This window comes from Arthrobacter sp. H35-D1 (assembly GCF_030063185.1).
Classification (GTDB): domain Bacteria; phylum Actinomycetota; class Actinomycetes; order Actinomycetales; family Micrococcaceae; genus Specibacter.
Genome location: NZ_JASISP010000025.1, coordinates 1 through 57,671, shown reverse-complemented (window position 1 = coordinate 57,671; position 57,671 = coordinate 1). Strand labels below are relative to the sequence as shown.

Annotated in this window: 49 protein-coding genes, 2 tRNA genes and 1 pseudogene (1 of these 52 running past the window's edge); 25 read left to right on the top strand and 27 right to left on the bottom strand. The window is 61.3% G+C overall.

Translation table 11 applies throughout. The features are described from left to right. The 3 genes in view from glgB to QMG25_RS17860 are tightly spaced (at most 2 nt apart) and all read right to left on the bottom strand, a layout consistent with a single transcriptional unit that may run on beyond the window. On the bottom strand, positions 1-1,326 hold the 5' portion of the coding sequence (gene glgB, locus QMG25_RS17870; RefSeq protein ID WP_283462413.1) for a 1,4-alpha-glucan branching protein GlgB. The gene continues 2,349 nt to the left of window position 1, outside the view; the window shows 1,326 of its 3,675 coding nt (coding positions 1-1,326); the start codon lies at positions 1,324-1,326; its stop codon lies beyond the left edge, outside the window. Then, positions 1,326-3,113 (bottom strand): maltose alpha-D-glucosyltransferase, encoded by a 1,788-nt coding sequence (gene treS, locus QMG25_RS17865; RefSeq protein ID WP_283462412.1) that lies wholly within the window; start codon positions 3,111-3,113, stop codon positions 1,326-1,328. The genes glgB and treS overlap by 1 nt, the downstream gene beginning before the upstream one ends. A 2-nt stretch (positions 3,114-3,115) precedes the next feature. Further along, on the bottom strand, positions 3,116-5,116 hold the full coding sequence (locus QMG25_RS17860; protein WP_283462417.1) for an alpha-1,4-glucan--maltose-1-phosphate maltosyltransferase: 2,001 nt from the start codon (positions 5,114-5,116) through the stop codon (positions 3,116-3,118). A gap of 285 nt (positions 5,117-5,401) precedes the next feature. Between QMG25_RS17860 and glgP the strand changes: the two genes are divergently transcribed. Then, positions 5,402-8,026: an alpha-glucan family phosphorylase gene (gene glgP / locus QMG25_RS17855; RefSeq protein ID WP_283462411.1), complete on the top strand. Its 2,625-nt coding sequence runs from the start codon at positions 5,402-5,404 to the stop codon at positions 8,024-8,026. Positions 8,027-8,162: 136 nt separating this feature from the next. Here the strand turns inward: glgP and glgX are convergent, their stop codons facing one another. The 6 genes from glgX to QMG25_RS17825 form a co-directional block, all read right to left on the bottom strand. Continuing rightward, a complete protein-coding gene (gene glgX / locus QMG25_RS17850; RefSeq protein WP_283462410.1) occupies positions 8,163-10,544 on the bottom strand; it encodes a glycogen debranching protein GlgX in 2,382 nt (793 codons plus the stop codon). Between the two features lie 2 nt (positions 10,545-10,546). Continuing rightward, positions 10,547-11,548, bottom strand: a complete 1,002-nt coding sequence (gene rlmB / locus QMG25_RS17845) for a 23S rRNA (guanosine(2251)-2'-O)-methyltransferase RlmB (protein WP_283462409.1) — start codon at positions 11,546-11,548, stop codon at positions 10,547-10,549. Positions 11,549-11,878: 330 nt separating this feature from the next. After that, the gene (gene cysS / locus QMG25_RS17840; RefSeq protein WP_283462408.1) at positions 11,879-13,303 is read right to left on the bottom strand and encodes a cysteine--tRNA ligase; all 1,425 of its coding nucleotides are present in this window, start codon (positions 13,301-13,303) and stop codon (positions 11,879-11,881) included. Beyond that, a complete protein-coding gene (gene ispF / locus QMG25_RS17835) occupies positions 13,300-13,821 on the bottom strand; it encodes a 2-C-methyl-D-erythritol 2,4-cyclodiphosphate synthase (RefSeq protein ID WP_283462407.1) in 522 nt (173 codons plus the stop codon). Before ispF ends, cysS begins: the two co-directional genes overlap by 4 nt. Before the next feature lie 5 nt (positions 13,822-13,826). Next, positions 13,827-14,606 carry a 2-C-methyl-D-erythritol 4-phosphate cytidylyltransferase gene (ispD, locus tag QMG25_RS17830; protein ID WP_283462406.1) on the bottom strand — a complete coding sequence of 260 codons (780 nt, stop codon included), beginning with the start codon at positions 14,604-14,606 and terminating at the stop codon, positions 13,827-13,829. A gap of 95 nt (positions 14,607-14,701) precedes the next feature. Then, positions 14,702-15,184, bottom strand: coding sequence for a CarD family transcriptional regulator (locus QMG25_RS17825; protein ID WP_203312306.1), 483 nt, complete (start codon positions 15,182-15,184; stop codon positions 14,702-14,704). A gap of 274 nt (positions 15,185-15,458) precedes the next feature. Between QMG25_RS17825 and QMG25_RS17820 the strand changes: the two genes are divergently transcribed. Next, on the top strand, positions 15,459-15,974 hold the full coding sequence (locus QMG25_RS17820; protein WP_283462405.1) for a hypothetical protein: 516 nt from the start codon (positions 15,459-15,461) through the stop codon (positions 15,972-15,974). 370 nt (positions 15,975-16,344) lie between these two features. Here QMG25_RS17820 and QMG25_RS17815 read toward each other — a convergent pair whose 3' ends face one another. The 3 genes from QMG25_RS17815 to QMG25_RS17805 form a co-directional block, all read right to left on the bottom strand. Further along, a complete protein-coding gene (locus tag QMG25_RS17815; RefSeq protein WP_283462404.1) occupies positions 16,345-20,922 on the bottom strand; it encodes a beta-galactosidase in 4,578 nt (1,525 codons plus the stop codon). A 160-nt stretch (positions 20,923-21,082) separates the two neighbouring features. After that, positions 21,083-21,763 (bottom strand): response regulator, encoded by a 681-nt coding sequence (locus tag QMG25_RS17810; protein ID WP_283462403.1) that lies wholly within the window; start codon positions 21,761-21,763, stop codon positions 21,083-21,085. Positions 21,764-21,778: 15 nt separating this feature from the next. After that, entirely contained in the window at positions 21,779-23,023 is a 1,245-nt protein-coding gene (locus QMG25_RS17805; RefSeq protein WP_283462416.1) for a sensor histidine kinase, read from the bottom strand. Between the two features lie 170 nt (positions 23,024-23,193). Here QMG25_RS17805 and phoU point away from each other — a divergent pair, with 170 nt between their 5' ends. Then, the gene (phoU, locus tag QMG25_RS17800; RefSeq protein ID WP_283462402.1) at positions 23,194-23,856 is read left to right on the top strand and encodes a phosphate signaling complex protein PhoU; all 663 of its coding nucleotides are present in this window, start codon (positions 23,194-23,196) and stop codon (positions 23,854-23,856) included. A gap of 208 nt (positions 23,857-24,064) precedes the next feature. On the opposite strand, the gene QMG25_RS17795 is transcribed toward phoU, so the two are convergent. Further along, a complete protein-coding gene (locus QMG25_RS17795; protein ID WP_283462401.1) occupies positions 24,065-24,811 on the bottom strand; it encodes a phosphoglyceromutase in 747 nt (248 codons plus the stop codon). 202 nt (positions 24,812-25,013) lie between these two features. Here QMG25_RS17795 and QMG25_RS17790 point away from each other — a divergent pair, with 202 nt between their 5' ends. After that, entirely contained in the window at positions 25,014-25,895 is an 882-nt protein-coding gene (locus QMG25_RS17790) for a class I SAM-dependent methyltransferase (RefSeq protein ID WP_502866439.1), read from the top strand. A gap of 103 nt (positions 25,896-25,998) precedes the next feature. Here the strand turns inward: QMG25_RS17790 and QMG25_RS17785 are convergent, their stop codons facing one another. Both QMG25_RS17785 and QMG25_RS17780 read right to left on the bottom strand, forming a co-directional pair. After that, on the bottom strand, positions 25,999-26,343 hold the full coding sequence (locus QMG25_RS17785) for a DUF2516 family protein (protein ID WP_283462414.1): 345 nt from the start codon (positions 26,341-26,343) through the stop codon (positions 25,999-26,001). A 90-nt stretch (positions 26,344-26,433) separates the two neighbouring features. Beyond that, positions 26,434-27,612, bottom strand: a complete 1,179-nt coding sequence (locus tag QMG25_RS17780; RefSeq protein WP_283462400.1) for a trans-sulfuration enzyme family protein — start codon at positions 27,610-27,612, stop codon at positions 26,434-26,436. A 168-nt stretch (positions 27,613-27,780) separates the two neighbouring features. On the opposite strand from QMG25_RS17780, the gene tmk reads away from it, so the two are divergent. The 4 genes from tmk to QMG25_RS17760 all read left to right on the top strand — a co-directional run bounded on the left by tmk (position 27,781) and on the right by QMG25_RS17760 (position 31,504). After that, positions 27,781-28,587, top strand: coding sequence for a dTMP kinase (gene tmk, locus QMG25_RS17775; RefSeq protein WP_283462399.1), 807 nt, complete (start codon positions 27,781-27,783; stop codon positions 28,585-28,587). Then, positions 28,584-29,753 carry a DNA polymerase III subunit delta' gene (locus QMG25_RS17770; RefSeq protein WP_283462398.1) on the top strand — a complete coding sequence of 390 codons (1,170 nt, stop codon included), beginning with the start codon at positions 28,584-28,586 and terminating at the stop codon, positions 29,751-29,753. The genes tmk and QMG25_RS17770 overlap by 4 nt, the downstream gene beginning before the upstream one ends. Positions 29,754-29,772: 19 nt before the next feature. After that, positions 29,773-31,323 (top strand): alpha/beta hydrolase, encoded by a 1,551-nt coding sequence (locus QMG25_RS17765; protein ID WP_283462397.1) that lies wholly within the window; start codon positions 29,773-29,775, stop codon positions 31,321-31,323. 108 nt (positions 31,324-31,431) lie between these two features. Beyond that, a tRNA-Thr gene (locus QMG25_RS17760) sits at positions 31,432-31,504 on the top strand. 87 nt (positions 31,505-31,591) lie between these two features. Here the strand turns inward: QMG25_RS17760 and QMG25_RS17755 are convergent. Both QMG25_RS17755 and QMG25_RS17750 read right to left on the bottom strand, forming a co-directional pair. After that, entirely contained in the window at positions 31,592-32,683 is a 1,092-nt protein-coding gene (locus QMG25_RS17755) for a site-specific integrase (RefSeq protein ID WP_283462396.1), read from the bottom strand. Positions 32,684-32,857: 174 nt separating this feature from the next. Continuing rightward, positions 32,858-33,352 carry a helix-turn-helix domain-containing protein gene (locus QMG25_RS17750; RefSeq protein ID WP_283462395.1) on the bottom strand — a complete coding sequence of 165 codons (495 nt, stop codon included), beginning with the start codon at positions 33,350-33,352 and terminating at the stop codon, positions 32,858-32,860. 172 nt (positions 33,353-33,524) lie between these two features. On the opposite strand from QMG25_RS17750, the gene QMG25_RS17745 reads away from it, so the two are divergent. From QMG25_RS17745 to QMG25_RS17705, 9 genes are all read left to right on the top strand, one after another. Then, complete coding sequence (locus tag QMG25_RS17745) at positions 33,525-33,746, top strand: helix-turn-helix transcriptional regulator (protein ID WP_283462394.1); 222 nt, start codon at positions 33,525-33,527, stop codon at positions 33,744-33,746. Between the two features lie 147 nt (positions 33,747-33,893). Further along, positions 33,894-34,595, top strand: a complete 702-nt coding sequence (locus tag QMG25_RS17740) for a bifunctional DNA primase/polymerase (protein ID WP_283462393.1) — start codon at positions 33,894-33,896, stop codon at positions 34,593-34,595. 85 nt (positions 34,596-34,680) lie between these two features. Further along, positions 34,681-35,679, top strand: coding sequence for an AAA family ATPase (locus tag QMG25_RS17735; RefSeq protein ID WP_283462392.1), 999 nt, complete (start codon positions 34,681-34,683; stop codon positions 35,677-35,679). Positions 35,680-35,722: 43 nt separating this feature from the next. Beyond that, on the top strand, positions 35,723-36,043 hold the full coding sequence (locus QMG25_RS17730) for a hypothetical protein (protein WP_283462391.1): 321 nt from the start codon (positions 35,723-35,725) through the stop codon (positions 36,041-36,043). Next, the gene (locus tag QMG25_RS17725) at positions 36,040-36,483 is read left to right on the top strand and encodes a hypothetical protein (RefSeq protein ID WP_283462390.1); all 444 of its coding nucleotides are present in this window, start codon (positions 36,040-36,042) and stop codon (positions 36,481-36,483) included. The genes QMG25_RS17730 and QMG25_RS17725 overlap by 4 nt, the downstream gene beginning before the upstream one ends. Then, positions 36,480-36,656, top strand: coding sequence for a hypothetical protein (locus QMG25_RS17720; RefSeq protein WP_283462389.1), 177 nt, complete (start codon positions 36,480-36,482; stop codon positions 36,654-36,656). Before QMG25_RS17725 ends, QMG25_RS17720 begins: the two co-directional genes overlap by 4 nt. A 1-nt stretch (position 36,657) precedes the next feature. After that, the gene (locus QMG25_RS17715) at positions 36,658-37,656 is read left to right on the top strand and encodes a hypothetical protein (protein WP_283462388.1); all 999 of its coding nucleotides are present in this window, start codon (positions 36,658-36,660) and stop codon (positions 37,654-37,656) included. 1,135 nt (positions 37,657-38,791) lie between these two features. Beyond that, positions 38,792-39,307 carry a DUF4352 domain-containing protein gene (locus QMG25_RS17710; protein WP_283462387.1) on the top strand — a complete coding sequence of 172 codons (516 nt, stop codon included), beginning with the start codon at positions 38,792-38,794 and terminating at the stop codon, positions 39,305-39,307. Between the two features lie 523 nt (positions 39,308-39,830). Then, complete coding sequence (locus QMG25_RS17705) at positions 39,831-41,099, top strand: DUF6575 domain-containing protein (protein ID WP_283462386.1); 1,269 nt, start codon at positions 39,831-39,833, stop codon at positions 41,097-41,099. Between the two features lie 201 nt (positions 41,100-41,300). Here the strand turns inward: QMG25_RS17705 and QMG25_RS17700 are convergent, their stop codons facing one another. Beyond that, positions 41,301-42,113, bottom strand: a complete 813-nt coding sequence (locus tag QMG25_RS17700) for a hypothetical protein (protein ID WP_283462385.1) — start codon at positions 42,111-42,113, stop codon at positions 41,301-41,303. 171 nt (positions 42,114-42,284) lie between these two features. Between QMG25_RS17700 and QMG25_RS17695 the strand changes: the two genes are divergently transcribed. The 7 genes from QMG25_RS17695 to QMG25_RS17665 all read left to right on the top strand — a co-directional run bounded on the left by QMG25_RS17695 (position 42,285) and on the right by QMG25_RS17665 (position 47,854). Continuing rightward, on the top strand, positions 42,285-42,572 hold the full coding sequence (locus QMG25_RS17695) for a hypothetical protein (RefSeq protein WP_283462384.1): 288 nt from the start codon (positions 42,285-42,287) through the stop codon (positions 42,570-42,572). After that, complete coding sequence (locus tag QMG25_RS17690; RefSeq protein WP_283462383.1) at positions 42,569-42,727, top strand: hypothetical protein; 159 nt, start codon at positions 42,569-42,571, stop codon at positions 42,725-42,727. The genes QMG25_RS17695 and QMG25_RS17690 overlap by 4 nt, the downstream gene beginning before the upstream one ends. Continuing rightward, a complete protein-coding gene (locus tag QMG25_RS17685; RefSeq protein ID WP_283462382.1) occupies positions 42,727-42,903 on the top strand; it encodes a hypothetical protein in 177 nt (58 codons plus the stop codon). Before QMG25_RS17690 ends, QMG25_RS17685 begins: the two co-directional genes overlap by 1 nt. Before the next feature lie 2,497 nt (positions 42,904-45,400). After that, a tRNA-OTHER gene (locus QMG25_RS17680) sits at positions 45,401-45,468 on the top strand. 239 nt (positions 45,469-45,707) lie between these two features. Beyond that, on the top strand, positions 45,708-46,268 hold the full coding sequence (locus QMG25_RS17675; RefSeq protein ID WP_283462381.1) for a dihydrofolate reductase family protein: 561 nt from the start codon (positions 45,708-45,710) through the stop codon (positions 46,266-46,268). A 76-nt stretch (positions 46,269-46,344) separates the two neighbouring features. After that, positions 46,345-46,911, top strand: a complete 567-nt coding sequence (locus QMG25_RS17670; protein WP_283462380.1) for a hypothetical protein — start codon at positions 46,345-46,347, stop codon at positions 46,909-46,911. Positions 46,912-46,933: 22 nt separating this feature from the next. Next, a complete protein-coding gene (locus QMG25_RS17665) occupies positions 46,934-47,854 on the top strand; it encodes an NADP-dependent oxidoreductase (RefSeq protein ID WP_283462379.1) in 921 nt (306 codons plus the stop codon). Between the two features lie 67 nt (positions 47,855-47,921). Here the strand turns inward: QMG25_RS17665 and QMG25_RS17660 are convergent, their stop codons facing one another. From QMG25_RS17660 to QMG25_RS17650, 3 genes are all read right to left on the bottom strand, one after another. Then, positions 47,922-48,608, bottom strand: a complete 687-nt coding sequence (locus tag QMG25_RS17660) for a hypothetical protein (protein ID WP_283462378.1) — start codon at positions 48,606-48,608, stop codon at positions 47,922-47,924. 332 nt (positions 48,609-48,940) lie between these two features. Continuing rightward, a complete protein-coding gene (locus QMG25_RS17655; protein WP_283462377.1) occupies positions 48,941-49,072 on the bottom strand; it encodes a hypothetical protein in 132 nt (43 codons plus the stop codon). A gap of 613 nt (positions 49,073-49,685) precedes the next feature. After that, positions 49,686-50,828 (bottom strand): ISAs1 family transposase, encoded by a 1,143-nt coding sequence (locus tag QMG25_RS17650; RefSeq protein WP_283462376.1) that lies wholly within the window; start codon positions 50,826-50,828, stop codon positions 49,686-49,688. Positions 50,829-51,030: 202 nt separating this feature from the next. On the opposite strand from QMG25_RS17650, the gene QMG25_RS17645 reads away from it, so the two are divergent. Then, a complete protein-coding gene (locus tag QMG25_RS17645) occupies positions 51,031-52,194 on the top strand; it encodes a low temperature requirement protein A (protein ID WP_283462375.1) in 1,164 nt (387 codons plus the stop codon). Here QMG25_RS17645 and QMG25_RS20635 read toward each other — a convergent pair. The 6 genes and pseudogenes from QMG25_RS20635 to QMG25_RS17620 form a co-directional block, all read right to left on the bottom strand. Beyond that, positions 52,191-52,457, bottom strand: a complete 267-nt coding sequence (locus tag QMG25_RS20635) for a TOBE domain-containing protein (protein WP_502866440.1) — start codon at positions 52,455-52,457, stop codon at positions 52,191-52,193. The genes QMG25_RS17645 and QMG25_RS20635 overlap by 4 nt on opposite strands. Positions 52,458-52,793: 336 nt before the next feature. Beyond that, positions 52,794-53,228, bottom strand: a pseudogene (locus tag QMG25_RS20630) (ABC transporter ATP-binding protein); the annotation flags it as partial. A 218-nt stretch (positions 53,229-53,446) separates the two neighbouring features. Beyond that, positions 53,447-55,045, bottom strand: coding sequence for an ABC transporter permease (locus QMG25_RS17635; RefSeq protein WP_283462372.1), 1,599 nt, complete (start codon positions 55,043-55,045; stop codon positions 53,447-53,449). A gap of 5 nt (positions 55,046-55,050) precedes the next feature. Next, positions 55,051-56,112 carry an iron ABC transporter substrate-binding protein gene (locus QMG25_RS17630; protein ID WP_283462371.1) on the bottom strand — a complete coding sequence of 354 codons (1,062 nt, stop codon included), beginning with the start codon at positions 56,110-56,112 and terminating at the stop codon, positions 55,051-55,053. A gap of 127 nt (positions 56,113-56,239) precedes the next feature. Then, the gene (locus QMG25_RS17625; protein WP_283462370.1) at positions 56,240-56,758 is read right to left on the bottom strand and encodes a hypothetical protein; all 519 of its coding nucleotides are present in this window, start codon (positions 56,756-56,758) and stop codon (positions 56,240-56,242) included. Between the two features lie 5 nt (positions 56,759-56,763). After that, a complete protein-coding gene (locus QMG25_RS17620) occupies positions 56,764-57,426 on the bottom strand; it encodes a bacterial proteasome activator family protein (RefSeq protein WP_283462369.1) in 663 nt (220 codons plus the stop codon). Between the last annotated feature and the right edge of the window lie 245 nt (positions 57,427-57,671).

The window sequence follows — 57,671 nt, the reverse complement described above, 5'->3', positions numbered from 1 at the left end:
GCTCTCCCCTGACACGCTTTCATAGCCGTTCATGAAGGCATCTGCGCTGGTTCGGGCCCACGCGGCGCCGTGGATGGAGGGCGAAGAAGTGTTGGCCGCAGCTTGGGCGCCGGCATAGTCAAACGAGCGCAGCATCCCGGCAATGTCGCGCAGGGCCACATCCGCCCTCCCACGCTCAGCCAACGGACGCAAGGGTTCACCTTCGAAGTCGAGGATGTACCACTGCTCGGTCCCCTGTCCGCTGCGCAGCAACTGGCCCAAGTGCAGATCCCCGTGGATGCGCTGGGTCGGCGGGAGGAAATCTATTTGGTGCAGTTGCACCATAAAAGACTTCAGCTGCTCATCGTACGGCCCCACGGCCGGGCCCGCCAGCCTCCATGCCCACTCCAGCCGGGCAGCAATCGCGTCAACGAAGACGGCCGTCTCTGCTTCCGTGCTTTCGTGCGTGCCCAGACTGCTGCGCAGGCTGGCGTGAACGTGCCCCAGTGCCACTCCCATGGCATGGGAACTGGAGGCGAAATCGGCTTGGGCGCTGGCCGCAGCGAGGGCCACCACCCATCCTTCGCGCGCATCCGCAATGAAGTCATGAATCACAAAAAGGGTTGTATTTCCTTCACCGAAGCCCACCGCGGCCTGCAGCGCCGGGACGTGCGGTTCACCGGCACCACCGTCCAAACCGGCCAAGGCACTTCCAATTTCCACCTCCGGATGGGCCCCGGCCTGGAGCACCCTGAAGAATTTGGCAATGAGGTGCCTGTCGCCAAGATCAAAAATGACGGAACTGTTGGACTGCTCGGCACCGACCAGCCGAACGCCCGACGCCGGCACACCGCCCAACGGGCCCAAGCCGGAATTCCGCCACACCCACAAGTGCCCGACCGCACCGGATGCCCGGTCGACTTCAACTTCTTGCTTGGCGAGCTCCAACAACCAAGCCTGCATGAACGCCGGATCACCCAAACCGTCGTACACGCGTCCGCTTGGCCAGGCGCCACCGCCGGCAAGTGTCCCGCCGGCAAGTTCGCCAACAAGCGAACCGTCCGGCGGGGTGTCGCCACCGGCATCATTTTTTGATACAGCTGTGTCATCCTGGTGAAAGCTCAACGGGACTTGCAGCGTGAGCCGGGTCCCGGCGTCGTGCTTGCCTGCACGGGGGGACTCCACACTCACCAGGAGCACCAACAGTGTGCGTGAGGGGTCCGGGGACGGGAGCTCAAAACTCGCATCAATGCCGAACTGCGCGCCAACGCCGGCTTCGCCCTTGCGCGGATACCAGCGCTGCTGCGGGAGCCAATCGGCCAGCAGGTCAAGGAGTGTCCCGGCCATCAGTATCCGTGCTCCGTTCCAGCAATGATGGGAATCGCCGTGGTGTGGGTGGAGAGCACGTTGGATTCCTGCGAGCGGACCCGCAGCCAGTAGAAGTCGTAGGACCCCAGGGTCAGGGTCACCTGTCCGTCGTCGTCAATGCCGGGAAAGATGCCCCTGCCGAAAACGTCCCGCAGGCCGCGGCCGGCCAGGGTGGGCACGTCCAGGAGCACGGAAGCGGGGTGTTGGGAGAGGTTGTAGATGCACAGGATGGTTTCCGGCCACTCCCCCGCCGCATTTTCCGCCGGCAGGACGCGAAGAAACGCCAGCACGGCCTCGTTGCTGCTGGTCACGGGCTCATAGTGGCCCAGACCAAAAGCCGGGTGCGCCTTGCGCACCTGCAAGATTTGTTTGGTCCAGTGGAGCAGCGAACTGGTGTGGGCCGACTGCGCCTCAACGTTGACGTGGCTGTAGTTGTAGACCAGCGACTGCACGACGGGCAGAAAGAGTTTGCCCGGATCGGCGTTGGAAAACCCGGCGTTGCGGTCGGGGTTCCATTGCATGGGGGTGCGCGAGGCGTCCCTGTCATTGAGCCAAATGTTGTCTCCCATGCCGATCTCATCGCCGTAGTACAGGAAAGGACTGCCGGGCAGGCCCAGCAGGAGGGCGTTGATGAGCTCGATTTCCGACCGTGAGTTGTCCAGCAAGGGTGCCAGCCGGCGTCGAATTCCGATGTTGGCCCGCATGCGCGAGTCCGGGGCGTACCAGCCCATCATGGCCTCGCGCTCACTGGGCGTGACCATTTCCAGCGTGAGCTCGTCGTGGTTGCGCAGGAACGTACCCCACTGGGACCCGCGGGGAATTTCGGGAGTGTTGGCCATGGTCTCGACGATCGGCGCCGCTTTTTGATCACGCAGCGCGTAGTAGAGCCGGGGCATGATGGGGAAATGGAAGGCCATATGGCATTCGGGTTTTTCCGCTGTGCCAAAGTAGTCCACCACTTCGTGCGGCATCTGGTTGGCTTCGGCGATGATGATCCGGCCAGGGAATTCCTCGTCGACCATGGCACGCAGTTCCTGCAGGAACTCGTGCGTGGCCGGCAGATTCTCGCAGTTGGTGCCGTCCTCCGCATAGAGGTAGGGAATGGCGTCGGCGCGAAACCCGTCGATGCCCTGCTGGAGCCAGAAACGCACGATGTCAAAGATGGCTTCGCGCACCAGCGGATTCTTGAAGTTCAAATCCGGTTGGTGGCTGAAGAACCTGTGCCAAAAGAACTGCCGGCGAACCGGGTCGAAGGTCCAGTTGGATTCCTCGGTGTCCACAAAGATGACCCGGGCGTCCTCGTACAGTTCGGTGGTGTCGCTCCACATGTAGAAGTCGCCCATGGGCCCTTCCGGGTCCTCCCTGGACGCCTTAAACCACGCATGCTGGTCCGAAGTGTGGTTCAACGGCAAGTCAATGATGATCCGCATGCCGCGCTCGTGAGCCTGCGCGACCAGGGACTTGAAATCGGAAATGGTGCCGTAGGCGTCGATGACCGTCTTGAAATCACGGACATCGTAGCCGCCGTCGCGCAAGGGCGAATCAAGGAACGGCGGCAGCCAGAGGCAATCAACGCCCAACCATTGCAGGTAGTCAAGACGGGAAATGAGCCCGGAAAAGTCCCCGGCCCCGTCGCCGTTGGCATCGGCAAAACTCTGCACCAGGACTTCATAGAAGACAGCCTTGCGGTACCAGTGCGGATCGTGGGCCAGCCCCGGGGCGTTGAGGTTGAAATTGGGTGCGCTGTTGCTGTGCGGGAAGGCCATCGTTATCTCCTGACGTGCAGAATGTGGGCCGGTTCCATGTGGGCATCCAGCCTGAAGTAGTTCCGTTTGCTCCAATTCCAGCTGGCCCCGGTGATGAGTTCGTCCACGATGAACGTCCCGTCCGGGGAGAGCCCGTCAAGGTCAAGCGCGTCAAGGTCAAGGGTCACTTCGCCTTCGCGCATGCTGTGCGGGTCAACGTTGATGACAACGATGATGGTGTCCTTGCGGGCCGGTTCGCTGCCGGTGGCCGCAATGTGTTTGTGCTTGCTGAAGACCAGCGTCGCCTCGTCGGAGCTTTCATGCAGGCTCAGGTTTTGCAGGTCAAGCAGCGACGGGTGGGCACGGCGAATCTTGTTCAGCAGCGTGACGAACGGCGCCAGCGACTTGCCTTGGGCAACGGCACCGGCAAAGTCCCGGTTCTTGAATTCGTATTTTTCATTGTCAATGTTCTCTTCGGAGCCGGGCCGTGCCACGTGTTCGTAGAGTTCATAGCCGGCATACATGCCCCAGAGCGGGCTGCCCATGGCGGCCAGGATGGCGCGAATCTTGAATGCCGCCGGTCCGCCATATTGCAGGTACTCGGTGAGAATGTCAGGGGTGTTGACGAAGAAGTTGGGCCGGAAATAGCCCGCTGATTCGGCGCTGACGTGCACAAGGTACTCTTCGAGTTCTTCCTTGGTGTTGCGCCAGGTGAAGTAGCTGTACGACTGCTGGAACCCGGCCCGGCCCAACGCCGCCATCATGGCCGGGCGGGTAAACGCCTCGGCGAGGAAGACAATGTCGGGGCGTTCGGCGTTGATGGTGCCAATGAGCCATTCCCAGAACCAGACGGGCTTGGTGTGCGGGTTGTCCACCCGAAAAATCCGCACCCCGTGATCGATCCACAGCCTCACAATGCGCAGGATTTCCGCCGACAACCCGGCAGGGTCGTTGTCAAAGTTCAGCGGGTAGATGTCCTGGTACTTTTTCGGCGGGTTCTCCGCATAGGCGATGGTGCCGTCAACCCGGGTGGTGAACCACTCCGGATTCGTCGTGGCCCAAGGGTGGTCCGGGGCGCACTGCAGCGCCAGATCCAGCGCAACTTCCAACTGCATCTCGTTGGCTGCGGCGACGAAGGCGTCAAAGTCGGCGAAATTGCCCAGTTCCGGGTGGATGGCGTCGTGTCCGCCGTCGGCCGATCCGATGGCCCAGGGGGAACCGGGGTCGGCCGGCCCCGCCGTCAGGGAATTGTTGGGGCCCTTGCGGTTGACGGTGCCGATGGGGTGGATCGGCGGCAGGTACACCACGTCGAAACCCATGGCGGCGACGGCCGGCAGCCTGTCGACGGCGGTGCGAAAGTTTCCGCTGCTCCACTGCCTCGTCTGCGCATCGTGGCGTGCACCTTCCGAGCGCGGGAAAAATTCGTACCAGGCGCCGCGTCCTGCGGCGTCGCGCTCCACGTTCAGCGGGAACGATTCGCTGCGGGTCACAAGATCCCGCAACGGATAACGCACGACGGCGGCACGCACCTCCGCGCTGGTCCCTGCGGCCAGGCGGTCGTTGACGTTGAGCGAGGCGTTGGCCAGGGTTTTTGCGGCGTGCTTGAAGACCTTGGCGGCCACGTCGTCGGAAGTGTCCTTGGCGGCGCCGTGCAACAGCTCGGCCCCCTCGGCCAACATGACCTCGACGTCCACCTCGGCGTTGATCTTCACCTGGGCATTGTGCGCCCAGGTGGCGTAGCGGTCGCTCCAGCCCTCAATGGCAAAACTCCACGCGCCCTCATAGGCCGGGGTGAGCGCCCCCTCCCACGAGTCGCTGCCCTTGGGTCCGGCAGCCAGCCGGGTGCGCTGGGTTTCGCTTCCGTCGGGAGCAAACAAAACCGCCGTGACTCCCAGGACGTCGTGGCCTTCACGAAAGACCACGGCGCTGACACGCACATCGGCGCCGCGAACGCCCTTGGCCGGGAACTTTCCGCCTTCCAGCACCGGCTGGACGTTCGTGATGGGAATCCGGCCAAAACGCAGCCCATCCTGCGGGTCCGCCGGTACGGCGCGATGGTGCTGTGAAGCACCGTTTTCTGCGGCTGGCGTGGCGCTGACGGCTGGTACTTGGCGCGAAGGCTGGGAAGTAGTCACAAACACGACGTTAGTCACTCCACGCGCATAATGCTAAGGTCCGGCGCCAAATGGCGGGATTGGGACGTCACGTGCAGGACACATAAGCGGTGGTTCCGGCCAAGTTACGTCGTCACGGGCCAAAAAGACACATGTTCCCAGTGTTTTCAAGCTTGATGAACTATGGTTTCCGGCATGAAGGCAACTCGCAGATTTACCGTTCGCTCCCTGATCCCCGCCCAGATCTCCGCGCTGACGCAACTGGCCACCAACCTCCGCTGGTCTTGGCACCTGCCCACTCGCGCCTTGTTTGAATCGCTCAACCCGGACCTGTGGGAAGAGTCCCGCCACGACCCCCTGGCCATGCTCTCGGCCCTGTCCCGTGCACAATTGCAGGACTTGGCCCAGGACCACGACGTTGTGGACGGTGTGGAAAAAGCCGCGCAAAGCCTTGAACGCTACCTCAGCAAACCGCGCTGGTACCAGGGGCTCGGAGAGGGCGCCCCGGAGTGCATTGCCTACTTCTCCCCTGAATTTGGCATCACCGAAGTCCTTCCGCAGTACTCGGGCGGGCTCGGTATTTTGGCCGGCGACCACCTCAAGTCCGCCTCCGACCTCGGGGTGCCGCTGATCGGCGTCGGACTTTTGTACCAGGCCGGCTACTTCAAGCAGTCACTGTCCAGGGACGCCTGGCAGCAGGAAACCTACCCTCTGCTTGACCCGGACGCCCTCCCCCTGACGCTGCTGCGCGAAGACGACGGCACCCCCATCCAGATTCAGCTCCCGCTGCCGGAGAACCGCGTGCTGCGCGCAAATATTTGGCGTGCCGACGTGGGGCGTGTTCCGCTGCTGCTGCTCGATTCCAACGTTGCCGAAAACGACGACGCCGCCCGCGGTGTGACGGACAGGCTCTACGGCGGCGGCGGCGACCACCGGCTAACGCAGGAGCTGCTGCTGGGTATGGGCGGGGTCAAGGCGCTGCGGGTGCATGCCCGCCTCACCGGCACGCCGGCCCCGGAAGTGTTCCACACCAATGAAGGCCACGCCGGCTTCCTGGGCATTGAACGCATCCGCGAGCTCATGGACCCGGCCGTGACCGAGGCGCCGCTGACGTGGAACGAGGCGCTGGCGGCCGGCCGCGCCTCCACCGTTTTTACCACCCACACGCCCGTCCCTGCCGGGATCGACCGCTTCCCGCGCGGCATGATCGAGCACTTCTTCGCCGGAGAGCTGGCACCGGGGGTCCCAGTGGAGCAGATTCTTGCCCTGGGCGCGGAGACGTACGACGACGGCGACCCCGACGTCTTCAACATGGCCGTCATGGGCCTGCGCCTGGCCCAGCGCGCCAACGGTGTGGCCAAGCTGCACGGCGTGGTCTCCCGCGGCATGTTCTCCGGTTTGTGGCCGGGCTTTGACGTGCAGGATGTGCCGATCACCTCGGTCACCAACGGCGTGCATGTGCCCACCTGGGTGGACCCTGCATGGGTGGCCTTGGTCCGGGAACGCTTCAACACCGATGTCCTTGACGCCAGCGACTGGTCCAAGGTGTGGGAAATCAGCGACGAGGACATCTGGGCCCTGCGCCGGAGCGTTCGTGCCGCGCTGGTCAAGGATGCCCGGCGTCGGCTGCGCTCCTCGTGGCGGAAGCGCGGGGCCGCCGACGCGCAACTGGCGTGGACCGATTCGGCCCTTGACCCCGATGTGCTCACGATTGGTTTTGCCCGACGCGTACCCACCTACAAGCGCCTGACCCTGATGCTCCGCGACCCTGCCCGGCTGAAGGCGCTGTTGCTGCACCCCACGCACCCCATCCAGATCATCATCGCGGGCAAGTCCCACCCGGCCGACGACTCCGGCAAGAAAATGATCCAGGACCTGGTGCAGTTCACCGACGACCCCGAAGTGCGCCACCGGATCGTCTTCCTGCCCAACTACGACATCGCCATGGCGCGCACGCTCTTCCCCGGCTGCGACGTGTGGTTGAACAACCCGCTGCGGCCGCTGGAAGCATGCGGCACCTCCGGAATGAAGGCGGCCATCAACGGCTCGTTGAACCTCTCCGTCATGGACGGCTGGTGGGATGAAATGTACGACGGCGAGAACGGCTGGGCGATCCCCACGGCAAATACCGGCACCAGTGAGGAGGAGCGCGACGACATTGAATCCGCCGCCCTGTACGAGCTGTTGGAAACGCAGGTGGCGCCGAGGTTCTATGGGGAAACAGTAGATGCTGCCGCCGGTGCCGCCGGAGCAGCCGGTCCGTCGAAGCCGCAAGAGGGAGATCTGCCCGCCCACTGGATTTCCATGATCAAGCACACCGTGGCGCACTTGGGCCCGCAAGTCTCAGCCAACCGCATGGTCGCCGAGTACGTGCAGCGCCTGTACCAGCCGGCGGCAGAAGCCGGGCGCCTGGCACGGGCGGACGGGTATGCGGCCACGAAGGAGTTTGCAGGCTGGGTTGAGCGTGTTCGCAGTGCTTGGCCCGGGGTGGGCATTGAGCATGTGGAATCCCACGGCCTCGCCGACGAGCCCCAAATTGGTGAGACATTGCAGGTGCGGGCCCGCGTGAATTTGGGCCGGCTGCGTCCGGAGGATGTCAGCATCACAGTGGTGTATGGAACGGTGGGGGAATCCGACGAACTCTCCGACACGGCCACCCTGCCGTTGGACACTGTGGTGGAAAACGGCCCCGGACGCTACCAGTTCTCGACCAATTTGGTCATTGACCGCTCCGGCAGCTTCGGGTATGGCGTCCAAGTGCTGCCGCGGCACAAGGCGTTGGCAAATCAGGCCGAGCTGGGCTTGACCACCACCGTATGACCGCCGCCGTATGACCGCCACTGCCGCTCGTTAAACATTGGCGAGGTTGGAGATTGCGGGGACCTGTTCGTTCAAAACAGGCCCACAATCTCCAACCTCGCCGTTTTTTAGCGGCCAGCGCCGGCCCATTTAGCGGCTAGCGCGGGCCCAAGACGTTGCTGTACAGATGGACGGTGTTGGCCTTGACCAGCACGGATTCGCCCGCCTGAGTCTCCGGGCCTGAACGGGGCAGCCTGAAGGTGGGCTCGCCGTCGTCCGTCTTGGACGGTTCCTCCGTTGTCATCCGCAGCAGATAAGGGCGTGGAACGGGAATCTCCGCGATGCTTTCGGACTCGGTGTCTGCCGCTGCATCCCCGGCCGCAACCAGGTCGTCATCCGTAGCCGCAGCCCGGGCCGCATCCGTGGCTTCATCAGCGGAGTCGTGCGCGGCTTCCCCTGCGCCAACGTCGGCGGACTCGGCCGAGACCGGCTCCGCATCCGAGTCCTCGTCCGTGTCCGCGTCGGTGGGCCCGGCTGTGAGGTCAACCGTTTCCTCGACCGTGGGTGCGGCGGTGAAGCGCGGGTTGGCCGGCAGGACCACCTCTTCATCGGTGATCCCCGTGTTGAATACGACAAGGCCGTCCATGGTGCCATCGGGGGACCCCAAGAGCATGGTGAGCACGCGTTGGTGCGGATTCTTCCAGCCCTCGCCCGACATGGGCTGCCCGTCGGAACCGAACCAGTGGATGAACGACTGGCCCCCGCGGGTGGGATAGCTGCTGGGCTGGGCGGACAGGAAGTCCTTGCGAATGCGCAGGAGCCGCTGGGTGGCGGCCAGCATGGTTTTGGACTCTTCGTCCATGCTCCAGTCAAGCCAGGCGATCTCATTGTCCTGGCAGTACACATTGTTGTTGCCGCCCTGGCTGCGCCCCAGCTCGTCGCCGGCCGTGATCATGGGCACGCCTTGGGCAAGGAGCATGGTGGCCATGAGGTTGCGAGCTGTGCGGGCGCGCTGGCGCTGGGTGTTCGGGTTGTCGGTGATGCCCTCAACGCCGTGGTTCCAGCTGCGGTTGTTGCCCGTGCCGTCGCGGTTGTCTTCCTGGTTGTCGATGTTGCTTTTGTGGTTGTAGGCGGTCAAGTCGGCCATGGTGAAGCCGTCGTGGGCCGTGACCATGTTGATCGAGGCCAGCAGGCTGCGCCCCGATTCGGCAAAGATCGACGCCGAGCCACCCAACGCGTCGCCAAAGGTTGCCAAGCCGTTGTGGTGGTAGCCGGCCAACATGGCGGCCCTGTCCGTCAGCCACACTTCGCGCACGGTGTCGCGGAACGTGTCATTCCAGTCCGCCCAGCCGGTGGGGAAGTTGCCCGTCTGCCAGCCGCCGTAGCCAACATCCCACGGCTCCGAGATGAGCTTTGCCGAAGACAGCACGCCGTCGGTGGCCGCAGCGAGCAGGAACGGGTGCTGGTTGGTGAACTCGTGCAGGCCGTCGCGTGCCAGTGAAACGGCCAAGTCAAACCGGAAGCCGTCAATGTGGAATTCCTCCACCCAGTAACGCAGCGAATCCATCGCCATCTTGATGACGTGTGGATTGCCAAAGTTCAGCGTGTTTCCGCAGCCCGTCGTGTCATAGTAGTGGCCGTCGCGCATGCGGTAGTACTGCTCTTCGGCCAGGCCGCGCCAGCTGAACGTGGGCCCGCCGGAGCCGCCTTCAGCCGTGTGGTTGTAAACCACGTCAAGGATCACTTCGATCCCTTCCGTGTGCAGCAGCTTGATCATGCCCTTGAGCTCGGCTTGCACCGCTGCCGGACCGGCAGCCTGCGCGGCGGCACTGGCGTACTTCACATGCGGGGCGAAGAAGCCCAGTGTGTTGTAGCCCCAATAGTTGCTCATTCCGGCGTCCTGCAGGTGGGGCTCGGAAATGTGGAAGTGGATGGGCAAAAGCTCGACTGCGGTCACACCCACCTTTTGCAGGTGCTTGATCATGGCAGGGTGGGCCATGCCCGCATAGGTCCCGCGAATTTCTTCGGGCACGTCCGGGTGCAGCTCTGTCTGCCCGCGCACGTGGGCTTCATAGATTACTGTTTCGCGCCACGGAGTCTTGGGGCGTTCCACGGTGCCCCAATCAAATTCAGCAGCCATCCGCACCGACAGGTACTTGCTCTTGCCGTCGGCGTCGACCTGTTCGTCGATGTAGCGGCCGTAAGGGTCAAGCAGCAGCTGATGCGCTTCGGGGTCCACCAGGAGCAGTTCCTCCTGGGAGGCTGAAATGTCCGTATGGAAACCGTAGCGGCTCCCAAACGGCATGCCTTCGACCAGGCCATGGTGGATACCGTCGGTCTTGTCCGGCAGCAGCACAGCCTTCCATGCCCCCTCCGGCGGCTGGAAGCACAGCACCACATCGCGGTGGTCCGGTGCATACACAGCAACGTTGGCCGCAGCCGCGCCGTGTTTCCGGGGAATGGGGCTGACACCCAACGGAAAATGGCGCGACAGCGCCGCTCCCAGGGTGTTGCTTGACTCTATGACGGTAATGGGCATGGTTAGCCCTGGACCGCGCGCTGCCTGGAGATCTCGTACAGGCTGATTCCCACTGCCATTGAAGCGTTCAGGGACTCCATGGCGGAGTCGATGGGGATGGAAACAATCTGATCGCAGTTTTCCCGGACCAGGCGGGAGAGGCCCTTGCCTTCGGAGCCCACCACCAAGCACACCGGTTCGGTGGCCAGGGTGAGATCGGGCAGCGAGACATCGCCGTCGCCGTCGAGCCCCAGCACAAAGTAGCCCATCTTTTGGAAGGCGCCAATGGCGCGGTTCAAGTTGGGGGCCTTGGCCACGGGCACGCGCACGGCGGCACCGGCGCTGGTCTTCCAGGCCGCTGCCGTCACGCCGGCACTGCGGCGCTCGGGAACGATCACTGCGTGGCCGGAGAAAGCCGAGACGCTGCGGATGATGGCACCGAGGTTGCGGGTGTCGGTGATCCCGTCAAGTGCCACGATGAGCGGGGCGTTGGCAATGTGGCCCTTTTTCCACTTGGCGATGATGTCGCTGGCCGTGTCCACGGCGTCCTCGTACTCGTACGGGGGAATTTGCAGGACCAGGCCCTGGTGGATGGCGTCTTCGGTCAGGCGGTCAAGTTCCGGCTTGTGCGCTTCCAACAACGGGATGCCGCGTTCGGTGGCCAGCTTGATGGATTCGCGGACGCGCTCGTCCATGTCCACGCGCACGGCCACGTAGAGCGCCTTGGCGGGAATGCCCGCGCGCAGCGCCTCGACAACCGAGTTGCGGCCGGTGACGAGCTCTTCGGTGGCACGGCCCTTGGGCCCGTTGGTGCGGCGGCCGGCTGGTTTGCTGCCGCCACCGGAATGCTTGGCGGCGGAGCGCTCTGCCAGCTCTTCGTTCTTGAAGGCCTTGTGGTAGGTGCGCTCACTGGCCTTGGGCGTGGGGCCCTTGCCTTCCAGCGCCTTCCGGCCGTGGCCGCCTGTGCCGACGCTGGGGCCCTTCTTGGTCTTGCGTACTGCCCCGGAGCGTGAACTATTGGCCATGGTAAAACCCTTACGATTGGTGCGGCGCCCTCAAAATGGCGCCGAAGCTCGTCAAACTGATCAGCCAGTGCGCACGTTTGGGGCACACCGCATTACGGAAAACAACATTCCCGTAGCTAACAGCTTACGGCCTGAAGGTAAATTTAGTGGTATGGGAACCCAATAGTGTTCCGCCTCACCCCGCGCCCCTCTCCCCCAACGACGCTCCTGCAGCTTGGGGGCAGAAATTGCGAACGCTCCAGCATCCGGCGCAGGAGCGTTCCGCGTTTCACCCCCGAAACTGCGGGAGCGTTGGGCGTTTCACCCCCGAAACTGCAGGAGCGTCGGTAGTTAGTTCTTCAGCGACCAGGTGGAGCCTTCTGCTGAATCGGCGATTTCCACTCCGGCTGCGGCCAGGGTGTCTCGAATCTTGTCCGACTCGGCCCAGTTTTTCTCCGCCCGCGCTTTACTGCGCGCTTCCAACTGGGCGTTGGCCAGCACATCAAGGGCCGCCTGTTGTGCCGCCGAACCGCTCCCCTGCTGCCACTGCTTATCCAGCGGGTTGATCCCCAAAGCGGACATCATGCCCACGGCCGACTGCAGCGCCAGCGCTGTCCCGTCGTCGTCCTTGGCGGCCAAAGCGGTGTTGCCTGCACGCACCGTTTCATGCAGGACGGCGAGGGCGGCCGGGACGTTCAGGTCATCATCCATGGCGGCACGGAAGGCATCCGGGAGCTTGGCAGCCACACCCCAATCACCGTTGCCACCAGGGAACAAGCGGGCGACGGCGGCATGCATGAACGTTTCAATGCGTTCGACGGCGGCCGCGGCCTCGGCGAGCGAGCCGGGCCGGTAGTCCAGCACGGAGCGGTAGTGGGCCTGGCCCAGGTAGTAGCGGACCACCAGCGGGCGGGCCAGCTCAAGCATTTCGCGCGGGTTGATGGTGTTGCCAATGGACTTTGACATTTTTTCACCCTGGTAGGTGACCATCCCGTTGTGCATCCAGAAGTTTGCGAAGCCGTGGCCGGCGGCCTGGGACTGGGCCATCTCGTTTTCGTGGTGCGGGAAGCGCAAGTCAAGCCCGCCGCCGTGGATGTCGAACTCGGTGCCGAGGTACTTGGTGACCATGGCCGAGCATTCAAGGTGCCAGCCGGGGCGGCCGGCGCCCCACGGGGACTCCCATTTGGCAGTCTCGGGTTCGCCTGCTTTGTGGCCCTTCCACAGCGCAAAGTCGCGGGGGTCGCGCTTGCCCCGCGGGTCGGCGTCGGGCGCGGCCTGCATGTCATCAATGTTCTGGTGCGTCAGCGAACCGTACTGCGGCCAGGAGCGCACGTCGAAGTAGACGTCTCCGGAGTCGTCGCTGGCGGGGTACGCGTGGCCTCGCTCAATGAGCGTGGCGATGAGCGCGTGCATTTCCGGGATGTGGCCGGTGGCACGCGGCTCATAGGTGGGCTTTCGGATCCCAAGGGCGGCGTAGGCGTCCTCGAAGGCCTGCTCGAACCGGTAGGCCAGCGCCCACCAGGGCTCGTTGTTTTCGGCGGCCTTGACAAGAATTTTGTCGTCGATGTCCGTCACATTGCGGATAACCGTAACGTGGTAGCCGCTCACCTGCAGCCAGCGGGTGAGCTGGTCAAAGGCGAGTGCGGAGCGGACGTGGCCAATGTGCGGCTCACCCTGGACGGTGGCGCCGCAGTAGTACAGCGACACCTGCCCGTCTTTGAGCGGGGCAAAGTCGCGGATGGAGGCGGTGGCGGAGTCATGGAAGCGCAGGGTCACGGCTCTAGGCTATCCTCTCGCCCGGCATCCGCGCGTCCGCGGCCGGCCACCAGCGCCGTGGCGACCGCCGTGATCCCTTCGCTGCGGCCGGGGAAGCCCAGCCCGTCGGAGGTGGTGGCACTGACCGAAACCGGGGCCCCGGCCGCTGCGCTCAAGGCAGCTTCCGCTTCGAGTCGGCGGGGCGAGAATTTGGGCCTGTTGCCCACAAATTGCACGGCGATGTTGCCGATCTCAAAGCCTGCCGCACGGACAATGCGGGCAGCTTCGGCCAACAGGCTCACCCCGGATGCGCCTTGGTATTCGGGGCGATCCGTGCCAAAGTGTGTGCCAAGGTCGCCCAAACCGGCGGCTGAAAACAACGCGTCCGCGGCTGCGTGGGCCACGGCATCGCCGTCGGAATGGCCGCTGAGGCCGCGTTCGCCTTCCCAGTGCAGGCCCGCCAGCCAGAGTGGCGCGGGGTTGTCTTCCGGGGCGAAGGCGTGGATATCGATCCCAATGCCTGTGCGGGGCAAATTCATGGGCCCTACCCTTCCAGCCAGCGGGGGCGCAACGGGCCCTCGAGCATGGCCTCGGCCAGCAACAGGTCAAGGGGCGCGGTGATCTTGAAGCTGTGGGTTGAACCCTGGACCACAAACACTTCCTCACCCATCGCTTCCACCAGCATGGCGTCATCGGTGATGCGGGAGGCGGCCTCGTCGTCGAGCGTCAGCGCATAGGCGTGGGCCCGGCGCAAGGTTTCCAGCTCAAAACCCTGCGGAGTCTGCACGGAGCGCAGCTGGTTGCGCGCTGGCGTGCCCACCACCTTTTCAACTCCGGCGCCTGTGGCGGGAAGGCTTGCAGGTTCAACAGTCTTAATGGTGTCCGTGACGGCCAGCGCCGGAATCACGGCTTTTGCGCCGTCGCGGAGGGCGCCCGCCACTCGGTTGAACACGCCCGAGGGTGTCAGCGGCCTGGCGGCGTCGTGGACCATGACGGTGGCAACGCCGTCGGCAATTTCGGCCAGCGCCGCGTTCACCGATTCCGATCGTTGCGCACCGCCTGCAACAACACTGAACAGCAGCCCCGCAGTGGCGGCCTCGGCCCCCAGCTTGCGACAGATTTCTGCCAGTTCAGGGTCATCGGCAGGTATGGCAACACAGATTTGTGTGGCAATGCCCGCCTTGAGGACTCCACGAACGGCATGGACCAGCAACGGGTCTGCACCCAACGGCACCCTCGCCTTGGGAACCCCGTGGCCCAGACGCCGCCCGGATCCTGCTGCAACTATCACGACGGCGCACGAGCCAGCCTTCATCTCAGTCATAACACCTACACTAGTCGGCCGCAGTGGAATTGGGCCGGACATGAAAAAACCCTGCACCGACCGGTGCAGGGTTTTCCCATTGTTCTCTTTCGAGGCTATGAAGCCAAAACCTCGTCAAGGACTTCAGCTGCCTTGTCCTCGTCAGTCTTTTCCGCCAGTGCAAGCTCGGAAATCAAGATCTGCCGGGCCTTGGCCAGCATCCGCTTTTCGCCTGCCGACAAGCCCCGGTCGTTGTCCCTGCGCCAGAGGTCGCGAACGACCTCTGCGACCTTGATGACATCGCCGGATGCAAGCTTCTCCAGATTTGCCTTGTAACGGCGGGACCAGTTGGTGGGTTCCTCCGTAAACTCAGCGCGGAGCACTTCAAAAACGTGTTCCAGTCCTTCCTTGCCTACAACGTCACGAACCCCAACAAGGTCTACATTCTCCGCGGGAACCTCAATTGTCAGATCCCCTTGCGCGACCTTGAGCTTGAGATACATCTTCTCTTCACCCCGTACAGTGCGCATCTTGATCTCTTCGATCTTCGCCGCACCGTGATGTGGGTAAACTACTGTCTCGCCGACCTCAAAAAGCATGTGGATTCTCCCTTTCCAATACTCCAGTTTACCACGGTTAACGGCTCACTCCCTTGAGTTTCCGCAGGTCAGGAGCCGCCGGGCCTACGCTGACCGCGCAATTGTTCCAACAATTGGAGAATTGTCGACCCCTTGACTAAAAGCCCTTGAGATGCTTCAACGAACTGCCGCACCTTGCCCAATGGGCTGGCCGCATCGAAGGAAGCGCACTTTTACCACAATTGCGGATAAGCTGGGCAAAGATATTTTGTCTTTTCCCTGAGGAGTTACTGACGTGAGAATCGCTTCCGGCATGCGAGGCACCAAACGAGCACAACGCTTGAGTCTGATTGCAGCCATCGGCATTGGCGCCATGGCGTTCACCGGTTGCAGTGCCATCAACCAGCAAAGCACAGCCTTGGAGGTCACCGTCTCGGATGGGGTGAACTCGGGCGTGGGCCAGCTGCAACTGCGCACTGTTCTAATCATCTCCAAAGCCGAAGGAGGACCCGGCCGGGTCCTTGGCACGTTCTACAACAAGGCCGATTCTGACATCACGCTGACCTTCAGCGGCGCCCAGGGCGCCCAGACCGAGATCACAGTGAAGCCCGGCATTCCGCTGGTCCTCAACGGCCAGTCGGACAAAGCCATTCTGAGCTCCATGGCTGCAGCTCCGGGGGCTTTCGAGACCATTGACTTGCAATCTTCGGGCGCCGAGTCCGAAACAGCCACATTGAACGTTCCCATCCTCGACGGCACCTTGCAGGAGTACAAAAACCTGGTGCCCAGTGCGGCACCCTCCACGCCCTAGTTTCTTGCTCCAGCTGGTTTCTTGTTCCAGCGTTTGTTCGCACCATCCCGTGCACCAGCTGCAGGGGCAAATGGGGCCGGTTGTCTTCTCGACAACCGGCCCCATTTTTTGTCTCCGGCGCTGCCAGGCTTCGTCCCACCACGCCACGCCGGCCTGTCCCATCTTGGCGGGTACAGCCCACAGACCCCACTTTCGCGGTGGGCGGGCGGGGCACCTGAACCGGTGCGTATTCGGGCCCGACGGGCACGCAGGTTAAATACAGGTTAAACACTTCGGGCGGGCAACGGAAGAAGTTCCCGCGCCCGCCCGAAGGTCAAGTCCATGCTTGTTGTTTCAGTGCTTGTTGTTGTGTATCGGATGCGCCGTGAAGCTAGTGGCTGGCCTGCTTCCGACGGCTCACGCCAAACACTGTTGCACCGGCCAGCAGCAGCAGGATCGCCATGCCGCCGAGCAACTTGTTGTTGGCACCCGTGTTGGCCAGATCGTCCTCCGCCGCTGCGTTGTTGGCAGCCGTGGTGGCATCCGCAGCCGGCGTTTGGGACGCTGCCTTCGACGCCGTGGGGACGGCCGAGGCATTCGCAGACCCCGACGGCGTTGCGCTCGCCGTCGGGGCCGCCGTGTCAGACGGCGTTGCAGACTCACTCGGTGCCGCCGTCTCAGTGGGAGCGGTGCCCTCACCCGCAACGGCGATCTCGACTGAATCGGTGCCCAGAACGGATCCGGACACAGCATCCTTGATGGCGACCATGGCCGTGTACGGACCCTTCTCGGCGAAGCTGCGCTCCGCCGAGAAGGCACCGTCAACCACGGGCACAGTCACCGCTTCACTGCCGTCGCCAAAGTCGATCACAGCGTTGGTCAACGCCCCGTCGCCGATGGCTGCCAGCGCCGAGGTGCCGCTGACGACCGCCTTCTCGCCGACGTCGTGCTTGGCCTTGTCCACCTCTGCGGCAACAACCGGCAGGGTGTAGTCGGGTGCCGTGTTCAGCGTCGTCGGCACACCTCCGAGGCTGGTGCCACGGTCCACCAGGGTGAAGGAGTCCGGTCCCTGGGCGTCGCGCTCAGTGGTCAGCGCGATGGCCAAGGTATTGCCTCCGGTCTTGTTTAGGAATCCGCTGGGGATGGTGAAGGTGCCCTGCGGACCAACGTTGCCAACCCAAGTGCCGGTGTTCCAGCCGTTGACGTAGATCACGGCACGGGCATGGGAATTGCGTCCTTCTTCAAACTTGGCGTCGTTGATCTTCAACGCAACGGCCGTGTCGGTTCCTTCCGGTACATTCAGCTCAAAGTTGGTCCGGTACCAGGTGACCCCTGCCTTGGCCGGCTTGAACGAGTCGGCGTCTGCCCACTCGCTGTCCGGGTAATCCGGCAAGTACCAGCCGGCACGCTCGCCGTAAAGACCGCCGGTGTTGTACATGGTCCGCGCGGTGTCCACCGGTGCGGCCTTGTCCTTGGCGCCCTGCAGTTTCCAGGTCACCTCGCCGTTGGCAGGCAGTTCCGCGTCAAACAGGCCGCGGTTTTCGCGTGAAAGCCCATTGTCGGACCAGTCAAGGTTTTGCCCCTGGTTGCGGACCACGGCCGAAACCACGGCTTCTTCACCCTTTTTGATGACCCCGGCCGGAACCTGGATCGTTTGCATTCTGCCGTTGGCTGCTGCCGCTCCGGCAAAGGCGCCGTTGACCCAGACCAGCATGTTCGCCGCACTGCCGCCCTGCCCGCGCAGCTTGATGCTGGTGGCTGCGGAGTCCGCGGTGAAGTGTGCCCGGTACCAGGTGTCGCCTTCGTAGAAGCCGTAGAACGCCGTGTCAAGGACCTTGCCCTGGATGGGGCCGGGACCCTGGCGGGTGTTCGCCGCCGTGGTGGCAGTTGCTTCCAGCCAGGCGGAATCATCGAACTCAACGGCAGATTCCGGGTTCTCCCCGGAAACCTTCCAGTCAGTCAGTGCCGGAAGGACAGCGGCGGCCGGGCCGGCCAGATCTGCCACGAGTTGGCCGTTCGTGCCAGGCGTGGTTGCCAACGCCTCACCGTTCCAGCTGGCCTTGGTGATGCCGGCCGGCACGTAGATGCCGATGTTGCGTGCTTCCTTGGTGTCGCCCACCAAGTTCACGGTGTCGCCGTCGAACTCGGCCGAACGGACAAGATCGGCACCGTCGACCATGACGGTCTTGTTGGTGGTGCCGTCCTTCACGATACCGTCGATGCTCCACTGCAGGGCCGTGGCCGAGCGGTCGGTGGTGACGATGGTCAGATCGGGGGCGCCGCCGCCGGTGATCTTCACCGAGGTTGCGTTGCCGTGCACGTAGTTCAGGCGCAACATCTTCGTGTCAGCGTCCCAAACATGCTCGACGGCGGTGCCGTCCAGTGTGGCCACCGTGGGTTCAGAGTCGTACTGCAGGACGGTTTCGCCGTCGTCGCCCTTGGCGCCGTTCAGCACCAGCAGCGAGCCGTTGTCCACCGGCATCTTGGTGAAGAGCTCGGAGGTGCTGTACATCAGCTTCTGGTCCGCAAAGGCGTAGTCGGCGATCACCATGTTGGCATCGCGGCCGTGCAGCTTCAAGAACGTGCCCGCCTTTTGCGGAACACGGTCGAAGGTGATGGAGTTGCCCGGCACCTCGGGGTCGGTTGCCGCCGGAGTTGAGGTCTCGATGGCATCGATGGAAAGGAACGTCCCCTTTGCTGCAGGGTCGCCCTTGACGCCCGTGTTGACCACCTTGATGGTGTGCTCTTTAGTGGGGTCCAGGCCCGTTTTCTCAAAGGCAATCTGGCCGGGGGTGCTTGCGACGTCGACCTGATAGGTGTTGGTCTGGCCCACCTTCTCCCCGTCAATATAGACGTCGCCAATGGCGTGGTTGTACGCGGTAGCGGAGATCAGGCGCACTTCGGCGGCCTTGAAGGTGTACTCGTAATAGGCGCCGGTCTTGTTGCTGTTGGACTCGGTGCCCATGTAGTCGTTCTCGGTCCAGGTCTTGCCGGTGTCACGGCTCCAGTCCAAGACCCCGTTGGTCTCGGAGAACGTGATGGCGGGGTCGACGTCGTCGACCTTCACGTCGACCGGGTCGACGGCGGCGTCGGGTGCGGCAATCACGTCAAAGGCGTCGATGGTGACATTGGTGCCTGAGCTGGCCGCGTCCTTCTCGCCGGTGACCACAATCTTGATGGTGTGCTCAATGTTGGGGTCCAGGCCGTCCGTCTGGAACGCCACGTACTGGAAGTTGGCGTTCTGACCGCGGAAGGTGTTGGTTTGGCCCACCTTTTCACCGTCGATGTAGACGTCCCCGTAGCCGTGGTTGATGGACTGGGCGGAAATGACGCGGATGCCTGCCCCGGTGAACTTGTAGGATACGGAGTCCCCGGTCTTGTCACTGAACGTTTCGGTGCCCTTGTAGTTTCCGGCGGCCCATCCTTCGCCGTTGGACTTGCCCCATGTACCCGTGTAGGTGATGGCGGGGTCCCTGTCATCGGCGGTGTAGCTGGCCGCGACCACTTCTTCTTGCGGTGAAAGCGTCAGCGGAATGGAGTAGCTCAGCTCCGTGGTGCTGTTGCTGTCTCCCTGGCGGAAGCCAAGGTAGCGGGAGCCGTTGCCGGAGACCGACTCCGACTCCACATTCTCGGTGGCAATGCGCTGGTAGGACTTGATGTTTCCGGCTCCGCCGTCGATCGTGACGGGTGCGCCCGGCTGTGGAACCATGTTGGAGATCGGGTCGAAGTCCCGCTGGAAGTAGCCCAGTTCCTTTTGCACGGATGCCTTGGGCGTCAGCTGGCGGTCTTCGTTGATGGCGGCGCCATAGTCGTAGGAGGTGAAGCCCGAGGACGGGGAACCAGTCCAGCCCCAGTTGGTGCCGCCGTACTGCATGTAGTAGTTGAACATGTTGATGCCGTTGTTCAGGTTGTTGACCCCGTATTGGCGGGTGAAGGCAGGGTCAACAAATTCGGCGCAGCGGTCGGTGTTGAAGTTGGCACCCCAAGGGGTGAACGCACCGCCCTGGCCTTCGGCAATGAACATGGGGCTGGTGGTAGTCATGGCACGGAAGCGTGACTCCATGTCGGGAACCTGACCGCGCCCGGCGGAGCAGTTGAAGCCCAGCGGATACTGGTCAAAGGCATAGAAATCCAGGCCTGTGTCGCCGCCACCGCTCGGCCTGTCGCTTCCGGGGTTGAAGTCGCCCTTGAAGCCCCAGCCATTGTGGAACACGGGCACGGTGACGCCGTCGCCCTTGATTTTCTCGACCAGTTCCTTCATGAAGGGAACTCGGTCATAATCTTCGTTGTACAGCTCATTCTCGGCCTGATAGGTGACGATGGAGCCGCCGCCGTCGGTGACTTGGTGCTTGACGGCGATTTCATTGAAGGCGTTTATCCAGCCCAGCGACTCGCGCAGCGCCTCCGGATCCGTGCTGCGCAGCGAACGTGCGCCGTTCTTGGTCAGGTACGCTGGCAGGCCGCCCATCGAAATTTCCGCGTTGACGTAGGGGCCCGGGCGGGCAATGACGTACAGGCCTTCCTCCTCGGCCATGGTCAGCAGCAGTTCAATGTCCTTGATGCCGGTGAAGTCGAATTCCCCGGACTCGGTGGAGTGCAACCCCCAGAAAAAGTACAGGGAGACGGCGTTGAAGCCGCTGGCGCGCATCTTCTGGAACATGTCGCGCCAGTCATCGGTGCCGGGCAGGCGCCAGTAGTGGAATTCACCGCTCCACACGTTGAGCCGTTCGCCGTCCACCATGAACGACTTCGAGTCAAAGGTGACCTCGTGGCTTTGGCCGTCGTTGCCCGGGAAGACGACCTTGTCCCCGGCCATGGCTGACTCGGCGACGGTTTCCACCGTGGTCTCGGAATCGATGGCCAGTGCCGGGCTCGATATGGTCATCAGGCCCATGGCGGCGGTGGCCATGATGGCCGCCGCCTTGAGCCCCCGTGATCTCCCGGAACCCCTGAAAGAATGTGCAGTCATGGATCAAGTCCCTCAAATGTGATGGCAGCCGCACCGGCCACACCGTATGTTATCCGTCACAGCATATGACGGAGGCCACACAGGGGCAACCAAAATCTCACTTATTTGAGCATGTTACGCACGTTTTTGCACGAGTCCGGTCACATTTGTCAGCCAAGGCCTACGGTTCGAACTTGTAGCCGAGCCCGCGCACTGTCAGCAGGTGCTTCGGTACCGCCGGGTCGGGCTCAATCTTGCTGCGCAGGCGCTTGACGTGAACATCCAGGGTTTTCGTGTCGCCTACATAATCCGAACCCCAAACCCTGTCGATGAGCTGGCCGCGGGTCAGCACCTTTCCGGCATTGCGCAGCAGCATCTCCAGGAGTTCGAATTCCTTCAGCGGAAAGCCCGTGGTTTCCCCGTGGACACTGACCACATGCCGCTCTACATCCATGCGCACCGGGCCGGCCTGCACCGTGGCATGCAGCAGTTCTTCCGGCTCCGCCTGGCGCCGCAGCACCGCCCTGATCCGGGCGATCAATTCGCGCGAGGAATAAGGCTTCGTCACGTAGTCGTCGGCCCCGAGCTCCAGCCCCACGACCTTGTCAATTTCGGAATCCTTGGCGGTGAGCATGATGACGGGGACATTGGAGCGTTGCCGCAGGTGCTTGCACACTTCGGTGCCGCTCATGCCCGGCAGCTGCAGGTCAAGGAGCACCAAATCGGCCCCGCTGCGCTCGAATTCCAGCAGCGCATCCAAGCCGTTGTCGGCAACCCGGACCTCGTACCCTTCCTTGCCCAGCAAAAATGACAAGGGGTCGCTGATGGACTCCTCGTCCTCAACTATCAAAATTCTGCTCACGCTCGTTGCGCTCCTTTAGCTCAAGCCGGGGTGCCGGTCGGCGCTGTGTTGCGAACCGCCGTCGGACGTTGGAAGGGAAAGTTGGGGCAGCCGCACGGTGAAGGTGGACCCCGTTTTCGGAGTGGACCACAGCGTCACCTCGCCGCCATGGTTGCCCACAATGTGCTTGACGATGCTCAGGCCCAGCCCCGTGCCGCCGGTGTGCCGGGAGCGGGCGGTGTCAACGCGATAGAAGCGCTCAAAGACCCTGTCCTGCTCCTGCGGGGTGAGCCCGTCGCCTTGGTCGGAGATGCTGACGGAGACGACGCCGTCGCCCACAGCGAGCCCGATGCCCACCTGCGTGTTCTCCGGCGAATACCGCACGGCATTGTCGATCAGGTTGCGCAGGGCGGTCACCAGCTGCGCCTGGTCGCCATGGACGACGGCGGGCTGCTGCGCCCCTGCAACCAGGGTGATGTTTTTGCTCTGCGCCGGCAGCCTGGTCCTGTCCACGGCCTCGGCGATGACGGAGTTCATATCCACTGCGATGCCGGCGCGGGCCACGTCCTTGCCCTGCAGCCGGGACAGTTCAATGATGTCTTGGACCAGGGCCGCCAAGCGCGCCGATTCGGTCATCATGCGCGATGCGAAGCGGCGGACGGTGACTTGATCCTCCGGCGCGGATTCAATGGCCTCGGCCAGCAGTGAAATGGCGCCGACGGGGGTCTTCAGCTCGTGCGACACATTGGCCACAAAGTCGTTGCGCACGGCCTCGGTGCGGGCAATTTCGGTGCGGTCGTCTGCCAGCAGGAGAATGTACTCCTCCCCCAGTGGCGCCACCCGGAGCTGGATCACGAGTGTCCCTTGCCCGGGAGCGCCCTGGGCGCCCGGCAGTTCCGCCGCGGCTGCCGGAAGTTCCCCGGGAACCGCATTCACTGCCGACGCCGGCAGGATCCGCGGAAGGGTGAGGTCGCGTTCTTCAATGACGCCGTCGCGGCGGACCCGGTGGGCCAGTTCCAGCAACTCCTTGTGGACCACCGTGTGGCCGCGCACCAGGCCGAAGGCGTAGGCGCCGGCACTGGCACGCACCACGCCGTCCACAGTGTCAATGACAATGTAGGCCTTGCCCACCACCGAAAGGACTTCGGCCGCCCCGTCTGGCAGGGCGGGTTCGCCAATGTCGAGCGTGAGGTGGCGGGTGCGTTCACTGAGGCTGAACGCGAACATGCCAAACACGCCCACGGCAAGGCCTATGAGCCCGGCTACCAGTCCAACCACCAAGGGATCCACGCCATAAGACTATGCGTTGGCAGCCACAATTTTGCCAAAGCGGTTCCCTGCCACCGCTCGTTAAGCAAACGTTCACTTTGCCGTGCCGCCGCGTTCACGTTGGAATGGCATGCTAAGGGACAACGAGGGCCCTACCGCCCTGCCCATGAAAGGACACCCGCGTGCGTAAAGTTTTCCAGGCCGAGCTCCACCAAATTGGCGAGGGCCTCATTGAGATATCCGCGCTGGTGGGCGAAGCCATCTCCAAGGCTTCAACAGCCTTTGCCGCAGCCGACCTGCAAGCAGCCCAGGAAGTCATTGCTGCAGATGCGCGCATTGACTTCCTGCAAAATGACTTGGACGAACGCGCCATCGATGGTCTGGCGTTGCAGGGTCCGGTGGCCAGCGACCTGCGCATGATCGTTGGCTCCCTGCGGATGAGCGCCTCGCTCGAACGCATGGGCGACTTGGCGCGCCACATCGGCCAGCTGACCCGCCTGCGTTTCCCCAACACGGTAATCCCGGCACCCCTGACGGAAACTTTTGCCGAGTTGGCCAGCCTTGACATTCTCATCGCCGAGAAAGTCACCGAGCTGCTGGACTCCCGCGATCTGGAGCTGGTGGCCAGCATCGCCGCCGCGAAGGCCCGCATCAGCATCCTGCACAAGACCGTTTTTTCCACGATGGCCTCCCCGGACTGGACCGAGACCGCGGCAACCACCGTGGACGTCACCTTGGCCAGCCGCTACTTTGAGCGCTTTGGCGACCACGGGGTCTCCGTGGCCCGCAAGGTCTCCTACCTCGTCACCGGCGAGTGGCAGGCCGAAGACTTCCTCGTCGGCTAGAACTGCCCAAGCGAAGCCGCCGAGGGCCCCGCTGTAGGGGGCCACAGACGCGTGGGCCCCGTTGTGAGGGGCCACAGACGCGTGGGCCCCGCTGTGAGCTTGCGAGCAGTGGGAGCGTCTGGGGATTGCGAGCAGTGGGCGGCGGCGAACGGGCGGCGGGTGACCTTTTCTGCAAAGGTCACCCGCCGCCGTCGTGCTTAAAAGCGGGCTACTTCTTGCCCTGGTTTGCAACAGCTTGGATGGCGGCCGCGGCGGCCACCGGGTCCAGGTACTTGCCGCCGGGGGAGATGGGGGCGAAGTTCTCATCCAGTTCGTACACCAGCGGGATGCCGGTGGGGACGTTCAGGGCCGAGATGGCGTCGTCGGAGATGCCGTCCAGGTGCTTGACCATGGCGCGCAGCGAGTTGCCGTGGGCCGTGACGAGGACGGTCTTGCCGGCCTTGAGGTCTTCCTTGATGTCCGATTCCCAGTACGGCAACAGGCGCTCCAGGACGTCCTTGAGGCACTCGGTGCGCGGCATGTCGTTGCCCAGGTCCGCGTAGCGGGGGTCGTTGATCTGCGAGAATTCGCTGTCGTCTGACAGCGCCGGCGGCGCGGTGTCGTAGCTGCGGCGCCACTCCATGAACTGCTCCTCGCCGAACTCGGCAAGCGTCTGGGCCTTGTCCTTGCCCTGCAGTGCACCGTAGTGGCGCTCGTTCAGGCGCCAGTCGCGCTTGACGTCGATCCAGCCGCGGTCGGCCTTTTCCAGCGTCAAGTTGGCCGTGTTGATGGCACGCTTCAGGCGCGAGGTGTAGACCACGTCGGGGAGGAGGTTGTTTTCCACCAGCAGCTCGCCGCCGCGAACGGCCTCGGTGCGGCCCTGGTCGTTGAGGTCCACGTCCACCCAACCGGTGAACAGGTTCTTGGCGTTCCACTCACTGTGGCCATGGCGAAGCAAAATCAGCGTATAAGTCATGGCTTCATTCTACCGGCCGGGACCGGAGGACCGGAATTGCTACGCTCCGTGGACAGGCCGACGCCTGCGCACCCATGTTTGCGCATGTGCCGCCACTGTGACGGCTGCGCCGCATGCACAGGCGATGGTCCGCAGGAATCCAAGGCGTGAGTGTGCCCACATTTTTACAATCGCGCGGGCCCTGGCACTTAGCATTTACTCCGTGGTTCAACGTGCGCAACGGGTCAAGAACGCCTCCGCCGACCCTTCAAGGCGTATTGCGCGGCATCGTGGCAAACCCTTTGGCAACGCCACCCGCGGCACCACCAACCCCAATCGGCTGCGCCGCGTGGACCGCTGGCTGGCCGGCCCGCAGGCATGGCGGCTGCGCAGCGAAAGCACGCCGCTGGTGATCGACCTTGGCTACGGCGGCGCCCCCACCACGGCCGTTGAGCTGTATGCGCGTATCCACGCCGTTTGCCCTGGCGCCCATGTCACCGGGATTGAAATTGAGCCCGAGCGTGTGCGTATCGCCAAGCCGTTGGAGCATGACGGCCTCGACTTTTGCGTGGGCGGTTTCGAAATCCCCGTCCCCGGCCGGCCCAGCATGGTGCGCGCCTTCAACGTGCTGCGCCAGTACGACGAAGCCGATGTCCAGCTGATCTGGCTCACCGTCTGCTCGCGCCTGGCCCCGAAGGGAATCTTTGTTGACGGCACCTGCGATGAAATCGGCCGGCGCAGCACCTGGGTGGCGCTGGATGGGACCGGGCCCCTGTCGCTGACCATTTCCCTGCGCTTTGGTGATTTTGATTTGCCCTCGGACAGTGCCGAGCGGCTCCCCAAGGCGCTCATCCACCACAACATGCCGGGGGAGAAAATCCACGACTTCCTGCAGGCCCTTGACAAGCATTGGCTGGCGGGCGCCCCGCTGGCGTCCTTCGGCAACCGCCAACGCTGGTTGAACATGTGCCAAAAAATGTACGACGGCGGCTGGCCGGTCGTGCGGTCGCCGGCACGTTGGCGCTTGGGTGAGCTGACTGTTGACTGGGCCGCTGTGGCACCGGCCCCCGTTCACGCGCCCAAGGTCGCAGCGCTCGTCAGTTAGGCAACGCTCGTCAGTTAGGAAGTGTTCGTTAGTTCACAGGTCCGGGCCAACTGACGCGGCGCTAACTTATCCGGGCCAACCGGTCCGGTCAGCTGAAGCCGATTTACCAGGACGAGCCGCGGTTTTGTTGTCCGCGTCCACGGCCGCGGCCGCGCACTTCGGCCAGCATGGGCCGGACGTCGGCCAAGTAGACACCGGCGGCGGTGGCCCCGGCGAGGCAGAAGATCATGCCCATGCCCATCGGAGGAACCCTGAGCGACATCACGGGGACAACCACGTACAGGAAACCGAAGAACACCGACGCGGCCAGCACGGCCGTCCAGAATGTCTTGGTCCGCTTGCTGACCCGCTCAAAATCGGGTGCGGACGTGCGCACGCAGTCGCTCAGAGCCCACACTTGAATTCCCAATGCCAGCAGGCCCAAGGACGCCAGGATAAGGAATTCCATAAAGTTCACGAAACCACTCCCGACTCAAGCTTACAGGCCGCCACCGTGAATGGTGGTGCCGGTGTGCTGGGAAATCGCTGCAAACGTTCGCTACCCGCGCCCAGCCGCTTGGGCCAAGGCCTGTTCCAAGTCGTTCCAGAGATCTTCAACATTTTCAATACCGACGCTCAGGCGCAGCAGGTTGGCCGGCACGGTGTCGGGTTCGTTGGCGTGGCGGCGGCGGCGCTCAATGAGCGATTCCACCCCGCCCAGCGACGTGGCGGGAGTCCACACCCGCAAGGCCTCCACCACGGCATTGGCAGCTTCTTCGCCTCCGGCAACTTCCATGCACAGGACGGAGCCAAAGCCGGACATCTGCGCCTTGGCCCTGACATGGCCCGGATCCGACGGCAGGCCGGGGAACAAAACCCGCTCCACGTCGTCGTGCAAGTCAAGGCGTTGCGCCAGCACCAGGGCACTCGCCTGCGAGCGCTCAACTCGCAGTGCCAGGGTGCGCAGTCCGCGCAAGGCCAGCCACGCCTCGAAGGGCCCGGCGATGGCGCCATGGATGGAGCGGTGGTGCAGCAGGGCCTCGCGCAGTGCCGGATTGGAAGTGACGAGGGCGCCGAGAACCACGTCGGAGTGCCCGGCCAGGTACTTGGTGACGGAGTGCAGCACCACGTCCGCTCCGAGCTCCAGCGGCTTTTGCACCAGCGGGGTGGAGAACGTGTTGTCGGTGACGATGAGGGCGCCCACGGCCTGGGCAGAACGGCAGAGAACGGCGATGTCGGCCACTTCAAGCATGGGGTTGGTGGGACTCTCCAGCCAGAGCATGTCGGCAGCCTTGCCCCCGGTGCCCGTGAGTGCTTCGATGACCTCGTCGTTGTTGGCGATGTCCACGGCGCGCAGCGTGAAAAGGCCCTTGGCGGCTTGTTCCTGCGCCATGACTAGTGCGCCCTGGTAGGAGTGCGTGGGCATGACAAGCACACCGCCGGCGGGAATCAAGGACAGCGCGGCGGAGACGGCGGCCAGGCCCGAGCTGAGAATGAGGGCCGGAAGCGTGGCTCCTTCAAGCTGCCCCAAGGCGTCTTCCAGCGGATCCCAGGTGGGGTTGGAATAGCGCCCGTAGGCCCTGTCCCCGTCAACTACGGTGCCGGTGCCCACATAGGTGGAGGAGAGCACAATGGGCGGGTTCACGGGCGAATCGTGGCCGCGCGGCGGCCTGCCCGCTGCCACCACGATGGTGTCGGCGCTGAGGTCTTCCGGGTGCGTGGCAGGCTGATACGTCATATCCTCCACAGTAGACCGCGCGCCAAGGACAGAGTCGGCAATATGACGGCTTGCCTCAACTTTGTGGATAAGTCGCCGCTGTGGACAAGCTATCCAAACGGCCAGTTGTGCACAGAGCCACCCTCCGCAGTCAAGGCTGCTTCCAGCTTCGGCCGGTAGGCTGGTTGGGTGACTCATTCTTCTGCCCCGTCGCCGGGCTTGTTCATCGCTTTCGAAGGTGGCGACGGCGCGGGAAAATCAACCCAGGCCGCGCTGCTCACCCAAGCCCTGTCCGACGCCGGATGTACAGTGGTGCGCACACGGGAGCCGGGCGGGACTCCCGTCGGCGAAAAACTGCGCTCCCTTGTCCTTGACCACGGACAGGGCGAGATTGATGCCACGACCGAGGCGCTGATCTTTGCCGCTGCCCGGGCCGCGCACGCCACCCAGGTCATTGCTCCGGCGATGGCCCGTGGCGAAGTTGTGCTCAGCGATCGCTACGCCGATTCCTCCGTCGCCTACCAAGGCGCAGGCCGCGGACTGGGCACCGAGACCATATTTCAGCTCAACGATTGGGCCACGGGCGGACTGTGGCCGGATCTGACCGTGTTGCTTGACGTCTCCCCGGAGTCAGGGCGCCAGCGCCGCACGGCAGGCGACTCCACTGAGGACAGGATGGAAACGGAACCCGACGCGTTCCACGCCACCATTCGCGCCGCCTTCCTTGAATTGGCCGCCGCCCATCCCGACCGCTATCTGGTGCTGCCGGCAAGCGACTCCGTCGAGGCGTTGGCTGGCGCCATTGAACAACGGGTCATGGCCCTTGTGGCGCAGCGCGCAGGCAGCACCGCGTCCGTACAGGGTCAGGCCTCATCAGGCCAAGCCACATCTGGCACGCCGGCATCAGACCAAGCGACATCAGACCAAGCGACATCTGGCCAGGCCACATCCGGCCAGGACCGACCCGCTTCAAGCGGACTCGTCGGCAGCGCATGAGCGTCTGGGTTGACCTGCAGGGCCAGGACTCCGTCGTGGCCCAGCTGCGCCGCGCCGCCCAGTCCACCCAACCCACGCATGCCTGGTTGCTGACCGGTCCCCCGGGCTCCGGCCGTTCCAACGCCGCTTTGGCCTTCGCCGCAGCGCTGGTCTGCGAACGCCCCGAGCTGGCGGCCCGCGGCTGCGGCGTCTGCAAGGCCTGCCACACCACGCTGGCCGGCACCAACGCCGACGTCACCTACGTCGCCACGGAAAAAACCACCATCACCATCGAGGAAGCCCGCACCCTTGTGCGCAAGGCCCACGACAGCCCGTCGTCGTCCCGCTGGCGGGTCATCATCGTGGGCGACGCCGACCGCATGGCCGAGCGCACCACAAACGTCCTGCTCAAGGCCATCGAGGAGCCGCCGCCGCGGACCATTTGGATCCTGTGCGCACCCAGCCCGGCGGATGTGCTGGTCACCATCCGTTCGCGCTGCCGGACGCTGACGCTGCGCCTGCCGCCCGTGGCGGATGTTGCAGCGCTTTTGGTGCGCCGCGACGGCATCGAACCGGAGCTGGCCCTGATGGCCGCCCGTGCTGCCCAAAGCCACATCGGCATCGCCCGGCGCCTGGCCACCGATCCCGGGGCCCGTGAACGTCGCGACGCCACAGTGAACTTGCCGCTGAAGCTGCGCGACGTTTCCACCGCCGTCATGGCTGCCGCCTCCTTGCTGGAGCTGGCCCAGGCGGAGGCGTCCTCCTCCAATGAAGAGCGCGACGCCGTTGAGAAGGTGTCGCTGTTGCGCTCCCTGGGCGCACCCGAGACGGGGACGCTCCCGCCCCCCATGCGCGCGCAGGTCCGGGCGCTGGAAGAAGACCAAAAGCGCCGCGCCAAGCGTTCGGTCACCGACCAGCTGGACAGGGCCCTGACGGACCTGCTCTCCTTCTACCGGGATGTGCTGGTGCTGCAGCTGGACGCCCGGGGAGGCTCCGGCGTCGGCCGCGAAGCAGTGGAGCTTGTCAACGATCCGCTGCGTACACAGCTGCAGGAGTTTGCCGCCCACTCACGCCCTGAAGCCACGCTGGAGCGCATGGACGCCGTCAATTCCGTGCGCCGCCGCCTCACCACCACCAATGTTGCCCCGCTGCTGGCCCTTGAAGCCATGGCAGTCAGCCTGCTCTAACCACGTAAGGACTTCTCCCATGCCTGCCGGAAATCTACGACGGCGACCCCGCCACCGCCTGTTCCTCGCCGCCGCCGTGGCCGGCATCGCTGCCCTGACGTTGAGCTCGTGCTCGGTGCTGGCGCCGGATGCTCCCGTCAACCCCACTGCCGAAGCGGACATCGTCGGCGACGTGCCGGCGGAAATGCTGGACTTTTACACGCAGGCAGTGACGTGGACTTCATGCAATGGCGGCTTTCAGTGCGCCGAGGTGAAAGTGCCGTTGGACTACGACAAGCCCAAGCGAGACTCCATCCAGATCTCCGCGATCCGGTTGCCGGCCACCGGAAAACGGCTCGGTTCCCTGCTGATCAACCCCGGCGGGCCCGGCGGTTCCGGCGTGAACATGGTCAAGGACGGCGGGCAAAACTACTTCTCCGCCAAATTGCGCGGCGCCTATGACGTGGTGGGTTTCGACCCTCGCGGGGTGCAGCGCTCGGAGGGTGTGAAGTGCTTGGACGATGCGCAGATGGACGCGGCACGCCAGGAGGAGTTTGATCCGGCCACGGATCCCGGCCTGGCCCGCGCCGAAGCCGAAGTGAAGCGCCAGAGCAAACTGTGCGAGAAAAATTCTGGTCCCGTCCTGGAACACATGGACACAGTCAGTGCGGCTCGCGACATGGATGTTTTGCGCGCCGTGGTGGGCGACAAGCAGTTGAATTACATGGGCTTCTCCTACGGGACCAAGTTGGGTGCCACTTATGCCGGGTTGTTCCCGAAGCGGGTGGGCAAGTTCTCCCTGGACGGCGCCATGGACCCGTCCCTGGACATTGACCAAGTTTCCATGGGCCAGGCCGTGGGCTTTGAAAACGCCTTGCGGGCGTGGGCCAAGGACTGCTTGGGCACCAGCGACTGCCCTGTCTCGGGGACTGTCGACAAAGCCATGGAGCAGATCCGCGAGCTGCAGTCCGTCTATGCCGAAACGCCCCAGCAAACCCCTGACGGAAGGGCGGTGACGGGCACTGAATTCACCGGGGGCCTGGCATTCGGCATGTATTCCACGGATCTGTGGGCTCCGCTTACCGGCGCCTTGAAGCAGGCCTTCGCAGGCGACGCCTCGGGGATGCTGATGCTGGCCGATTTCTCCGCCGACAGGGACTCGGATGGCAAGTACAACTCCAACACCGCTGCGGCATTCAATGCCGTCAACTGCCTTGACTACCCCATGAATTCCGATGTTGACCACATGCGCCAACAGGCGGCCGAGCTGAAAAAGGCCGCACCCACCTTTGGCAAGCTGCTGGGCTTCTCCGGTTTGTCCTGCAAGTATTGGCCGGTCCCGGCCACCGGCGAACCGGCCCCCATCTCCGCTGCCGGCGCAGGGCCCATCCTGGTGGTGGGCACCACCGGGGATCCGGCCACACCCTATAAATGGTCCAAGGCCCTGGCCAAGCAGCTGGACTCGGGCGTCCATGTCACGTGGAAGGGTGAAGGCCACACCGCTTACGGCCGCGCCAACAAATGCCTGACAAAGACAGTTGACGACTACTTTGTGGACGGAAAAGTCCCTAAAGACGGCACCACCTGCTAAGCGTTGCAGGCGATGCGCGCGGGGCGGATTTTGTACATCCACCCCGCGCATATTAGAGTTGTTTCTTGTGTTCAGCCGCGCGCTCCACTAGGAGTTCGGCTAGCGCAGGCCTCCATAGCTCAGTTGGTAGAGCGTCTCACTCGTAATGAGAAGGTCAACAGTTCGATTCTGTTTGGAGGCCCCCACTGAAATCGTTGTATTGACGCGAAATAAACGCCAATGCAACGATTTTTTTATGCCCTGAAGTATAGGCGTGAGCACATCATGATCACAGTATTTTCTTATAGGCTGCATCTAGTGCGTCAGCGACAGCGTCCAGATCATCTTCAAACAAGTCTGCGTATGTGTTCAGCGTCATTGCCGCATCTGCATGGCCCAACATGCGTTGGATCGACTTCACGTTTGCGTGAGCAGAGATAGCTAGAGATGCCGCAGTGTGCCGCAAGTCATGAGGCGTGATCAGTGGAAAATCGGGGTCAGCATCGATCAGCTTTTCAACAGCGTCGTTGAAGACCCTTTTCCTGAAATTGTTCCCCCTAAGCACGGAACCTCTAGCGCCGGTGAACACCAAGTCATCTCGACCTTTCCCGTCACACCGCCGGGCAAGAGATTCGGCCAGAAACTTTGGGAAAGGGACGCTTCGTGCCTCATGCGACTTGGGGGTTCCCCATTCAAGAGTGCCCCTGACGTCCGCCACAGCTTCGGCAACGTCAATCCGTCGCCTCAGCATGTTCAATCGACCTACCCTGAGCGCAGCCATTTCCCCATACCTAAGACCCGTGTAGGAAAGGAAAAGGACCACGTCTCCGTAGTCCTTACATTCTTCAGCAAGTGCCGCAACCTGCTCATGGGTCAAATACCCATGTTTTCTTTTCACGATCTTCGGAAGCTTCACACCATCACACGCGTTCTTCACTAGCCGGCCATCCCGGACTGCATGTTTCAGGACAGCAGACAGGGTTTGGTATTGGATGCGAAGAGAAGACGGCGTCATGGTCTGTGCCAACAGTTTGATCCATGCTTGGACCTCTCCGTGTGTGATGCTTCCTATCTGTCTCTCGCCCCATCGAGCGATCACATGCTTGTCCAGACACTGCCGGTAATTCGATCGCGTGGTCGGTTTCAGGTGAACCTGGGCATCGAACCAAACTTCAGCCCATTCAGCAAAGCCAATCTTCCCTGCAGCATTGCCGATGTATTCACCCCGCGATTTTGCGACTTCCATGTTTGACAGCCATAGCAATGCGTCACGTTTGGTCTTGAATCCCCGCTGCATAGTCTGCACACGGTCAGGAGTTCGATAGCGAACCATCCACAGCTTGCCTTGAGTCTTGGTCTCGTAACTGACCACAGATGCCATGTTTACCCGCCCACTCTCAGTGGGTCTGACGCACGAGCACGCACGCAATACGGGTAAACTCGTCGCCACATTATGCAATCGTCTGGTGGAGCATCTGACGTGATCTGCACGGGCACATGACCGCTCACGCGCGACGCGATGTGTACGCCTCGTCCGGCTGGTAAGGGTCGTCTACTATTTTTCATCGGCCAACGCCTCCCGGACAGCATCACGCACTGCCTGTCTGAACGCTTCGCTTTCGGTTACCGCTGCCACCTGTTGGAGCGAATTGCGGACATCGTTGTCGTCCACATAAAACTCTGTACCTTTGGCGAATCCTGCGGTAGGACTCCCTATATCCGCGCCATCCATCGCCCATGCCCACACTTCCGCGTTCGACCGTTCACCCGGCCCGGTAACCTCAACGACCCCTGAGAAATCCTTTGCGGGGAGCAACAACTCGTTAGGACTGACGTCAAGAACGAACGCGAGTGCCATGAGGTCATCAACGTCTAACCGACGTTCCCCCTCCTCAGCGCGCCTGATGCTGATCGGTGGAATCTTGCGCCCCTCCTTCGCCAGCATGTTGCTGAGTACCGTCCACGTGATGTCTTTCTCTTCTCGAATCCGCTTCAGGTTCTCCCTAGCCGTGCGAGCGGATGGGCCTTCTTCAATCGTCTTGTTTGCCATGCAGATAGCCTACCTTCATTTATTCGCGCTCCAGTGTTTGCCGTAATCAAATTTTCGTGATTATGTTGTGTTCATCGTTATAAATTCTACGTGAACGACAAGCGATGTCAACCGGAACGCCGGAAATCAGGAGTTCTCAACAAAGTGAGCTACATAAATTGGAGGTGTCGTCATGACACGCACGACAAATGAATTGCCCCGGTACATCGACAGCAAGGAGTTCGAAGAGCGTTACGGATTGCCCAAAGGCACCGCAGGTCAGCTTCGATTTCAGGGACGCGGCCCAGTGTTCATTCGACTGGGAAGCAGGGTCCGCTACGACGTGCGGGATTTGGAGGCCTGGGAAAAGACGAAGAAGTTCACTCGCACTGACACCCCGCTTGCAGCGCAGTAACAACACAAGCCACCAAAGAACCGGGCACTCACCCGAAACGACTAAATACCCGGCTCTTGATCACTAATTAGAAAGGTGTAAACGGTGACCAACCGAACACAACAGAATGATAGGACGAGCGTCTCGGGTCACTCTCCTCGCCAAGAAATGCCTGATTTCACGGGCTTCAAGACAAAGAACAAGAAACCGATAGTACCCGCATGGAAGACAGCACCACTGACGCCCGTCAGTCAGCTCAACCTCAGGGGGAACGAACAGTTCGCCGTCGACTGTGGCCGTAACGACTTGGTCGTCATCGACTGTGACTCCCGCAAAGCGTGGAAGACATTCGTTGGACTGTGGATCGAAAATGAGGGCACCTCTCGCATCAAAACGCCTGTCGTCAAGACGCCGCGTGGAAAACACGTGTACTTCAATGCAATCGATGGTCATCCCGTGAAGAACACAGTGAGCAAGCTCGGCCAGGGCATCGACACCCGCGCTGCTGGCGGGTACGTCATTGCACCGCCCACCCCGGGTTATGAATACCTACTGAAGGCATCTGTGCTTGAACTGCCGTTGTGGCTGGCGAACATGCTCACTCCAGCAGACTCGCCGCTACGCAGGACAGACGCCGCGGGAGGACAGGCGAAACATTCCATCAATGGGCTGATGCAGACGCTTGCGAACGCCCCTGAGGGCCAGCGAAACGCAAATCTGTATTGGTGTCTCCAACGTGTGTCTGAGATGCCACAAAAAATGCACCACCGTCTGATCAATCAACTCAGCCGTGAGGCCAGCTACATCGGCCTGGGCGACTGGGAAATCTCAAACACCGTCTCGAGTGTCTTTGGCGGCCATCGTGGCTGAGGCTGATGGGCTGAGACCGTCATGGTCCCCTGAAGACGTTAGGGACATTCTGGACGGAACACGAAAGTCCACGAGGCCCAAGCTGATGAGGCGTTCCGATGGGGTCCGTCTGCTCTACCCGGGCAAGGTTCATTCGCTCCACGGTGAATCGGAGTCGGCTAAGTCGCTCATAGCCCAGGCCGAGTGCGTGAGGGTTATCAAGTCGGGCGGCCGTGTTCTTTTCCTCGATTTTGAATCCGACGCAGTTTCAGTCATCGGACGACTCTTGGGTATGGGTGCAACCGCTGAGATCATCCTCAAGCGGTTCAAGTACGTTCGCCCCGAGTTTGACCCTGAAACCTTTGGTGAAGCAGAAGAGGAAGCCTTCCAACGACACTTGGGCGGGGTTTACGACCTCATTGTCATTGACGGGGTAACGGCTGCTTTCGACGTCTATGGGCTCAACTCTATGGATAACGGCGACACCATGAAGTGGGGTCGTAAACTCCCTTTGCGGCTGGCGTCAAAGACGGGTGCTGCGGTCATCCTTATTGACCACGTCACTAAAAGTTCAGATGGCCGAGGACGCTTTGCTCTAGGCGCTCAAATGAAGATGTCGTTTCTTACCGGAGCCGCTTACACAGCCAGGATGACTCAACAACTTGCCGTGGGCCGAGTCGGGAAAATCGAAATACGAGTAGGCAAAGACCGTGAGGGCCTGGTCCGTAGCCATTCAACGGATTTTCGTTCTTCCGACCAAACCGCAGCAATCGCAGTGGCAGTGTTCGACTCCACCCAGCCGAGCAAACTCTTGTACAGCCTTGAAGCCCCAAGTGGTCACACGCTGATCCGTTCGGATGACGAGATTTCTGGTCTGCCCCGTGCCGTGCTTGATGTGTTGTCCACCGAAACAGGAGGGGTGGGTATGAAGACCATCTGTGCCAATTCAAAGCCGAGAAAACTGGCCCCTTCAACTGCCAAGCGACACGTAGACAATCTGGTCGCCATGGGATTCATCGCCGAAGCAAAACCCTTGACACCCGAGAATCCGGGCCGTGCAGCCCTATACCAAATTACCGCTGAAGGGACGGCACTCCTTGCTTAGCGTCCAAATCCCCCAACTGCATTCGTAACTGAAAGGAACTCCCATGAATATCCACCCAACCCCTTATACGCCGCCCCGGCGACGATCCCGCGTCACCCACGTGAAAGGTGCTGTAGACCTGCTTGTGACTCTGTCACCGCTTGTCAACGGCATGGTGACAGGAACGCTCGGCACCGTACCGCTGACGTCTGCCGTGTACGCACAGATCCCGTCGACGACTGGCCCACTCGACCAACCGATTGCATGGGTGACCTTTGACGACCAGCACGAGCTCCTCGGCCTGATCGACGGCCATGTTGTCCGCGCCCCCGGGTCAGCCTCCGACCTCCCCCAACTTATCCTCACCGAAGGAGTAACACCATGAATAACCACCAACTGATAAACCCACACGGGTTGCCTGTACCATCGCGCACTTCGCCCAGTCGGGACCATCACCCCGGAAACGCATTTGAGTACGTTCCCGCTGACGTCTGGACCAGCACGAACTGCCGTGTTGTCGCTATCGATGGGGACTACTTCTCAAAGTCCCACTTCCACACGCTCAAGGAGTACCGCAACTGGGCAGGCCTCATGAATGGGGACGTTGAGGTTCTGGGCCGTGTTCTTCTTGACTCACTCTTCCTCGATCTGGTCGTAGTCACCCCACAGGGCCACCTCCGCGCATCGTCGATCTGCCTGCATGAAATCAAGGCCCTACACCCGGACATCCAAGAATTCTTGACCCTCCAACTCGAGGCCCCACCAATCTTGACTCGGGAAAACCCGTGGTCGAAGTTCACCAAAAACAAAAGGAGCACTAAATGAACGTCAGAGAAGCAATGGAAGCCGTCAAGGATGGCACGTTCGAGGAAAGAGTCTCGATCAAGAGATTGGCGAGGGACTTCGTAACGAACAGCACGAAGAACCGCCCCACCAGTTCGGTCGCCAAAGGCCGTGAATTGCACGCAACCATGCACCCCAACAAGAAGGACAACTAACATGACCACGATCACCAACTCCGCATACTCCCTCTTGGGCGACCACGACGCCCTCACCACTGCACTGGACAGCATTACCCGGGAAAGTCGCACCAACAACCAAAGTGTCCCCCCAGCCGTGGAAATTGATTTCGTTGACCTTGCACTCGCAGGGGAACCGTTTCCTCTCGACGTGACCAGCGCGGGAGATGACCGTCTCCGCGCAATTCACAACATTCAGATTCGCGGCGAAAAGCTGAAAGCAGCAAAGGCACAGGTTGAACGCCTGCGCACCGAAGCTGTTCAGGATCACGCGGACAAGGCTCTCGCATACCTTGACCATGAACTTCAGGAACTTATTTCCGAAGTCGTTGACACCGCGGATTCACTGGGTTCACTCAGCGACGTTCAGCGCATCCTAGAAGCAGGCACCAGCGAACAGATCAAAGCGTGGCGCAACACGACGAAGCTTGTCGAGCGCTACATTGAAATCCGCAGTGCACAGGTGACGATCACCCGGCAATGCCTCGACGCGGGACAACTCAACTTCATCTATGAAGCCGGATTCCTCCGCAACTCTTTGGATGACTCCGCATTCTGGAATGATCAGCGATCCCAGGCGTACACGCCCCGTGCCGCCCATGACCAAGATGACCATGTGGTTCGCTACAACAACTGGCTGACCAATTGTGAGTCGGCAAAGTACCCGCACAAACGCGAAGTGATGCCGGTCAGCAATGATCAACACATCGCTTACCTGCTGGACGTCTGCACCAACAGCCAGTTGTGGGTGCCATCCATCGGCAAACTGCTTGCCGCTTGGAACGCTGCCAACAGCGCTGCACAGCCCGTGAGCTTCGACCGTCTCAAAGGCATGGAAGAATCCCGCAACCAATACTACGAAATCACGGGAACGACGCCCACCAGCGATTACTCAGCAGGGGGTCAGGACGGATACCGCAAAGCACCGAACACCAAAAAGTCCTCGCTGGGTGAAAGCTACCTCAGCCACATCAGCTAGACACCAATAAACTGCGATACCCCGTGCCCCATCTGAGGTACGGGGTTTCGTGGTGGATTGATGCAATCCTCCCGCACAACATTCCAATGCATTCGTCGATCATTGATCACTCATCACGCCCAGGCGAACGACAACAGAGCCAAAAAGCGCTGTAGAGGCGTCCAACACACACGTTCACGAGTGTTTGCACGTCGAGCAGTCAACGGACGCCTGCAGACGCACACACGCGTGTAGTCTCCCACCCTGCCGAGAACCCGATAATTTCCTACGTTTATACCCATGCGCCCAGCGAGAAATTCATGCATCATTTGCCACGTGTCCATCCAAGGCAGACAACGGCTGACCTGTCCCGACCAACGATGCCGCCGCACCAGTAAAACCCAACGTGAACGCTCCAGACGGGAAAAGTCTTTTGGTCGTCCCGTTGCCAACCATGAGTCGCCCATGGCCTGTGAAATCTGTGGTGAACCATCAACGACCGCACGATGCTCGATTGCATGTAAGACCAAGGCAAAGACGATCCGACGACGCAGCCAGAAGAACAGTGGTGCTTGGAAAAATCACCGTCGCACCGAGACAAAGGAAACACGATGAACTGTAAATACTGCGGCTGTCTTATAACGACCAAGCGAGTCGGCGCCATAATTTGTGGAGAGAGGCCCTGTAAGAATCAGGGAAAGAGCGAACGAGCATTTGCCCGTCGTCAAGGTGCTAACCGAGTCCACGCCTACGTCCCACGCGTAGGCACTCAGGGCAACTCCTTCGATCCACCAGAGTTCGAGTATCTCAACGCTGCCCCAGGCATCACGACTGACCAGTTGCTGAGCCTGCGAGACGATCCCGCGCTACGCAAAGCTATCCAAGAATCACGACGCCTACGCCAGGAGAAACTCACCCAGCGTATCCGTGAAGTGGGCCTGTATGACTAAGGGGCCTCGGTGAATGAAGTACCCGCTTATGGGGTTGTCAGTCCTCGTGGTTAGTATCAGGGAACATCATCGATTGCAGTGAAAATATTGGGGGAAATTCCTTGGTCTTCTACTCGCCGCCACCTAACAAGCCGCCATCTCAGAGCCGGAAGAAGAGTCCGAGGACGCTACTCATAGTCCTAGCGTGCCTGATCGCCGTTTTCGTCGTGGTGCCGCTGACCAATGGAAGTTCATCGCCCGACGATTCCCCCGCAGGTGCCGGTCATGAACAGTCAACTGCGGCTCTAGCAGTGGAGACTAAACCTGCCACACAAACTACCTTTGCAATCGGTCAACCGGTGCAATCCAAGAAGTTCGAGTACGTCGTCACCGGATATGAGTGCGGCATACCCTCGCTGGGGCAGTACGAAGTGACCAAGGAAATCGCCAAGGGTCATTTTTGTCAGCTGTCCATCACAGCCGCGAATATTGCCAACAAGGCCGAGAGGCTGGATTTTGACGACTTCAAACTCTTATCAGGCGAGATCGAGTACAGCACAGACTCATGGGTGAACATCAAGGCAAGCAACGACGATGAATCATCAGGATTTCTGGACAAAATCAACCCGGGACTCAAGGTCAAGGGCAGCATCTACTTCGATGTGCCTACCGACAAGACTCCGAACGTCGTCACGATCAAAGACACGCTTTTCGGCAAATCGGCCACAATCAACTTGAAATGACGACTGTCCAGACGAGCCTCGACAACTCTGAGGACCAGACAAACGATTCCCGCTTACAAATTGGGCATCCAACGCATTTAGCCGACTACAGGATGCGAACTACACTTCACAGTATGCCGAATGCCGAGGACCAGGAGACCCCTACTGAGTGGCCAAACGAGTACCCAGCTTCTTGCCCTCCCCAAGAAGCCGAGCCCTCGTCTGGTGCCGTTTTTCGGCTGGTAGAAGGTAGTCAACCCAATCCCAAGGATTTCGTCAGCGGTTATGCTTTGAAGCCTGCGAGGTTCAAGGATTACGAAGAGGATCGTCTTTGCATGTCCATGGGCCTGAGTGTTTTCGACACCAAGGAAGACGCTGAGAGGACCCGAAAGTCCATTCCCCCTTTCAGGAATAAGTCGATAGCAGCTGGGTCCATCGACGGGTCCGGCCTGATGCAAGCCACTCCGTCAAAAGGCAACAAAACACATAGGACTTGGTGGCGGCCCGAGAATGACGTCCAATGGACCTCGTTTGAGGTAAAAGAATGAGCTGGTTGCCAGTCGGATCGTTCCTTGGGGAGTTGGAAATAGTCGAGGTATTCGTCGACTACGACGGACCCCGTATTTTCTCTTGCCGTTCAGCAACCGAACAGTCGTATATCGCTACTTGGGCCAGCGAGGGAGATGACCACGATCTTTGGTTGTACGCCCCTGTATCACCAACCCGGCTAACGGCTGTGCGTTCGGGTGGCGTGAAGCTGCGAGACGCTTTTCTCCATGCAGAAGGGTTCGTTTATCTAGCAAATCTCCCCCATGCCGGTACAGACGGGGACGAAGTAAAGACACTGGCCAAGTCCGATATTCTCGAAGATTGGTTGCCCGACGCCGACTTTGGTTTAGACATTGATACGCCCACGACTGATACCGCCGCTTCACCTTTGGAACTCGAACGGACAGCTGTCCAAGAGGGACGTACGCGATTGGATCTCCGAGTTCATTTGCCGGAGTATTTCCGCACGGAGGCCCCGACACGTCGTATTGGTGGAATCCTGCTTGCGCTGCAAACGGTGCTGGACAACTTCAGCGCTCTGGAAATTGACGACACACCACCGCAGGCCGGTCCACTACCCAGCAGCATCACAAACGCAGCAGCGTCTGATCTTGTTTCCCTTACCGCTGCAAGTTTCGTTCTCGGGATCGCATCCACTGACGGTCAAGACCTTTTCGGTGGGTCTCCCTTTTCCAGCGCCGTTGATCACCTTGTAACCCTTGCAGGAGTTGCACTCGAGGACGTGGAACTCCCCGCTAGCGTCTCCAAATTGCAGCCTAGGGGCGCACGGAGCTATCGACAGTTGATCAGAGAACTATCGCTAACCAATGGCGACGTTTCAATTACCGCAGGTAGTCCCAACTTCGGAAGTCGCATTGCCAAACTAAGTGCGGAGAAATTGCAACAACTTACCAAACTACTTGAGGGCATAACGGCTCAGGAGCCAGTGGAGATTCGTTCTCGCATGGTGCTATTCGCCGCTAATTCGAACCGTAAGCGTTTTGGGCTCCGGGATGTTGAAACAGATGTTGAGTATCAAGGGACGGTCTCTGAGGCAGCTGACCATCAGGTTTCACGAGCGACCCTTGGAGATGAGTACGACGCAACGCTGACAGAGATCACGACATACGAAGGTGCCACGGGAGAAAGCAAATTCGTCTACACCCTTGAACAGCTGGTCCACGTCAATGGGGAGCCAAATGACGAACCGGCTGACGCACTGACGGCATGGAGAGATTCTGCGCCTCCCCAATCAGCGCACTGAGCGCGTCTGACAGCTGCCATCATTTTGTCGCCGAGCAATGACACACGAAACTCCAGTGACGCACCGACAGGCGTGCCCAGGGATTGAACGGACGTGACCACGCACAACGTCACGATCGTGACCTTTCAGCAAGGGCTCAAGCCTGAGCGGCGCACGTAGTCCTCCCTACCACTGGATCAAATGCCTGGATGGCTACCGGGTTCAAACTACCGTGATCACGTCCTCGTGAATCATCGAAACTAGGCACGTTGCCAGCGCATGAGCGGTCCGTGCCCCACCAAGCGAAACATGCTCATATGTCTCTTCCCCGTGACGCTGACCACCCTCCCAAAGCAGCCGCATCATCTTGGTCAGCGTCTCCCTGTGATCCGCATTTTTCTCAACCAAAGGCAAGGAAACATTCTTCTGCTCTAGGTGCTTGATCACCGTGCCAAGGGTTGCGCGAGTGGTGTTGTTCGGGATGAAAGCCGGGCAGGCTAGTGTCTCTACGGCTTTTACGCTCAAGTCATAGGCGTGGTTCGGGTTGGTCGAGGTTCCATATGCAGCTTCGAAGGCTTCCCCCAGCAATGCACCCGCTTTCGCCGTCTTGTTCATTACACCCTCAAGCGCCTGAATGACACCACTGGGTTGCGCCGCAGTCACCCGCGTACGTCCTCTGCCGTCCGAGGTCAATACCCACCCAGCACGACTCTCAGCCAGCACCTTTCCCAAGTCGTACACACTCGCCGTTTTTAAGCCATGGAACAACATGCAATCTATGACGTTGGCCAATTCGTCATCTTCAAGCTGATGGACCTGCAACAAGAATCCTGAGTAGTCCAACGAGAACACCCGCTTCATGTGGCGGGATAAGAATCTAGGTAGTGCGTGGGCAAACTGCCCCCTGGAGGAAGCGCTGTCTACGACCCAGCTCTCCACTTGATTCCTGACGTAGTCGGGGAAGCCAACCTCGATTGCAGTTAGCCGCTCATATTCCTCGTTCGATATTGCTGGGGGCACCCATTTCTCAGTCATGTTTCCAAGCCTACCCATCGGTACAGACAAAAGTTCCTCTCGTCAGACTTTCCAATACGATTCAAGCCGCCCACGTCGCAGATAGTCCTTGGGTAGCTTCTGCTGCGTCTCTTACATTTCTTATATCGATCCGAAGGAACGATACAAACAACGACTAAGGACACGATCTAAATGACCACCACATCACCCGCAACCAAGGCTGTTGCCCCCGCAAAGACACCGACTGCCAAGGTAGTTGCAGTGCCTGTGAAGGCAACGACCAAGACCCCTGCGACGAAGGCAACACCTGCAAAGGCAACGACTCCCGCCCCCGTTGCAACGACCAAGACCTCTGCAGAGGAAACCGTCCGCACGTCGCACACCGAATGCATCCATGAATCCAAAGGTGCCGCTGGCAAGAAAGCACGCGCTGCCTGTCGCAAGGAACGCGCTGCTGCTGCAAAGACGGTCAAGGCATGACCCCGGAGGAACTGATCCTTGACGATATGGCCATGCTGTACCCGGGCCACGTCGTTTCCGTCTTGTACATCAACATGAACCGGTACGAGGCAACACTCACCGGAATCTCCCACACCTATTTGGTGACCCACGACAAAGCTGTGAGGCAAAACTAATGACACGAAATATGATGATTCACGCAGGTGACTTTGCCACCGAAATTTTCGGGCCGAACACAGAAGTTGAAATTGAAGACGACGGATCTGCGTACATCACGACATCACACGGTGTGATCCATGCGTTCTTCGCCTTCGACAACGAAGAAGTTGCCCGACTGACGATGTTCCCCTAAAGCAAGTACCCCCTGACCCCGTTCATTTAGTTGGATGGGGTCGAGTGGTGGATAAATGAGAACGTGTTGCACAATTGACGAGAATCAGAACACCTATCCCTGTGACGTCCGTAACCGCTGCCCTGATGCTCGAGAGTTGCGCGTGCGAGTCGATACCTCACTTCGCTATTCCACTGTCTGTAACGCTTCCTCAACGATTGCATGATGTTCTATGCGCAGACGTGAAGAGAAACGCCCCATTGCACTGAGTCGATCCTTTTCCCGTTTTCATTTATGAGACGTTGCCCAAGAATCCCTGCCGTACTTGTCAGGTGGGCATGCACGGGTCAATTTTCGCTGTTCATGGTCGAGGGGCTGGTTCCCGTGCGTCCGGTTCGCGCATTGGCACTCGAACGCTGACAACGGCAGAGTACGCAATGGCTGGCACTTGCTTGCATGCAGTTGCTCGGGGTCTCACGCGTGCCAATGCGGACGATTGCAATAGGTGTTGGCATCGCCTGGGCGTTGACGAAGTAGTGGCTTGGCTGGCGAGAATCATTCCCTGCCCGTCGATGGTTGTCCGATACTGTGACGCCTCATGTTGCCTGTGCCATTGACGTGCCAACACTGACGATGCCTGTATATGTGCACGTGTGAACATACGCACGTATCCAAGGCGTCTGTGCCGTCACTGCTGGCGATGCGTTCCTGATCCCGTGCTGTTGACCTTGTCATCTGTACCCGCAACCATGACGTGATGTGCCAACGATCTGCTGTGCTCTGACACGTGCCAACATATGCATGACCATGTCATCATGCACGACGACCATGCTGACGTCTGCTGCCCATGCCTGCATGTCTTACGCTGCATCCCTGACCCAAACGACGACGCAACGAGGTGCCAAACCATCCCCCCTGGTCAACCCTCCCCCAGGGGTCACAAAGCGGCCCGGAGCGTTCGGGTACACGCATTATGTACACCTCGTGGATTTTCCACACCTGTCCCACTAACGGCCCTCCGTCGTGCTTTTTCCCTCCAACAGATGCTGAGAATCGTCAAGCGTACATAGCCCAGACACAGGGGTCACCTGATCGTGCAGAACAACGTCAGACGCCAGAATCATCGTCATGAGTGAATACGCATACAACGGCCCATTGGACGCGTGGGGCAACCCATTGACGTCTGCCATTGCCGCCCAGCGATGTGCCCTTGATAGTGGGGTGCTCATCGAGTACTGGGGACAGCAAACGCCACTTGGTCGGCGATCTCATGCAATGAACCAGCTGAGTAATAACGGACTGACTTCATGCCGGGGAACAGTGGCCGTTCATTTATCCTCTTGCCTTCGACCTATTTGTCAGTTTGTTTCTATTCACTATTCACTTATCTCACCACTCCTCACACCTACGGTGATCGGGTGGTGGTGGTGAGATGATTGGGCGGTATTTGGTGAGTCAGTGGTGAGCAAATGGTGAGTGGTGAGCAACGTACTTTGAGCACTACTCAGGGCTTTTTTATCTCACCACTTGCTCACCAATCAATGTCTTGGCGTTGTCACCATGTCGGCAATTTGCTCACCAAACGTATTTGGTGAGCAAAAAGACGCCCCTCAGACGCCGCAATACGGACACACTTTCGCATCCCAAACGCCATCAGAAGACCTCAGGTATGCACCGCTACTAATGCAGTCGTCTCGGTCGTGCGAGAACCACAGCGGCCCCATCGTCTCGGTGGGGCCGCTGAAGATCATTGCCTAGTTCTTGCGAACTGGCTTGTATCCCTGACCGGGCTTCTGGGTCGGGGGCATCGTCTCCCCACGGTCGGAATGCACAATCCGATCTGTCACCCCTCCACGAGGCCCTACCTGCTGGTAGATGGCCGTCCTAGGAGCGTCGTTGCCGGGTTTGAGAGTTGGCTTAGTCAAGTCAATCTTCCAATCTGCCAGCACAGGGACATGTCATCGTGGGAGTGCTCGAACCATTTAGCTCGCCCACCCGTCACGATGTAAGGTCTTAGTATCTGTCCAAGATAACTAGAGCCCCGGTCACCTGCTGAACCTTTTTCGGTTACGTTTGCAACCGGGGTTCTTGCTTGCCCCATAAGACTACATCTTGTGCCTGACATTCATTTCCACCACTACATGATGTATTACATCCTTGTAGTTTATGCACCGACTGTCCACAGGCAGGTATACGAAAAATCGTTGGTTTCTAGCACATAATTTCGACCCGTCCACAGCCTGTGGAGTACTTGGCCACAAAAAAGACTGTGGCGTGTCGGCTCATCTCGGCGTGTCATCCTCGGCATTGTAATGAACTTGGAACCCGTTGCGGCAAAGAATACGAGCACGCGCCAGTATTCCAATGCATTCGATCCTGTGGGGTTGGAATCGCCGTTTGTGTAGTGCAGCCAACAGCAGTACTGTGAACACATTCTGAACACACTTTTCTATGATTCATAGACATTTGTAGTACTCACATGTCAGCCTAAACGCTGTAGTTTTCAGTCTTTTTGTCTGCCTCATGTGCTGGGAAGTATCACTCGTAATGAGAAGGTCAACAGTTCGATTCTGTTTGGAGGCCCCACGGCCAACAGCCCCGCACCCCTTGCAAACAAAGGGATGCGGGGCTGTTTTGTCGTCTGGTTATTCGCTTGCGCTGCCGCTGTGGTGATCCGCTGCAGGTATTTCCGGGCGCGGATCACCATATCTGTTGCCACCTGGACTGCCTTGCGGGAAGCTGGCATTGGCGGCCGGCTCCGAGCGTGCCGTTCGCACGCGTTGATGACCCGGCGCAAACGGTTCGGCACAATCGAGGAGGAGACCATGCGACGCCTTGTGATCACGGAGAACATCAGTCTGGACGGGGTGATCGAAAACGACGGTTCCTGGTTCGATCCAACGAAAGACTCCCGGCAGCAGCGCGAACTGGCTGAAGTCACGCGCAAACATGCCGCAGCCTCGGACGGATTCCCGGTCGGTCGAACCACGTTTGAGCAGATGCGGGGATTTTGGCCCACCCAGGTTGACGACCAAACCGGCGTCACCGACCATCTCAACCAAGTGCAGAAATATGTTGTCTCCGCCAGCATGGACGATCCCCGCTGGGAAGGAACCAGCATCCTGCGCGGAGGCGAAGGCCTCGGCGCACAGATCGACGAACTGAAAGCCGAAGACGGCACCGACATCGTCCTGACAGGCAGCATCGCACTGGCGCAGTCATTGCTCCGCCTGCGCATGGTCGAGGAACTGCGGCTCTTCGTTTACCCCGTCATCCTCGGCAAGGGACGCCGCCTCTTCCCGGACGGGACCGACATGCGTGACTTTCAGCTCGCCGAGAGCCGCGCGTTCAGCGAAGGAGTCGTCTTGCTCCGCTACACCCGGTGAACTGAATCGACGTCGCGGCGTGTCCGACTCCGGATTGTGACAACCCCCTTCCGCCACTTGCGAAGTAGCATGAAGCATGGAGAACTTAACTTCCCTGGTTGCCGCGCCACCTGCCGATTGGGTCGTCGGTATCCAAGATGTTGCCCCGGTCTTGACGCTCTTCATCGCTGCCATCGCGATCATCCCGGCTTGGGTGGCCATCGTGAAGACGACGAAGTCGAACAGGCAGGGGCGCTGGTGGAGCGAAGTCCAGTGGGCCCTCGACGCGGCGTTCAGTGACAACCCCGTGAAACAAAAGGCCGGAATCAGGACCATTTTCATCCTGTCGCGCGAAAAGTGGCTGGGACAGCACGAGCTGCAAGTTTTGGACTCGGCGTGGGAACAATCTCTCGTTCAGTCGGCGACCGGTGGTCTTCGCGGAAAAACGTCAAGCCCCACCCGGGAAAGACGCATCCTGCCCGACGGGCTCCAAGGCGAAGAAGCTGCCCAGGAGGGCGGGCTCGAGGCAACGGAAGACGGCCCTGTGGCCGGCAGCGCAGCCGACGGCGAAGTCCAGGTCGAGGCAGCAAAGCTCAGAGTGGCCCTTGACGACCGCATGGAACGCGAAACCCCTGCCTGGATCAAGGCAAAGGCAAAAGACTAATCAAACAGGAGGACACCCACCAATGAGAGCATTCGTTCTGCCCTTGGCTGGTGCCAACACAGTTGAACTGGCAGAAGTCCCCAAACCGCTGATCGACGCCGATGAACTGTTGGTGCAGGTAAAAGCTGTTGGCGTGGGCATCCACGACTCATATTTTCTGCCCCAGGACGCCAGCTATCCCTTTCCGATCGGCATCGAGGCCGCCGGCATCGTGGCGGAAATCGGCGCCGACACCACCGGCGTTCATCCCGGGGACCGCATTGCGTTCGTCAGTTCCATGCAACCCAAGGGCGGCACGTGGGCCGAATTCGTCGCGGTCAAGGCCAACTCACTGATCATCCCCCTCCCCGCTGCCGTTGATTGGGTGCACGCCGCTGCCATCCCGGTCGCTGGAAACACTGTGCTGCGGGCCCTGCACGCCCTCGCCGGGATCCCGTCCGGAGGCTCCCTCTTCATCGCCGGCGGGTCGGGGGCCATCGGCACCTTGGGCATCCAGCTCGCCCGTCAGCACAATTGGCGGGTCGGCGCCTCGGCGTCGGCTGCCAACCACAGCTATCTGCGCTCACTCGGGGCGGAGATGGTGGTCGACTACCACTCCCCCGACTGGGTTCAGCAGGTCCGCCAGTGGATGCCCGACGGCGTCGACGGGGCTCTCGCTGTCCAGCCGGGCACCGCTGCGCAAACGTTGGGCGTGGTGAAAAACGGCGGTCAGCTGGTGCCGATCTCCGGCGACAACCCGGTCCCTGAGCGTGGCATCGAAGTGGTGGGGATCCCCTACCAATCGGATGTGCGCGCCGAAGTCCTGCAACTCATGGCAGACGTTGCGGGCGAAAAGATCCACGTCGAGCTCGAGCAGGTCCATCCCTTCGGCGATGCCCTGGCTGCGCTGGCAAAAGTCCAAACCCGGCGTGCCCGCGGCAAGACCGTGCTGGAACTCCCCTGATGCCCCAGCCCCTGCCCCAGCTTCGGAGGTTGGGGGCTGGGGCAGCTGCGGCAAGGCACGGCAGGGTTCAGTACCCTGCTGCCGGCTTCTGCTCGATGTAGTTGATGATGAAGAAGCCGTCGAAGGGCACCAGCTCCACGTACCATCGTGTGGGCTGGGCCAGCCCGGCCCAGTCCGTCGGATCTGCAGGCGTGCCGGGGGCCGGGCGGTAGATGGCATCGAACTTCAGGAACGTTCCATTCGCTGTAGCACTGGAAGAGATGTCTTTTAGCAGCTCAAAGCGCCCTTGAAGCTCTTGACTGTCGGTATCGGCACCCACGGCATTGCGCAGGGACTGGGCGGTGAGCTCCTGCTGCCCGGCGTAGTAGTCCTGCCAGGCAACGTCGGTTTGCGTGGTGAAGATTGTTTCCGAGAAGGCAATCCGGCCCTGTTCAGCCAGCCCCTCCATGCACTCGTCCGGCACGGTGCCCGCGGTGTCGGCCCAGCCCTGCAGTATCTCCGTTCCCGCATTCACCCATGAGCTGTAGGACTTCAACACGCCGGCAATGGCTTCTTCGGGGGTTCCTTGCGGGATCCTCACTGCCTTGACCGCCTCTGGAGGCAGTGTCGGACAGCCGGGGTCAAGGACTGATTCCGGGGATTGGCTTGCTGTTGGCAGCGATGGCTCCTGCGATTCCGGAGTACACGCGCCCAGTCCGGCCACCAGCGCCAGTCCGAGCACCGCCGTCGTGATTGTCCTGCAAAAAATGCCCACGCCATTCCCCCATTGCCGTGCCGGCCCGTTTGGTCGACCCCAACCAGTCTAATGTCGCGCGGCAACAGTACGTGCCGGGGTCCATCGGAGGCGAACGGCAGCCAACAAGCCTGGGATGGCAGTTTTCGCTGCAGGCCCATGCTGCCAAACCGGAGACGCAGTAAATAAACGAAACAGCCCGTGCGGATCGGCACGGGCTGTTCAGAATTGCCGGCTGGTGAACTTGCCACCGGGCCGAGGATGGAGATGCGGTGCACGAAATGTGTAATGGCCATCTCGTCCCCCTTTCAAACAGTGTGCCGTCGCCGGCACACCTTCGGCTGCGCGGGGGTCTACCGGATGTTGAACAGGTCAACGCGGACGATCTCGCGATAGTGGCGGTCGCGAAGTTCATTGAACTTCCGGTCATCAATGGGCGTGAAGAAGATCCGCTTGATGGATGACTTTGTGGGTTTGGGGCTCATGCCGACACCTCCTTTCGATATTTGAAATAAATGGACGGAAATCATTTTGGCGCAACAATTAAAGCCTTTTCCGGCTCGCAATAAATGGAAAACGGCGTTAAGAGGGCACAAAAGTGCGCGATTTGTTTTGTGCGTTTTTTGCTGGCCGCAATTCCCTGTCCGCCACTACAGGAAGCCATGACCACCGGATTCCCACAAGGGCGTGATTACCCAAGGGTCATGGCCGGGAGCCGTGTTGGCAACGGGTGCAGGGGTGGCAGATGAATTCTGCTCGAGGAGCGGCCGCGAATGTGCGGCAGGACCGGAACAGCCTTGCGGTGGCGTCCCTACGCGGAAACGGTGTTAGCCGTGACGGCGATGGACAGGCGTGCCAGGCAGGGCATGACGCGATCCGACAACTCCGGACTTGATAAACGCAAACATCATGGCCTCCCTTCAATTGCACGCGAACATCCAAGACGGAGCGTCAAGGACTAATAGTCAAGTTACAAGAAAGATGGGCACATATCCAGTCAATTTCTAAATATTTTTGAATATGTCGCAATTATTTCCCGCTGAAACGTTTAAAGAGGATGCATGATGGGCAGTTGGTGCAGGGTGTCTGCAAAGTCGTTTAGCTGATATTTAGGCCGGCGAGTTTGAGTGCGCGGTGCGGGTAGTTGCGTGCTCCGCGAGTGGCTTTGGCGATGTTGGTTTCGCCTTCCAGGCGCAGAATTGTGATGGCGATGTTCCTCAGGGAGGCCATGACCCGTGGCGCGTTTCCACATCGGATCTGGCTTCCGTCCTCTCGCCAGGTTACGTCCCGGCGCCAGTGGAGGCCGTTTTCAATTCCCCAGTGGCCTCGGATCAGGGATCCGATGAGTTCTGGTTTCCCTTGTGCTGGTGTCAGCGAGGTGATGATGTAGACGGTCTCGGTTGACCATTTTCGGGTTCCGAGCGGCCTGGATTTGCGGGTGATTTGGGCGGCCTGGGCGGCGTGGGGGAATTTGATTCCGTCATCGACGCTGACGCATTTGACGGTCCGCTCGATGTCGCGGCCATTGGCGGTGTTGCGGGTCTTGTTCCCGGCACGTACCCGCTTCCACGGCAGGGCGCGCAATTGCTCGTGAAGCTTGGGCTGGTTCCCCTTGACCGTGAGCACATAGTGGGCTTCCCTGGAGTGCAGGTACTCGGCATGCTCACGCTGGGTATGCAGCGCATCGGCAGAGACAATCACGTCTTTCAGGTCCTTGATGCCTTCCAGCAGGGGCTTGAAGTACGTGATCTCATTGTGTTTCTCGGATACGTTCGCCTGAACCAATACGGCCCCGGTGGTGTGGTCAATGCCGGCGAGCAGATGAACTCTGGTGCCGCCGCCGTTCTTGGCCCCACGGACTTCCTTCCCATCAATCGCGATGGCCGTCACCGGAGTCATACCTTGTGCCCACGACCCGGCCAATCGGTCCAGGGCGTCTGCATCCAGACGCTGCAGGATCCTGGCCAATGTTGTTGCGTGCGGGGCGCCGATACCCAAGTCAGCGAGCTGGCCTCGGGCAGTGTCGGCAGCCCATTCGGCCATCTCCACCAACGTAGTCGCCCCGGCCACCACCGAACAGATCATGATCACCAACAAGTGTGAGAAGCGGTGCCGAACCCCTCGCTTCTTCCGTGGATCCGGCAATTCACACAATGCAGCAAGCACCTTGCCCGGGTCAATCTTCACCTGCCCGGCCGTGGCGAATTCGTCAATGAACAAGGCGAGATGGGATGATGACATGCGAGAACTCCTGGCAATACAGCGGATTAGACACCTACTGGATTAACAGGAGTTCTCACTTTTTAACAGCCACGACCCCGTTCGTCTCACATGTTAAGACGCTGAATTCTCATAAAAGACTTTGCAATCGCCCTGGCAGTTGGTGGGTTCCGGGAAACCCGTGGGCGGAGCTGCGTGGGCGGGCAGGGCTTACGATGGGCGCATGCGCACAGCAGCTCAACGCCCCCGCCCGGCCCGCGAACCGGGCCGCGTCCACTGGATGGAGCTCTTCTTCGACCTGGTGTTTGTGGCATTCATCGGGCAACTGGCCCACGGCATCCACGGCGATCCCGGCTGGCCCGAGTTCGGCACCTACGTCCTGCTGTTCTTCCCGGCCTGGTGGGCATGGGTGAACATTGTCTCTGTCATCAACCTCCTGCCGGGCCTGACCTCCCGGGTGCTGGGGCTGTCCATGGTGGCGGCCATGGCTGCGGCCGGGCTCATGGCGGCCGCTGCCCCGCACGCCTTCGGTGAACGGGCGTGGGCTTTCTCGCTGGCCAATGCGGCCATGCGCGGCCTGCTGCTGGTCCTGTGGCTGCACGAGCACCGCAAACTATCACCTGAACAACCCTGGCGCATCTGGATGTACAACGGCGGAACGTCGCTGCTGTGGTTCATTGCCGTCTTCCTGCCCCTCCACGCTGCCGTCATCCTGTGGGCAGTCGCCATCGCCGTGGAGGTGGGCATGATTGCCGCCAGCCGGTGGATCGGCGCGCAACGCAACCTGGGTGGAATCAACTTGGAGCACGCGACGGAACGGCTGGGCCTGTTCGTGGTCATCGTCCTGGGCGAGTCCATCTTCACGATCGTCTCGGAGCTGGCGCAGGATTGGCACCCCGGCCCGGCCCTCGCCTCTGCATTGGGCTTCATGATCGTGGCGCTGCTTGGCTGGGCGTTCTTCCAGTACGGCATGGACGTTCTTGCCAGCGGCCTTGGGCAGCTGCGCAAACGCGAGGACTTCAGCGGCATCCTGCAAACAACGCTGTTCATGCCGTTCGCACTGGTGCTCGGTGTGACCTCGATCGCCGCTGCCATCGCCACGGCCATCCCGGCACCCAACACGCTGCTGCCGCCGGGCGCAGCCGTTGCCCTGGGCGGCGGGCTGGCCCTTTTTTACGGCACCAATGCGATCGTCTCGCTGCGCTTCGGCGCGCCGCTGCGGTCAGTCCTGCCGTGGGGCATCCCCGCCGTGGTGGCCGCGCTGGTGCTGGTCCCGCTGGGCGGAAAGCTGCCGGCCGCCGTCGTGCTTGCCTTGGCCGTGGCCCTGCTGCTGTTACTCACCGTCCAAGCGGAAGCCAACGCACGACGCCGGCCCGACCCGCCCTAGTCTGTCCAAGGGAAAACAACGCCCTCGCCCACCACTTTCAGGAAAAGTTCGGTGCCCGGGCGGGCCAGCATGGCGTTCCAGTGCCTAATGTTGATGACCTCCCCGCCCACGGGCTGGTGCGGATCGCGGGGGTGCTCCGCGTCGACGGGGATGGGCTCAAGCTGGATCCGCACGGTGGTTTCGGGTCCGAAGTAGTCGGTGTCCACGACGCGCCCGCGGATGGGGCTGCCGCCGGAAATTCGAATCTGCTCGGGGCGCAGCATCAGGTTGACCTTGCCCTGCACCTTGGGCATGCGCACGGGGATCCCGCCCAGCGAGCACAGCGCCAGCGAGCCCTCCAGCCAGGCCTCCAGAATCACGGCGTCCCCCAGGAATTCGGCGGTGGCCCTGTCCGCGGGGCGGGTGTAGACAACAAACGGGCTGCCGATTTGGGCCAATTTTCCGTCGCGCATCACGGCAACCTGGTCTGCGAAACTCAACGCCTCCGCTTGATCGTGGGTGACCAAAATGGTTGTCACGCCTGCCTCTTTGAGGGTTTTGGAGACGGCCCGGCGCGTGTCCACCCGCAGGCCGGCGTCCAAGGAGCTGAACGGCTCGTCGAGCAGCATGAGTTCGGGCTGGCGGGCCAAGGCGCGGGCCAAGGCCACGCGCTGTTGTTGCCCGCCGGAGAGCTGGTGCGGCCGACGCTTGGCGTAGGAGGCGTCCATCGAGACCATCTCCAGCAGCTCGCCCACCCGCAATGCGGCAGCCTTGCCGCGCAACGGCAGCCCAAACGCGATGTTCGCCCCAACACTCAAATGCGGGAACAACGCCCCGTCCTGGGCCACGTAGCCGACGCTGCGCTTGTGCGCCGGAACCCACTGGGCGGGGCCCGCAACCTCGGTCCCGCCCAGGGCTATCCGGCCCGAGGCCGGCGCCAAAAAACCCGCGATGAGACGCAGGAGCGTGGTCTTGCCGGATCCCGAGGGGCCCACAATGGCGGTGGTGCGGCCTTGGGCCACGTTCAGATCAACGCCTTTGAGAACCTCCGTAGCGCCGAAACTCTTGCGGATCCCGGCGATGTCGAGATGGTCCGGCACATCGCTGGAATCGTGTACAAACGTCCTGCTGCTCTCGCGGGCAGGGCTCTGGTTGGCTGGATCTTGCCCGGCGGAATCTTGGCTGGCTGGATCTTGGATCGCGGGGCCTTGGCTGGCTGAATTCTGGACCCTGCTGTGCCGGGAGCCGGGGCGGGTGTCATGGGGCTGGGTGGTCATTGTCCGGCGGCTTTCTTGGATTGCACAAAAAGAAGGTAGGTCATGGGTGCTGAGAGCAGAATCATCAACAAGGCGTAGGGCGCTGCTCCCATGTAATCAATTTCGCTGCTCAATGACCAAAATTGAGTGGCAAGGGTGCGGGTGCCATTGGGTGCAAGGAGCAGCGTGGCGGTCAGCTCATTCACAATTCCCAGGAACACCAAAGCTGCCCCTCCGGCTGCTGCCGGTGCTGCCAGCCGCAATGTCACGCGCAGGAAGGCGACCAGCGGTGGTTTGCCCAGTGCCCGGGCTGCCTCGTCCAATTCGCGGGGCACCTGGGCAATCCCCGCTCTCAGGTTCACCAGGGCACGCGGCATGAACAACAAGGCATAGGCCGCCACCAGCACCAGCGAGCTTTGGTAGATGGCAGGCACATTGTGAATGGTGATGGTCACCAGCGCCAGCGCCACGACAATGCCGGGCATGGAACTTGAAATGTAGTTGGCGGCTTCCAGGACCTTGCTGACCGGGCCCGGGTGTCGGATCACCAAATACGCCAGCGGGAATGCCAAGGCGGTTGTCACGGCAGCCCCGATGAGACCGTAGTCGAGGGTCAGCAGCAAAGCATTGAGGAGGTCGTCCCGCGCCCAAATCTGCGTACCGCCGGCAATCAGCCAGCGGCCCACATGCCACAGGGGCACCCCCAGCGCCAACGCCGAAACAGCAATCAAGGCCAGCTGGCCCGGCAGCTGGTACGCCCCGAGCGACAAGCGGCTGGGGCTGGACTGCACGCCGGCCCCCACCCGGGCATAGCGGGCGCTGCCGCGCGTTTTGGACTCGGCCATCAGCATCAGCAAACAAAACAGCACCAGGACGCCGGCCAGCATGTTGGCTGCGGCCCCATTGAAAGTGGAACGGAACTGATCGTAAATGGCCGTGGTGAAAGTGTCGAAGGCAATCATGGCAAAAGCGCCATATTCGGCCAACAGGTGCAATCCCACCAGCAGTGCACCCCCGGCGGTGGCCAAACGCAACTGCGGCAGCACCACCCGGAAGAACACCTTCCACGGCCCCAATCCCAGCGCCGCCGCCGATTGTTCCAGTGCCGGATCCAGCCGGCTCAGCACGGCTGCCACAGGTATGTACACCAGCGGGAAATAAGATAGCACCGAGATCAGCACACCGCCGGAGATTCCGCCAAGGGATGGAATGGCACTGACCCAGGCGTAGCTGTTGACAAATGCTGGAATGGCCAGTGGCGCGGCCAGCAACACCGCCCACACCTTGTTCCCGGCCAGGGAAGTGCGTTCCACCAGCCAGGCACCGCCAACTCCAATCACCACGCACAGCGGAATGGTGATCAGCACCAGCGACAGCGTGTTAAACAACAATTCGCCAACGCGCGGACGGAACACCAAAGCAACAATGGTGTCCCACCCGGCGTTGGCGGTGGCGACCACCACGAACCCCAACGGAAGCAGGGAGAACGCGGCGATCAGCAAACAAAGTATGACGACGGGCCAAGGGCCGAAGCGTGAGCCCCGGCCCCCAGCCGCCTTGCGCAATTTCGTGGCACCCGGCAGGCCAACCGCCGTCGTACTTTGTTTTGAAGTCATTAAAACTAGAGTAGTCCAGCCTGGGTCATGAGCTCGGTGACCTTGGCGGAGTTCAGCTTCGCCGGGTCAATCTTGGGTGCCTGCAGCTCATCCAACGGGACCAGCTCTTCGTTGGCTGGAACCTCGGAGGCTACGGGGTACTCGAAGCTGCCGCCTGTCTGCAGGATGGTCTGGCCGGCCTTGCCCGTGACGTACTCCAGGAACTTCTGGGCGTTGTCCTGGTGCTTGCTGGAGGCCAAGACGCCGCCGCCGGAGATGGAGACGAACGCGCCCGGATCTTCGTTCTTGAAGTAGTGCATGGCCACGTTCTTGGAGTTTTCACCGGTCTTGGCCTGGTCCCCGAACCAGTAGTAGTGGTAGATGATGGCGCCTTCAACTTCACCGGCGTTGACGGCCTTCATGGCGGTGCTGTTGCCCTTGTAGGCCTTGGAGTTTTCCTTCATGGACTTCAGCCATGCGGATGTGGCTTCCTCGCCTTCGAGCTCCAGCATGGCGGAGACGATCGCCTGGAAGTCGGCGCCCGACGGCGATGCGGCCCAGCGGTCCTTCCACGCCGGATCGGCCAAGTCCATGATGGACTTCGGCAGCTTGTCCTCGGTCAGTTTGGTCTTGTCGTACGCGAAGACGGTGCTGCGCGCTGCGATGCCCGTCCACTTGTTCGTGGAGGGGCGGTACTCGGCGGGGACCTGGTCTTGGACCGTGGAGCTGATCTCGGCGAACAGGCCGGCGTTTTCAACCTGTGTCATGGCCGGTGAGTTTTCCGTCAGGAAAACATCGGCCGGTGACTTGTCGCCTTCGGCGATGATCTGGTTGCTCAGCTCCAGGTCGCTGCCCGGGCGAATCGTGACCCTGATGCCGGTTTCCTTGGTGAATTCGTCCGCCCAGGCCTGGGTCAGTGAATCGTGCTGTGCGTTGTAGACGGTGATCGCGTCTTCCGCGCCGCCGGCAGCACCGCTGCTGTCCGCCGGAGTGGTGGAGCCGCCACAAGCAGCAAGGGCCAAAACGGAGGCGCCGGCCAGTGCGGCCAAGGCGGTCTTGCTGAACTGCTTCCTGGTCAAGGAGGTCATAAAGGAGCCTTTCGGCAATAGGAATAATTAGCGAACGTATTTCGATCGTAATCCATTAGAGGACAGCCTACCCTCACAAGGGACAAAATGTGACGGGACTCTCCCTTGCCTGCCTGCTCTGGCCGGACTACGTGTCGGGAGATGACGTTTTGCGCAGCAGCTCGCCAGCCCGGTCCACGTGCTGAAATACAATGCCCGCCTTGCGTTCCACGCCGGCCACTTCCCCTTCGCCCAGCCTCACCAAGGCGAGTGCCTCCGCTGTTGCAGCCAGGGCGTTGCCTGCCCGCGAGAGCTCCCGGTGCACGTCGTTGAGGTATCCCCCGGAGCCGGTGGGGATTTCCATGCCCTCGCTGGGGCCGGCGGCTTGGCCCGCGGCGGCGATGCTGCGGACCACCGGCAACAGGTCCGCGAGGTTGTTTGCCACCACCACCATCGACTGGTAATTTTCGGCTGCCTGCGCCTCCGACTGTTGGGATGCTCCGGAGCCCTGGGGAGCAGGGACGGTTTCTTCCAAGCCTTCAAGCATTTGGTGAAAGCGGTCCAGGCCGCGGCGGAACCTGTCGTGGACCCGGCGCCACACACCCTTGCCGAGTTCGGCGTCGTCGTGCTTGGCCTGGCGCGAGGCGCTAAATAGTCCCTTGAGCATGCGCGTCAGAGGTACTGTCCGGGGCCGCCGGAATCCGGACCGCCCAGCTGTGAATGTCCCAGGGGTCCGCCCTGGCCTGCCGAGGCACGTTGGGGCTCGCCATTTTCGCCCACAATCACTCCGGGGGCGATCATGGTTCCCGGCGGAAGCTGGCGCAGGGCCAGGCGGGCGGCAGTTTGTTGGCTGGCCATGGCCTGGGCGGCTTGCGCGGTTTGAATGCCGTGGAACAATCCTTCCAACCACCCCACCAACTGTGCATGGGCAATGCGCAATTCAGCGTCCGACGGCGAGGCATTGTCCGTGAACGGCAGGCTCAGGCGGTGCAGCTCCGCAACCAGCTCGGGGGCCAGCCCCTCTTCAAGCTCGGTGATGGATGCCTGGTGGATCTCGGCCAGCCGTGCCCGGGCGGCGTCGTCCAAGGGTGCGCTCTTGACCTCGTCAAGGAGCTGCTTGACCATGGTGCCAATGCGCAACACCTTGGCTGGCTGGTCCCCCATGTCCGACACGCTGGGTGGCTGCTTTGCTGCTCCGGGCGCGGACGCCTGATTCGCTGCGGCCCCCGCCGGCGCACTGTTGAGCGAACCGTGGGGCGAACCGTCGGGCGAACCGTCCACGACGTTGCCCACAGCTACCGCTTCTGGGTCCGGATTCTGCGCCTTTTCACTCATGCTGCCAGTCTCTCACGTGCCGCCGGGGCGGGGCCCGGAACCAGCTGCAGATTCGGGCAGGCCTGTTGGGGCAGGGACTTGCCAGGCAGGGACTTGCCGGACCGTTCGCCTCGGTCCCAACGTGGGACGGGGGCTGTTGTGGTGATCGGAGGCCGCTATAGAAGCGCCCGATCACCACACCAGCCCCGGGAGCATCTAGATCTGCGCAAATAGCCCGCGCTCCGCCGTCATGCCCGCGTCGGGCC

Coding starts and splice junctions, on each gene's coding strand:
- QMG25_RS17700 (WP_283462385.1), bottom strand. CDS start 42,113: ATGACTGAGAAATGGGTGCCCCCAGCAATATCGAACGAGGAATATGAG.
- QMG25_RS17745 (WP_283462394.1), top strand. CDS start 33,525: ATGACACGCACGACAAATGAATTGCCCCGGTACATCGACAGCAAGGAG.
- QMG25_RS17785 (WP_283462414.1), bottom strand. CDS start 26,343: ATGGAATTCCTTATCCTGGCGTCCTTGGGCCTGCTGGCATTGGGAATT.
- QMG25_RS17770 (WP_283462398.1), top strand. CDS start 28,584: ATGAGCGTCTGGGTTGACCTGCAGGGCCAGGACTCCGTCGTGGCCCAG.
- QMG25_RS17665 (WP_283462379.1), top strand. CDS start 46,934: ATGAGAGCATTCGTTCTGCCCTTGGCTGGTGCCAACACAGTTGAACTG.
- QMG25_RS17765 (WP_283462397.1), top strand. CDS start 29,773: ATGCCTGCCGGAAATCTACGACGGCGACCCCGCCACCGCCTGTTCCTC.
- QMG25_RS17705 (WP_283462386.1), top strand. CDS start 39,831: ATGAGCTGGTTGCCAGTCGGATCGTTCCTTGGGGAGTTGGAAATAGTC.
- QMG25_RS17650 (WP_283462376.1), bottom strand. CDS start 50,828: ATGTCATCATCCCATCTCGCCTTGTTCATTGACGAATTCGCCACGGCC.
- QMG25_RS17815 (WP_283462404.1), bottom strand. CDS start 20,922: ATGACTGCACATTCTTTCAGGGGTTCCGGGAGATCACGGGGGCTCAAG.
- QMG25_RS17695 (WP_283462384.1), top strand. CDS start 42,285: ATGACCACCACATCACCCGCAACCAAGGCTGTTGCCCCCGCAAAGACA.
- QMG25_RS17655 (WP_283462377.1), bottom strand. CDS start 49,072: ATGAGCCCCAAACCCACAAAGTCATCCATCAAGCGGATCTTCTTCACG.
- QMG25_RS17630 (WP_283462371.1), bottom strand. CDS start 56,112: ATGACCTCCTTGACCAGGAAGCAGTTCAGCAAGACCGCCTTGGCCGCA.
- glgP (WP_283462411.1), top strand. CDS start 5,402: ATGAAGGCAACTCGCAGATTTACCGTTCGCTCCCTGATCCCCGCCCAG.
- QMG25_RS17690 (WP_283462383.1), top strand. CDS start 42,569: ATGACCCCGGAGGAACTGATCCTTGACGATATGGCCATGCTGTACCCG.
- QMG25_RS17795 (WP_283462401.1), bottom strand. CDS start 24,811: ATGACTTATACGCTGATTTTGCTTCGCCATGGCCACAGTGAGTGGAAC.
- QMG25_RS17625 (WP_283462370.1), bottom strand. CDS start 56,758: ATGCTCAAGGGACTATTTAGCGCCTCGCGCCAGGCCAAGCACGACGAC.
- ispD (WP_283462406.1), bottom strand. CDS start 14,606: ATGACTGAGATGAAGGCTGGCTCGTGCGCCGTCGTGATAGTTGCAGCA.
- rlmB (WP_283462409.1), bottom strand. CDS start 11,548: ATGGCCAATAGTTCACGCTCCGGGGCAGTACGCAAGACCAAGAAGGGC.
- QMG25_RS17825 (WP_203312306.1), bottom strand. CDS start 15,184: ATGCTTTTTGAGGTCGGCGAGACAGTAGTTTACCCACATCACGGTGCG.
- QMG25_RS17725 (WP_283462390.1), top strand. CDS start 36,040: ATGAATAACCACCAACTGATAAACCCACACGGGTTGCCTGTACCATCG.
- treS (WP_283462412.1), bottom strand. CDS start 3,113: ATGGCCTTCCCGCACAGCAACAGCGCACCCAATTTCAACCTCAACGCC.
- QMG25_RS17635 (WP_283462372.1), bottom strand. CDS start 55,045: ATGACTTCAAAACAAAGTACGACGGCGGTTGGCCTGCCGGGTGCCACG.
- QMG25_RS17735 (WP_283462392.1), top strand. CDS start 34,681: ATGAGGCGTTCCGATGGGGTCCGTCTGCTCTACCCGGGCAAGGTTCAT.
- QMG25_RS20635 (WP_502866440.1), bottom strand. CDS start 52,457: ATGCTGCGCCCCGAGCAGATTCGAATTTCCGGCGGCAGCCCCATCCGC.
- glgX (WP_283462410.1), bottom strand. CDS start 10,544: ATGCCCATTACCGTCATAGAGTCAAGCAACACCCTGGGAGCGGCGCTG.
- QMG25_RS17620 (WP_283462369.1), bottom strand. CDS start 57,426: ATGAGTGAAAAGGCGCAGAATCCGGACCCAGAAGCGGTAGCTGTGGGC.
- QMG25_RS17685 (WP_283462382.1), top strand. CDS start 42,727: ATGACACGAAATATGATGATTCACGCAGGTGACTTTGCCACCGAAATT.
- QMG25_RS17750 (WP_283462395.1), bottom strand. CDS start 33,352: ATGGCAAACAAGACGATTGAAGAAGGCCCATCCGCTCGCACGGCTAGG.
- QMG25_RS17740 (WP_283462393.1), top strand. CDS start 33,894: ATGCCTGATTTCACGGGCTTCAAGACAAAGAACAAGAAACCGATAGTA.
- QMG25_RS17755 (WP_283462396.1), bottom strand. CDS start 32,683: ATGGCATCTGTGGTCAGTTACGAGACCAAGACTCAAGGCAAGCTGTGG.
- ispF (WP_283462407.1), bottom strand. CDS start 13,821: ATGAATTTGCCCCGCACAGGCATTGGGATCGATATCCACGCCTTCGCC.
- QMG25_RS17670 (WP_283462380.1), top strand. CDS start 46,345: ATGGAGAACTTAACTTCCCTGGTTGCCGCGCCACCTGCCGATTGGGTC.
- QMG25_RS17715 (WP_283462388.1), top strand. CDS start 36,658: ATGACCACGATCACCAACTCCGCATACTCCCTCTTGGGCGACCACGAC.
- QMG25_RS17645 (WP_283462375.1), top strand. CDS start 51,031: ATGCGCACAGCAGCTCAACGCCCCCGCCCGGCCCGCGAACCGGGCCGC.
- QMG25_RS17720 (WP_283462389.1), top strand. CDS start 36,480: ATGAACGTCAGAGAAGCAATGGAAGCCGTCAAGGATGGCACGTTCGAG.
- QMG25_RS17730 (WP_283462391.1), top strand. CDS start 35,723: ATGAATATCCACCCAACCCCTTATACGCCGCCCCGGCGACGATCCCGC.
- QMG25_RS17675 (WP_283462381.1), top strand. CDS start 45,708: ATGCGACGCCTTGTGATCACGGAGAACATCAGTCTGGACGGGGTGATC.
- QMG25_RS17780 (WP_283462400.1), bottom strand. CDS start 27,612: ATGACGTATCAGCCTGCCACGCACCCGGAAGACCTCAGCGCCGACACC.